Origin of the sequence: Pseudovibrio sp. POLY-S9 (assembly GCF_001431305.1) — a bacterium.
Classification (GTDB): Bacteria; Pseudomonadota; Alphaproteobacteria; order Rhizobiales; family Stappiaceae; genus Pseudovibrio.
Genome location: NZ_LCWX01000197.1, coordinates 1 through 57671 on the forward strand (window position 1 = coordinate 1; position 57671 = coordinate 57671).

Sequence of the window (57671 nt, forward strand, 5' to 3'; positions counted from 1 at the left end):
CGACGATTACTGGGGGACAATGGCCTTTCCAATTGGGTGCGGCCAACTCTTCCTCATCGACTTCTCCGATTAACTCAAGCCCAAACAGGTGAAACATGACCCAAGACGAGAAGAAGGCATATCTGGCTGGCTATATCGCCGCCTGCACTCAAATCGCCCAGACCCACAATCAACCCACCATGGCTGCAGAGCTGCTACGCAGTGCTGGTTTGACGGATGATGAGGTAAAAGCATTGCAGCTGAGCGACTTCGACTTGGGAGAGTACGCAGAGATGCAAGCAGCGAACCCCAGCTTCTTCTCCAAATCCAATTAAATCCATTTTACAGGAGGTGATTATGGTTCCTCATTTCCAAGTTTTTCGACGGAACATAGGCCACTGGGACGTTAGCTCTAAAGATGGTCGCTTGTTTCGCCTACGTGGTGGCCCCGGCGAATGGGAAATCTATGATGAGCGCAAGGGCAAAGAGCACAAACCTACGCTGAGCTTCAAAGATCAGAGCACAGCAATGGCATACGTATGCTCTGAGCTAATGCACGAACTCATCTTAGCCGAAGGGCAAAAACCCAAAATAATTGAGGCTTGGAACGTCTCTCAGCAAGTGCCGAGCGGGTCTCAAGATGGAGCTTAAACTGGCACTGACCATCGCCCTTACATGGCTCACACTAGACCTACTTAAAGCCCTGCTTCTCCAGCTTATCTGACCACCAGCTAGACACGAAAAGGTAAAGTAATCCAATGAACGTTGCCCCGCGCAGAAAACCTGTAGCGCAGTTGGCAGCTTCAGCACCTCACAATAAGGAGGTGACGCTGGAGCGCCTTCTTGGTGCTCAAAAGAAAGTGGCCCGGATCATCGCCGCAGGCAATCCGCAATACCTGCCCATCTTCCAACGCCTGACCAAGGAAGTCGAAGAGTTCCAGCAAAAAGAAGACGCCCTGCAGCTGGCCCTTAAGATCGCCACTCAATAAAACGCAACCTTCTCGATCTGCTCACGCTTGAGCTGCAAGCTTCCACCTTCCCCATACTTTGGCCGCTCGTAAGAATGCCCCATCAGCTCCACGCGAAGTCGATGATCCACCCCAACCTCCAACAAGCTATCTTCAAACGAGTGTCGCAGTGAGTAAGCCGTGTGTTGTTCAGTCTCCCTGAGCTTGTGCTTATCCAACTCCTTATTGATGAGAGCCGACCACTGATCTGACTTGAGGTAGTATTTCTGCACCCCGCCAAGCGCCACCAGTCGCCGCGCAGCTTCCAGAGAAACACCCACGAGCGGCACTTCACGCGCAGACCACTTGGTTTTCAGCTTCCTCATGAAGCCTTCAGCTCGATACTCTTCAATGCTGATATGAGGCACATTGTGAGTAATCTTGAAGTGCTCCAGCTTTGCCCCGATCACCTCTGAGGGTCTCAATCCGGTATTGATTAGGATCTTGAAGATGAGAACTGCCTCCTCATTGGTTGCGCCGAATGCATCCGGAGCCAACAACTTCGTCTCGATCCAGTCACGAGAAAACGGAGGTCGCTCATCTTGGGTATCATCTTCCTTCAGACGCAATCGCAAGAATGGATTCTCTAGCTTCTCCTGCTTGAGATCGCACCATGTTGAGAAGATTTTAGACAGGTGGGTAAAGTCCTTGTTCGCTGTACTAGGTTTCTTTCCCTCATCCAGAATACGATCCATCCACCATTGCCGCAGCTTCAACCCGTCTTCGCGGGCAATCTCCCGCACATCCTTATCCCCGACCACCGCGATGAAGTTGTTTATTGCTTTGAACTTTGGGTTCTTCCATTTCCGGATCTGGTCATCACTCATGCCCACTCGAAGATCAGGTGTAAGTTCCAGGTACTCTTCATATACCTTCGAGAGTTTCTGCTTCGGCTTTGCAGAACCTAAGACACCCGCAATTGCAGCTGAGTTCTTCTTCGGCACCTCTGAATCCGGTATCACGTCCACCCTGCCAAGCAGATCGTCAATCGGAGACACAACCACATCCTCAAGCGAGAGGTAGGTAAACCCGTGTGCTCCTGCGAAGTTCAAAGCAGCATCATAATGCGCCTGAGCGCTTTCTTCATTGTTCGCGAGAAGAGCTTCCCAATATGCAATCAGCCTCTCCTCAACCATGAGAGACTTCTTCTCAGCGACATCAGGACTTTTGGTTTTCAGGGAAAGTTGAACACGAGTGCGAGGCTCAACAGCAGCATATCTCTTAGGGACACGCTTCACAAAATAGTAGACGCCGCGACTTAACGAGTATCCCATTCCACACTCCACCAAACACAAATGTTATGCAGTTTGTTATGTAGAATGTTATGCAGTGAAGGGATTCAGAGTCAAGTTGCCTCTAAATATCCAGCATAAACTATTGATTTAATTGACTGATTTTCGTTTGGGGAAGAAATGGCAATGGCGGAGAGACAGGGATTCGAACCCTGGAGACGGTTCCCCGCCTACACACTTTCCAGGCGTGCGCCTTCGACCACTCGGCCACCTCTCCGCATTCCGCTCACCGGGTATGCCCGGCGGCGTGAGAGGGGGTATATGCAAAACTATTGGGGGGCGCAAGAGGTCTTTTCGATTTTTTTGCCATGTATCCCCACTCTGTGGAACCAGAATGAAAACAAAGGCATTTTTCTGCCTGTCTACGGGCAACCAATCACAATCCATTACGCAGTTTTGACTGGAATTTAAGAGCGTCTGGCATGCTTGTTCTGATAGGTTGCACCTTAGATTGCATGAGGTACTGTGGATACACGCAGGCTCATTGCGAGTTTAAAAGATAGCTGACAGAAAAAGGAAGCAGACACGTGGTTGGATTTTTTCTGCGTTTTATAGGTGTGTGGTTTGTCGCCATAGCGCTGGTCTCATTTGTCGTGGATGCCACTAAGAGCATTGCGACCTCCAGCTGGACCTCTTCACCACTGGGACTGATCTGGTTTGATCTGTCACCAGAAACGCTCAATGCATCCCAGGCGGCCATCCAGCGGTACGTGAGCCCTCTTCTCTGGGATCCGATTATTCAAAGCCTTTTGCTGATGCCGCCGTGGGTTATATTCGGACCTCTCGGACTAATTATGCTATGGTATGGCGACAAGCGGCGTCGCATCAGCACAACCCTGCTGTGATGCAGAGTTCTTACAGGTAAGTGAATATGTCGTTTCTCAGAATGCTCTCAAACAAGTTTAAAATGCCGGATACAGGTACAGCGCTGCCAGGCCGGGATACACCGATCATGACTCCCGGAAAGCACTTCGTGAATGGTCATGATCTGAATGGGCCATATCCTGAAGGGATGAAAGAGCTCTATGTGGGCATGGGGTGTTACTGGGGTGCTGAACGCGCCTTCTGGGAATTGCCGGGTGTGTATGTAACAGCTGTTGGCTTTGCAGGTGGTGCAACAAAGAATCCGACCTACCACGAGACGTGTACTGGTCAGACCGGTCACACCGAAATTGTAAAAGTGGTCTACAATCCAGAAGAAATCTCTCTGGAACAACTTTTGAAGGTATTTTGGGAGCGTCACGACCCAACGCAAGGAATGCGGCAGGGCAACGATGTGGGGACACAGTATAGATCTGCACTTTATTTGATGAGTGAGGCAGATATTGAGACGGCTAAAGAAACAGCTAAGTCTTATCAGGATGCCCTTAAGGAAATCGGCAAAAACGCAGGGATTACCACGGAAATCGGTCCGCTCGACGTATTCTATTACGCTGAAGAATATCACCAACAATATTTGGCAAAGAATCCAGATGGATACTGTGGCCTTTCGGGCACAGGTGCGACCTGCCCATTGCCGGTTTCGCCCCAATCCCCTAAGCAATAGGTGATCAAAAATAATTTATGGATAATTGCAACCTGCTAATAATCAGGGACCAAATCGGCGGTTTTTATTGATTTTGCAGGTTGCATGGTTTCGAAATACTTATTATTTTCAATTTTATTAAACTTGCATTTGTTAAATTGCAGTTTTAGGATTAACTCTAATGACGCTAAGTCAGAATCGTCAGGACAGTATTTTAGAGATTTAATTTATGATGAGAACCAATCATATTGCAGACCAACTTTCCGCGGTAAGTACAGCACTTGAAGATGCGAGTGTTGATGCTTACGGAGATCTTTCAACAAGTGCCGTCGCGGCTCTTCTTATTATGCGACGCTCTCCGGCCATCTCCATCGGTACAGTTGCGAAAGAAGTTCGTTTAAGCCATTCCGCCACCGTGCGCCTGATTGACCGTCTTGAGAAAGACTGGTTGGTCCGACGTCTTCGCCGTAGAGGCCGGGAAGTTATGGTAGAACTCACCGTTCGTGGTAAGCGTAAGGCCGTTGAAGTGGCTGAGGCGCGCCGTAAAGCAGCTCATGCGCTGCTCGGTGACATCGATGAGAGCCAATTGGACAACCTCTCCTCTCTCCTCAAGTTCATCCTGAATGACGTGGAAAGCTCTGCTTGCACACGCTTTTGCTACGATGATCCAATGGAAGATGAACAGGTTGCAGAGAACGAACCAGCCTAAGGCTTAATTTTACTGGTTTAGTTTTTTTATTGATTTCAGTTTATTTTCAACGCAGAAACACCGGAGTGAACGCTTCGGTGTTCTTTGCTTTTTACACTTCCCTTCCACTCCATTAAGCTTCTCTTAAGCATAAATCTTATACAAATTACAACTAAGATTTGAATGGAGTAATTTACGCAATTCAATTTTGAGGGCCGCCTCTTTTAGAGGCGATTGCTGTGTGATTTCGCCCTTTCGTGCGTATTATTTCTTTCATTCAACCAAGTGGTCACGACTGTAATTGTGTCGTCTGACTGCTTGAGGTTGTGCGCATTCCTCTTTGTTATCAGAGAGTTATAAATCCAGAATGCGTTTAATAATTGGGTGGATGTATTTGGGTGTGTCATGCACCAATACAATTAAGGGAAGACCTGAAATGAGTGCTGCAGTCGGATTTGAAGAAGAGGTAGGCCAATCTGACACGGGTTCAACCAGTTGGCCGATTGCCTTGGGTTGGGTTCTTGCTCTCCTGAGCTTTGGGATGAGCTGGGCTGGTGATACCGGCACAATGAGCATTCTTTCGGGATCAGCTTTCCTTCTTGCTGCTATTCCAACCGCATTGTGGCTGAAAGACAAGGAATCCGGTGCATCTGACCTGGCTTCCGGCATTTGCCTCGCCATTTTGACCGCGGTTGCAAGCACTGCTGCTGCTCTTGGTGGATATGCAGAAGGCTGGCAAGTGGACTTCAACATCCTGTTCTTTGCCCCGCTGGTTGTTTTGAGTTCTTCTCGCAATGGCGGCGCGCTTGGCAGTTTCCTTGCAATTTCCGCAATTTATCTTCTTGGTAGCCTGTTCGTTTTGCCTGACTTCCTCGTGAGTGATCAGAGCACCATGTCTGGCAACCTCATCATTCTGGTTCTTCTCGCTGGCGTGACGATGGCCTTCCTGAGCGGTCAGGACGATGCTGAAGCTTCTAACGCGGCAGACAATGCTGCTTCCGCTCAAGCTGCAGGGATTGCAGCTGAAGTTGCAGAGAACGAACAGAAGATTGCAGAGCAATCCGAACGTATCGCATTCTTTGAAAAGCACATTTCCGGGCTGCGTGACGTGGTGGATGGGCAGCTGAAGAGCCTTTCACAAAACACGCATAGCATCGTATCTGCTTCCAAAGGCCTGGAGAACGCGACGCATAAATGCTCTGGTCATACCACTGAAGTTGTCTCCTCCTCTGATTCAGCATCTGGCAATGTTCAGACCGTTTCTGCTGCTTCCGAAGAGCTTTCCTCCTCCATTTCCGAGATCGCACGCCAGATTGCGCAGGCCAACGACATGGTTGAAGCTGCAACCCGTGGTGCGCAGGAGACCAACGACACCATTGGCAGCCTTGCAGAGGCTGCAAGCCGCATTGGTGAAGTGGTTACGCTCATTCAGGCGATTGCTGAACAAACCAATCTGCTGGCCCTAAACGCCACCATTGAAGCTGCCCGGGCAGGTGAAGCAGGTAAAGGCTTTGCAGTTGTAGCCGCAGAAGTGAAAGAGCTGGCCAACCAGACCTCCAAAGCGACTGAAGAGATCGCGTCTCAAGTTTCCGCAATTCAGGGCAGAACCCGGGAAGCTGTGGACGCAATTGGCTCCATCACTTTGACCATGGATGACGTGAACGCCCACACTGGTGCAATTGCAGAAGCGATAACCCAGCAGGGTGACGCGACCAACGAGATCTCAGCTAATATTGCAGCTGCAGCTGATGGTACCATGGCAGTTTCCCAGAGCATTGCCAGCCTGAGTGAAGCCATGAACGAGGCGACAGGCTCGGTCTTCGAAGTGACTGAGAAAGCCAATAAGGTTGATGGGGATCTCAATGAAGTTCACAATACGCTAGAGCGCTTCTTCCACGACGTTGCTTAATCTGCGCTACAAATTCTGATGAAACGGGTCACCTTGGTGGCCCGTTTTGCGTTTGAGCGACGCTTCTGCTCTTCTGAAACGGCTGCCTTGAGGTGAATTTTCGGATATTTGGGCTGAAATTGATCACAATTTACGCAAAATTACTCAAGAAACGGACTTGGAGACAATTTTATGATTGCCTTGGTCTGACGGGCTGGTATTGAGCATTCTTAATAAGGGTAACCCAAATAAGAATGGACAGGTATGGCGCAGTTTGCGTTTGGAACAGTACTTTTTGTCGACAGGCTTAGTCATGAGCCTGCGCGTCTCTTCCAAGCCCCAAAGCACGTGCTGACCTGCCAAACTCTTTCTGAGGTCCCTCAGTTTCTTCAGCAACTGGAACAAGAGCGCAAAGCGGGTCACTATCTGGCTGGCTTCTTCTCCTATGAATTTGGTTTTGCGTTTGAAGAGAAGCTGAAGCAGCGCTTCAAGGGCACAGGCAATGTGCCTCTTGCCTGGTTTGGCGTCTACGATGCACCTCAGCTTTTGACCCGAGATGAAGAAGCCCAATGGTTGGTTGAGGCTGCAGGCAATGAAGCCGCCCCTTCCATTCACATCAACCAGTTTGATATGAGCAAAGGCGACTATGAGAGCGCTTTTGCCAAAACACAGCAGCATCTGGCACAAGGTGACATCTACCAGATCAACCTGACCATGCGTGCAGAGCTTGAGCAGACTGGAAGCGCAGCTGCCTTGTTTGACAATCTGCTGTTCCAGCAACCGGTTGGATATGCTGCCCTTTTGCATCTGGGTGACCAGAAGGTTCTCTCAATTTCTCCGGAACTGTTTTTGGAGCGCAAGGGCAAACAACTGACGACACGCCCGATGAAGGGCACAGCTCAGCGTGGGCGCACGAGCGAAGAAGATGCGCGTGTTCAGGACTGGCTGCAGAGTGATGTGAAGTCACGCGCCGAGAACACCATGATCCTTGATCTGATGCGCAATGACCTCTCTCGCATCACCAAAGCAGGTAGTGTTTGTGTTCCGTCTCACTGTGAGGTTGAGCAGTACCGTAGCCTGTTCCAGATGACCTCCACCACCACTGGCGAGCTGGTGGATGGAGCTGAACTGCCCGAGATTATTGAAGAGCTGTTCCCGTGTGGTTCCATCACCGGAGCGCCGAAGCTTTGGGCTATGGAGATCATTGATGAGCTGGAAAAGAGCCCGCGCGGGATCTATACCGGCTCCATTGGAATGATTGAGCCCAATGGCGATTTCACGTTCAATGTAGCGATCCGCACTCTGGTAATTGACGAGGATGGCGCTGCTGAAATGGGGACAGGCTCGGGTGTTGTATTCGATTCCGGTGCCTCGCCAGAATATGATGAATGTCTGCTGAAACTGAACTTCCTGAAGGCGTCAGAAGAGCGTTTCACCCTGTTTGAAACTATGGGTTGGACGCCTGACGAAGGCTATACGTTGCTGGAACGTCATCTGCAACGGATGGCCGACAGCGCATCTTACTTCGGTTTCAACTGGAACTTAGATCAGGCGTTGAGCGTGCTTTCAGACCATGCTGCAGTGTTTGATCGCAATATGCGGGTTCGGCTTGATCTTTATGAAGACGGACAGTTCATGCTGACGGCGCAGGAAATGCCGGCAGCAAGCGGGGATGACTGGCGGATCTGCCTTGCAGACGAGCATGTGCATTCACAGGACCGGTTCCTGTTCCACAAAACCAGCCAGCGCGGATTTTACGATCAAACCCGCGCAGAGTATGCTGCTAACTATGGATGTTCCGAGGTCATTTTCCTCAATGAAGCTGGATACCTGACTGAAGGCAGCTTCACCAATCTGTTTATCCGCAAGGACGGCAAGTTGCTCACCCCTGCTCTTACGCATGGGTTATTGCCGGGAGTTTTCCGCGCTGGTTTGCTGGAACATGGATATGCAGAGGAAGCGGATCTGACTGTGCATGATTTGCGCTCAGCAGACGCTGTCTATGTTGGTAACTCCCTGCGGGGATTGATGAATACCAGCCTCGTTTCCGTCAGCGCTGACGTAAGCTAGCGCTTCTCTGCTCGGGATCGAGCGATGGCATTCCGCTGCATCTTCAATACCTTCTACACAACTGACCAATGCTATAGCGGAATCTGGCCCTAAACCCCTCCGCTGGCTCAGGCTAGGTTTGACTGCATATCAAAATGTGCAGATCACAGCCGTGCCTGTGACGTGATGGGGAGGACTTGTGCCATGAAAATGACGACCGAAGAGGCCTTTGTAAAAGTGCTTCAGATGCACGGAATTGATAACGCCTTCGGCATTATCGGTTCTGCCATGATGCCGGTTTCGGATCTCTTTCCTGCCGCAGGTGTCAAGTTTTGGGATTGCGCCCACGAGTGTAACGCAGGCATGAGCGCGGATGGATACTCCCGCGCAACCGGTAAGATGAGCATGGCGATTGCTCAGAACGGTCCAGGCATTACCAATTTCGTAACGCCGATCAAGACAGCCTACTGGAACCATACACCCCTGCTGCTTGTTACCCCGCAGGCAGCCAACAAGACCATCGGACAAGGTGGCTTTCAGGAAATAGAGCAGATGGCTCTGTTTGAGGATATGGTTTGCTATCAGGAAGAGGTTCGTGATCCTTCCCGTATTGCGGAAGTGCTGAACCGTGTGATTGAGAAAGCCTGGCGTGGGTGCGCTCCGGCCCAGATCAACATACCGCGTGATTTCTGGACACAGGTGATCGACATCGAGCTGCCGCAGATCGTGCGCATGGAAAAGCCGCGTGGTGGTGTGCAGTCCATCAAGAAGGCTGCTGAGCTGCTGTCTGATGCAAAGTTCCCTGTCATTTTGAACGGTGCGGGTGTTGTGTTGAGTGGCGCTATTCAGGCGTCTGCTGTTTTGGCGGAGAAGCTGAGCGCGCCGGTCTGTTGTGGCTATCAGCACAATGATGCATTCCCCGGCAATCACCCACTTTCCGTCGGTCCGCTTGGCTATAACGGCTCAAAAGCGGGCATGGAAATGATCTCGAAAGCGGACGTAGTGCTGGCTCTTGGGACGCGGCTCAATCCGTTCTCTACCCTGCCTTGCTACGACATGGATTACTGGCCGAAGGACGCCAAGGTCATTCAGGTGGACATCAACTCTGACCGCATCGGGCTGACCAAGAAGGTAAGTGTTGGCATTCAGGGGGATGCTCGTGCTGTGGCAGAGCAGATCCTTGAAGAACTGGCGGATCACGCAGGTAATGCGGGACGTGAAGACCGGGAAGCACTGGTGCATCATGCGAAGTCCGCGTGGTTGCAGGAGCTCTCTTCCATGGATCACGAGGATGATGATCCAGGCACAAGCTGGAACGAGCGCGCCCGTACACGTGAGCCTCAGAAGATGTCTCCACGCATGGCATGGCGCGCTATTCAGGCAGCACTGCCGAAAGAAGCGATTATCTCCTCTGACATTGGCAACAACTGCGCCATTGGCAACGCCTACCCGAGTTTTGATGAGGGGCGGAAGTATCTTGCTCCGGGTCTATTCGGGCCTTGCGGTTACGGCTTGCCTGCTATTCTGGGCGCGAAGATTGGTCGTCCTGATGTGCCAGTTGTCGGGTTTGCTGGTGATGGAGCCTTTGGCATCTCCATGAACGAGATGACTGCTTGTGGTCGTGATGACTGGCCACCCATCACAATGGTGATCTTCCGCAACTATCAGTGGGGCGCGGAGAAGCGCAACACGACGCTGTGGTACGACGACAACTTCGTTGGCACTGAGCTCAATCTGGAAGTTCAGTACGCCAAGATTGCAGAGGCTTGCGGCCTGAAGGGCATTCAGGTGTTCGGCACCGATGAGCTGACCAAGACCCTGAATGACGCCATTGAAGGCCAGATGGAGCGTAACGAGACCACGTTCATTGAGGTGATCCTTAATCAGGAACTTGGTGAGCCTTTCCGCAGAGACGCAATGAAAGCACCTGTTGCTGTCGCTGGCATCAACGCGGAAGATATGCGCGAACAAGAACTCGCGTAAGTCCTCCAGCAGTGCCCGTCTCGCCTCCTCTGAGAGGGGCATGAACCTTAAAGCCCGCGCAGTGCAAAGCTGCCCGGGCTTTTTTCTTTTAAAGCGTTTGTTGATTAGGGATATGGCGTCACAAACACCAGATTAGATTAACACCTCGCACACAGCGCGAGGTGCTCGCTTAAGTTATGCGTTTTCGAGTTCCTTCACACCACGCATACGGAGGCTTTTGGGGTCGTACATTGGCTTGAAGGATGCTTCTGCGTCGCACAAGGTGCCTTCGACGTCGATCTGGTAGCTGGAGGCGAGCATGTCTTTGATTGTTTCGCCTTTGCATGGCACGTAGCCAAGGCCTATGGCACCGCCCAGAGTGTGGCCGTAGTTGCCGGAGGTGAGGTAGCCGACGATCTCACCATCGCGCAGGACTGGTTCGTTGTGATGCAGAAGTGGTTCTGAATCCTTCAGCTTGAACTGCAGCATTCGGGATGAGAGGCCCTCTTCCTTCTTCCGTAAGACCGCGTCTCTGCCGATGAAGGATGGTTTCTTGGTGCTGACAGCAAAGCCGAGACCTGCTTCCACAACATGATCTTCCTCGGTTATGTCATGACCGAAGTGCCGGAAGCCTTTTTCGATGCGCAGGGAATCCATTGCGTGGAGACCGCAGAGTTTCAGGTCGATATCAGCGCCTGCTTCCACGAGTGTTTCATAGGCATGGGCGGCCATGTCGGTTGAGACATAGAGCTCCCAGCCCAGTTCACCCACATAGGACACACGGTGTGCACGAGCGAGGCCCATGCCGAGTTCGATCTCCTGCATGGTTCCGAATGGATGGTTCTCGTTGGACCAATCGTGATTGGAGACTTTGGAGAGCAGCTCTCGCGAGTTTGGCCCCATCACCACCAGTGTAGCCTCGCCTGCTGTGATGTCGGTGATGACCACATTGGCGCCAGCCTTGTGCTTATTGAACCAGCTGAGTTCCCGGATAACAGTGGCTGCTGGAGTTACGAGTAGATAAGCAGTCTCTGAGAGGCGCGTCACGGTGAGATCGGCTTCAATACCACCACGTTCATTGAGGAACTGCGTGTAGACAATTTTGCCGACAGGAACAGACATGTCTCCGCCGCACATATGATTGAGCAGTGCTTCTGCATCCGGTCCTTCCACACGGATCTTCCCGAAGGAGGACATGTCGTAGAGGCCAACATTGTTGCGGATGGCGAGGTGCTCACGCTTTGAGTTCTCAAACCAATTTTGGCGCTTCCAAGAGTATTTGTAGGTTGGGTCCTGCCCCTGCTCTGCAAACCAATTAGCGCGCTCCCAGCCTGCAACTTCACCAAACGCTGCGCCAGCTTGTTTGAGATGCTCATGCAGCGGAGAGCGACGGACACCGCGTGCCGTGGCTTTCTGGCGGAAAGGGAAGTGATCAGCATAGAGCAGGCCGAGCGTTTCTTTCGAACGTTGATAGAGGAACGTTTTGTTGCCCATGAATGGCTGCATGCGCCTGATATCAACATCGGAAATATCAAAGGGTGGATGGCCATGCTCCATCCAATGGGCGAGCGCCATGCCTGCGCCACCAGCGGATTGAATACCGATGGAGTTGAAGCCAGCACAGACAAAGAAGTTCTTGAGTTCCGGCGCTTCGCCCAGATGATAGGCATCATCCGGTGTGAAACTTTCAGGGCCGTTGAAGAAGGTGTGAATGCCTGTTACGGCCAGCTCGGGGAAACGGTTGACCGCTTGTTCCAAGATGGGCTCGAAGTGCTCGATATCTTCTGGCAACTGGTCAAAACAGAAATCATCTGAGATGCCCTGCATGCCCCATGGTTTGGCGGTTGGCTCAAACGCGCCCAGCAGGATTTTGCCGGCATCTTCCTTGTAGTAGGCACATTCATCCGGCACGCGCAGCGTGGGGAGTTGTGGGAGGCCAGCGATGTTATCTGTGACCATGTAGAAATGCTCGCAGGCATGGAGCGGCACGTTGACGCCAGCCATTTTGCCCAGTTGATGCGCCCACATGCCTGCACAATTGACCACATAGTCAGCTGCGATGTGACCTTGCTCATCACTGCCATCTCGCTGCCAAGAGACACCCGAGACAGCACCATTCTTCTTAGCGATGCCTGTGACTTTGACACCTTCAAACACCTGTGCTCCGCGCTGGCGGGCACCTTTGGCAAGAGCAAGCGCGATGTTGCCCGGATCACCCTGCCCATCCTTTGGCAGGTAGACGGCCGCTGTTACATCCTGCGCATTTACATAGGGGTAGCGGTTCAACAGTTCTGAGGTGGTGATCTCTTCCACTTCCACCCCAAACGCCCGCGCCATTGCGGCTGAGCGTAGGATTTCACTGCGGCGTTCTTCGGTTAAGGCAACTGTGATTGATCCGTTGCGGCGAAAACCTGTCGCGATTTCGGTTTCAGCTTCCAGATCGCCATAGAGCTCCTGCGAGTATTTGGCGAGGCGCGTCATGTTTTTGGATGCGCGTAATTGGGCAATCAACCCTGCGGCATGCCAGGTGGTGCCGCACGTGAGCTGCTTGCGCTCCAGCAGCACGATGTCCTGCCAGCCAAGCTTTGCCAGATGATATGCAACTGAACACCCGGCAATACCGCCACCAATGATCACGACACGCGCATTTTGCGGAATAGACTTCGTCATTGATCGCCTCCCCTCAACCAATTTGAAAAACAAAAGAAGAGCACAAATGTGCTCTTCTCAAAACAATACTTTCTTCGATCTATTCAGCTATGAGCGTTTTCCTCATTGCATCCACGATCTCATCGACATGACTTCGCTCTGCAATAAACGCTGGCGCCAGGATGGCTGTGTCCCCCGTCCATTTGGCGTGACAGCCGTTCCAGAACAACCGCTTTTGCATCTCGTTGCCGCGGATGCCCGGTTTGCCGGGAAGCGGGTGAACCTCTACGCCGCCCATAAGCCCGTAGCCTCGGATATCCTTCACAATCGGGATATCCTGCAGGGACCAGATTGCATCAAGGAAGTAATCGCTCAGCTCAGCTGCTCGTTCGAACAGGCCTTCTTCCTCGTAAATTTTAAGCGTCGCCAAACCTGCTGCACAGGCTGCTGGGTGTGCCGAATATGTGTAGCCATGGAAGAACTCGATGGCATTTTCTGGCGCTGCTTCCGTGATCGTTTCATAAACCTGATCCGACGCTGCAACGGCACCCATCGGGATTGCTCCGTTGGTGAGTGCTTTTGCCAATGTGATGATATCTGGCATCACGTTGAACGCATCCACTGCAAACGGTTTGCCAAGACGGCCGAAGCCAGTGATCACTTCATCAAACACCAGCAGAATGCCGTGCTCATCACAGATCTGGCGCACGCGCTCCAGATAGCCTTTTGGCGGGACGAGCGTGCCAGTGGAGCCCGCAACAGGCTCAATGAACACAGCGGCGATTGTGGAGCCACCATAGGTCTCGCAGAAGCGCTGCAGATCATTTGCCAGTTCCACACCGGTTTCCGGCTGGCCTCTTGTGAAGGCGTTTTCCTCGTTCCACGTATGGCGCATCATGACGATGTTTGGCATGACAACCGGGAAAGTTTCGCGGTTTTTGACCATACCAGCCAAAGAGACACCGCCCATATTCACGCCGTGGTACGCCCGCTCACGGGAGACAAAGCGAGTGCGCTGTGCAGCACCGTTTGCACGATGATAGGCCATGACCATTTTCAGCGCGGTATCGATGGCCTCCGATCCTGAATTCACAAAGAACACGTGATTGAAAGGCTCTGGCATAATTTTGGTGAGTTTTGCCGCAAACTCAAAGGATGTCGGCTGGCCCAGCTGGAAGGGCGCTGTGTATCCGTTCTGCATCATCTGCGCATGAACGGCATCCGCAATCGACTTGCGCGCATGGCCTGCTGGCACATTGAACAAGCCGGAGGAACCGTCTACCAGTCTGTCACCATGCTGGTTCCAAAGGTACATTCCCTCTGAACGGGTGATGAGACGCGGTGCGCTTTTAAATTCTTTGTTTGCGGAAAACGGCATCCAGTGTTGCTCAAGAGAATTGGTTTTCGCTTGTTCAATCGGCTCTGCAAGGACACTCATCTCGATCTTTCTCCTAGAACACTGAGTTATTCGCCAACAGTTCCCCAGAGGTACTGTGAGAAATATCTTGTCGCCGAAATAATAGGTCAGATAGGTCCAGTTGTTCTTGACCATAGAGCCAGATGAACTCATGCTGATACTTCACTCGTGATTTGGAGGGAGGGGCCAGCCATGAGATACAGCTTGTTTTCCGTTGACCGGGATGACAGTACGACGCTGCAAAGCCAGATCAGGGAGATGCTCGTCTCTGCTATTCTTTCCGGCCAACTTGCTGAAAACACACCAGTTCCTTCAACGCGTGCGTTGGCGAAACGGTTAAGTGTTTCGCGCAACACGGTCATGCTGGCCTATCAGGCACTGGCGGCGGATGGGTATCTGATTACCCGTGAACGATCCGGGTTTTATGTGTCGCCAGAGGTGATTGAGAATCTGGGACAGCTGCCTGATCGGGTCCAGCCCAAGGAACAAGTTCCCGGTGATCGTGTGGATTGGGCTTCTAAGTTGCGGCTTACACCGTCCACTCAATTCAATATATTGAAGACCGAGAACTGGCACAGCTATCCCTACCCGTTCATCTACGGTCAGGTGGACCCAACGCTGTTTCCCATCAGCGCGTGGCGGGATTGTGTACGCCAGACAATGAGCATCAAATGGCTGGATGCCTGGACGGATGACCGCTTTACGGCTGATGATCCGATGCTGATTGAGCAGATCCAGCGGCGCATCCTGATCCGGCGCGGTGTGATTGCCGAATCTGACGAGATTCTGGTGACGATGGGTGCGCAGAATGCTCTGTTTCTGATCGCGCACTTGTTTGTGAAGCCGGATACACCTGTTGCAGTGGAAGACCCCGGATATCCCGATGTGCGAAACATCATGCGACTCAGGAGCTCCGACATAAGGGCCATTCCTGTGGATGAGGAAGGCATTCGGGCCGACATGCTTGGGGATGCAAAGCTGGTGTATGTGACGCCGAGCCATCAGTTCCCCACCAACACCACGATGACGATGAAACGACGTCGCGAGGTGCTGGAATGGGCGGCCCAGTCCGACGCTCTGATTATTGAAGATGATTACGAGTACGAGACCAACTATCGCGGGCAACCCACCGCCGCTTTGCGGTCTGTCGATGCATCTGGCCGGGTGCTTTATGTGGGTAGCCTTTCCAAATCCATCATGCCGGGCTTGAGGATTGGGTTTATTGTGGCACCGAAGCCGGTGATCAAGGAAATCCGCGCCATGCGGCGGCTGATGCTCCGCCATCCGCCGGGCAACAACCAGCGCAGTGTTGCGTTGTTTCTGGCACAGGGCTCACAAGATGCGTTGATCAGCAAGCTGCACCATGCCTATTCAAGCCGCTGGAATGCGCTGAGCGAAGCTATGGAAACGCACTTTCCCGGCTGGGCGCAGGTTTCTGCGTTTGGTGGGTCGTCCTTCTGGGTGAGCGGGCCACCTGAACTGGATGCGACGATTCTAGCCCAAGAGGCGCTGAAGCAGGGTGTGCTGATTGAGCCGGGGAACGTGTTCTTTGCAGATGCGAACCAAGGTAAAAACTATTTCCGCCTTGGCTTTTCTTCAATCCACGCCGATAAAATTCCAAAGGGCATAGAATTACTATCGGAGGCCGCAGATAAATTGCTGCGTCGCAGCACAAAAAGTAGCGATTGCTCATATACATCAGCATAAACATAGGATTCTTCGTTTATTTATACAGAAGAATCACTGTTATTGAGAAGCTCCGACCTAATCTTCCGCAGAGATATAGAGAATAATATTGGCAGATTGGGCACTTATAAATGAATACGGATCGAGAAATACTGTCTGGCTCCATCGGGCTTCACCAACTGGCACTACCGGGACCTGCGGTTTCATAGTGTCATCAATTGCTGAAAGCTTATGTTTAAGGAAGTCCCAAGAATAGGGAACGCGTAAAAATAACGAGGGAATAAGAACTTAGCACCGCAGAGGGGGAATAGAGATGGCATTGAAGAAGCTTGCAGGAAAACTGGCTCTTGCAGCAGGCATGGTCGCGAGCCTTGGTATGAGCTCTGCTCACGCGCTTGATAAAATCACCGTAGCCTATTTTCTGGAATGGCCCACCGCGAACCAAGCAGCCCAGATTGACAAGACCTACGACGAAGCGCTGGGTCTGGAAGTTGAGTGGCGGGCGTTTGGCAACGGAAACGAAATGGTTCAGGCCATGGTTTCCGGTGATGTGCAAATTGCGTACAGCAATGGGTTCGTGCCTTTCGTTGTTGGTGTTTCCTCCGGTGCTCCAATCAAACTTGTCGGCGTCGCCGTGACTTATGCTGAGAACGACCTTTGCATTGTGCGCAACGACACCGGTATTACCAAGGCAAATGCCAAGGAGTTGGAAGGCAAGAAGGTTGCCACTCCGATTGGCAACGTCACCCATTACAAGCTGATCCGCACGCTGGACCATCTGGGCGTTGACCTCGCAAAGGTGAACCTTGTGCAAATGAACCCGGCTGATGCAGCAGTTGCTGTTTTGCGTGGTGATGTAGCAATGGGCTGTGCCTTTGGTGGTGCACTCGACCGGATGAAAGCGGTTGGCACTCCGCTGATGACTGGTGCAGAGCAGGAGGCCGTTGGCATCAATACCTTTGATGTGGTGAACGTAACCAGCGACTTTGCAGCTGAACATCCTGATCTGGTGAAGAAGTTCATGGAGGTCACCAATCAGGCCAACACAGCTTACAACACAGACCCCAACGCCATGTACGACAAGATTGCGCGTGCTGCGGGTATGGACATTGAGCCTGCGAAGAGGATGATCGCGAACTTTGGCTTTCCAAGCAGTGAAGAGCAGTTGAGTGAGAACTGGCTCGGCGGGGGCATTCAGGCTGCAGCAAAAGGCGTGGCGGATGTCATGGTTTCTGCTGGTGGGCTTGATGAAGCACTGGATGATTACTCCCAGTTCGTCGACGCCAGCTATCTTAAATAAAAGACTTTTGAAAATGGCGGGCAATGTCCCGCCATTCTTCCAATAAAAAGACCGGGCGAACCAGGCATTTTCCAAAGAACCGGGAGAAGCGCTTTGAGTGGAATAGTTGCCGACAATATCTCTATGGTGTTCACCCTTCCCAACGGTGATCAAGTCCATGCTCTCAACAACGTCAATTTGAATGTGAAGGACGGTGAAATCGTCTCCGTTCTTGGTCCATCGGGATGCGGTAAAACTACTCTTCTCAACATTATTGCAGGCTTTCTTCGCCCTACCTCCGGTAAAATCATCCGTGAGAATGTGGATGTGACTGGCCCCGGCTCTGACCGCGGAATGGTGTTTCAGCAGGGTGCCTTGTTTGAATGGATGACGGTTGAAAAAAACATCGCATTCGGACCGAAAATGGCGGGGCGGCCTGCGGCGGAGACCAAACGCAAAGTGGATGAGCTTTTGCAGATTGTCGGACTGCAGGATTTTGGCAAAAAGCCAGTCTATCAGCTCTCCGGCGGCATGCAGCAACGCGTCGCTTTAGCCCGTTGCCTTGCTAATGATCCGGAAGTGATCCTGATGGATGAGCCTCTGGGTGCGCTGGATGCCTTGACCCGCGAGAAGATGCAGAGCCTTGTGCTGAAGCTTTGGAAAGAGACGCGCAAAACCATCATTCTCATCACACACTCTGTTGAAGAAGCCTTGTTCCTTGGGGAACGGCTTATTGTGATGGCCCCGCGTCCAGGCCGTATTCTACGTGAGTACGAGCTGCCGTTTGCGGACCGCGGATTGGTGGAGAGCCCACGCCAGATCAAAGCTTCCCATGAGTTTGTGGAGACGCGTGAGGAAGTCCTATCCCTTATTTGGGGCATGGAAGAAGAGATTATGGGCAACGACCAAGCACTTGAACCAGCATAGGAGGCCAACATGAGCAAACACCATACACCGCCTTCAGGAGTCTCCGTCTGGCTCGGGCTTAAAGACAATGTTTTCACGCAGCAGAAGACCGTTCGCTTTGGCGATGCCAGCGCGGTTAATTCAGGTCGGTTTTACTCGATCCTGACTGTTGTCATTTTACTATCTGCCTGGGGGATTGCCAGCGCACTCGGCATGCTGGAAAGCTTCTACTGGCCGTCTGTCAATGCAACTCTTACCCGGATGGGCAAGCTGCTTTCGGAAGGGTTCCGTAATGTCGCCTTCTGGGATCACATCGGCATTTCAGTGTTCCGTGTCCTTGGCGGCGTGCTGTTAGGTGCACTTGTTGGCATTCCTCTTGGGTTGGCCATGGGCCTATCCTCAATTGCGCGTGGATTATTCGATCCAATCGTGGAGTTCATGCGCCCAATTCCGCCGCTTGCTCTGATACCACTGATTATCCTGTGGTTTGGTATTGATGAGACCGCAAAGATCTTCCTGCTGTTCCTAGCGTCCTTGTTTATCATGACTATTGCAGCACGGTCTGGCGTAAACAGCGTCAAGATCACCAAGGTGCATGCCGCATATTCACTTGGAGCGTCTCGCACACAGATCCTGTTTCATGTGATTTTGCCAAATGCACTTCCGGAGATTTTCACCGGCCTCAGAACAGCCATGGGTGTTTGCTGGGGCACTGTTGTTGCTGCAGAGCTGGTGGCAGCTGATAAGGGCGTCGGTTCCATGATCATGATTGCAAAGAACTTTTTGCAAACGGATACGGTGGTGATCGGGATCATGGTCATCGGGCTTATCGGTTACACCATTGAGCTTGGTATGCGATATTTAGAGCGCTTGCTCATTCCATGGCAAGGCAAAGGCTGATTGCAGTAAAAGGCCACTCAACACCAGAAGGGGAGAGCTGAAAGGCTCTTCCCTTTTTTGTTTATCCACATTGTCCTGAAACCTTGACTATGCACAAATAGCGGTTGATTTTATCCGCGGAAGCTCCCATTTTTGAAAGCGGGAATAAGAGTTGCTTGAGCAAATTTCTGTGCGGCCTCATCCCCTATAAACTTAAAGACCTCCCGCCTTTGAAGAGCCATTACTCGACGCAAGCACTTCCGGGGCGGAATACCCAAAAGGTACTCGGCGCCTCGTATTTTCATTGGCAGCAGACCTTTTGCGGCACCTGATCGTTTGAGGAATTGTCATGAAGACCGTCGTAATTGCAGGCGCAACCGGCTATCTGGGTTCTTATCTCACCTCCTATTATCAGCGGCAGGGCTGGTGCGTTCGTGCTCTTGTGCGCAATGAGCAAGCAGCCCGCACGAAAGGCCTTGAAGCCAGTGAGTTTTTTGAGGGGGAAGTTACTCACCCAAACAGCTTGATCGGGCTGATGGATGATGTTGACCTTGTCGTCTCTGCGCTTGGCATTACCCGCCAGAAAGACGGCTTGAGTTACAACGACGTGGATTATCAGGCCAACAAAAACCTGCTTGATCTCGCAGTGGAGAACAGCGTCCCTCATTTTGCGTATGTCCATGTGCTGAACGCGAGTAAACTGCTGAATGTGAAACTCGTGCGCGCCAAACAGCACTTTGTTGAGGTGCTTCAATCCGCGCCAATCAAAAGCACAGTTATTTCTCCAAGCGGGTACTTCTCCGATATTGAGGAGTTCCGCGGCATGGCGAAATCTGGCCGGGTTTACATGTTTGGTTCTGGAGACTTTCGCATCAATCCGATCCACGGGGCTGACCTCGCCGCAGCTTGCTTTGAGATTATCGAAGAAGGGCAAGCCTATGCCGAGGTTGGTGGTCCGGTGAAGTATACCCACAACGAGATGGCTGAAATCGCCTTTAAGAGCTTGAGCAAGAAAGCCAGGATCACGCATCTCCCCAATTGGATCAGCATCGCACTACAGCGGGTGCTGGAGACGTTCACATCCGTGAAAACTTATGGACCGATCCAGTTTTTCCTGAGTGCCATGCGGATGGACATGATTGGGAAGTGCTATGGTAAAATCCGACTGGAAGATCACTTTGCCCAACTGGAGCAAAAGGAAAAGCAAAATACTGGCTAGATCTCGCTAGTTGAAGGTGGGGGTTGCTGAACTGCGTGTTGCCATACGGTAACGGCTGCCTGGGTGCACAAGACGCACGTAAGTTATGCCCTGCCCTGAAATCCATGTGCGACGCTCAATCGTGAAAACAGGCTCGCACTCTTGCAGCTGCAGGAGCCGTTGCTCCTCAGCTGTAGCTTTGTCGGCGCGGAAGACGTGCTCAATGTTTGGATGTGGGACGCGTTGTAGCAGCCATTCATTTGGGCCGATATCAGCAAAACTCTCCTGCGAGGCTTCAGGCAATGCTGAGATATTGATCCAGCGCACGTCAAGTTGCTGCGGAATGCCGTCACCATAATGCAAGCTTTTCAGAAAAAGAGCTTTCTCGTTCTGCTCCAATCCAAGCTGGGCACGAACATCTTCCGGCGGCAGGGCTTCCAGGCGCTCCAGTAGCAGGTACTTGTAAGACTGATCCTTGTTTTCGATTTCTTGTCGGATCACTGGAATGGAAATAATTGCAGGATGGGATTTCGGTTGAACGACACGGGTGCCAGCTTTACGGCGGCGTTCGACCAGTCCAGCATCCGCGAGCTCTCGCATCGCGCGGTTGACGGTTGATCGGGTACACCCAAACTCCTCAGAAAGCGCTTGCTCACTTGGCAGCAAATCACCGGGCTGCCATTGCTGGCTGGTGATCCGTTCCTGCAAAATGCCTCTAATTTCCTTATAGGATCGCAAGCGCTTGTCCCGTCGTTTTCATATGGAATTGATTGCGGCGTTGTTAGGCTGCTTCCAGCAAAACTGCAAGCTGTTCTCTGTATTTAGCCGTGATAGCTGCACGGTGGATGTGCTGTCCGTCTTTCACCATGTGGCGCCCGGCCGACCAGACATCAGTCACGACACGGTCATCACCTGCAAAGATCCAATAGTCGAGATATTGGTCTGGTCTCAGGCCTGCAAACTCAACGCGAGTGGTGTCGATTGCGACCACATCAGCCCAATGGCCTTCCTTCAGCCCACCAGTGCGCCGACCAAGCGCTTGTGCACCGCCTTTGGCAGAAGCCTGATACATGGCGGTGCCGACAGAGCCTTCTCCACACAACATGACATTGCGAGACTGATCACGCAGGCGTTGGCTATATTCAAGAATGCGCAGTTCTTCAGAGAGCGAGATACGCAGGTTACTGTCCGAGCCGACACCATAGACACCACCAGCTTCGATGAATGTTGGGCCATTAAAGATGCCGTCGCCGAGATTCGCCTCCGTAATCGGGCAAAGACCTGCGACTGCACCAGCCTTCGCCATGGCCACGGTTTCCTCTGTGGTCATGTGGGTTGCATGCACGAAGCACCAGTTGTTTTGCACATCAACATTGCTCAATAACCATTCGATTGGCCGTGCGCCCAGCCATTCCTGAACGGCTTCCACTTCCTTCATCTGCTCTGAGATGTGGATGTGAACAGGCTTGCCTGCAAACGTGGAAGCAATCTCGCGCAACTGAGATGGGTTGGTTGCCCGCAGTGAATGTGGTGCGATGCCGACCTGACAGTCAACAGGTAGAGTGGCAGTCAGCGTTTTCGACGCTTGCTCAATGAGTTGCAGATGACGATCCAGATCATTGCCGAACCGCAGTTGACCGCCACTGAGTGGCTGTTCGCCTGCACCGCCGTAGGAATACAGCACCGGCAGATGTGTGAGGCCGATGCCTGTCTGGCTGGCAGCGGCAAAGATGCGGTCGCTCATTTCTGCAAGGGTGTCGTAGGGTGTTCCATCTGGTTGGTGATGGAGGTAGTGGAACTCACCCACACTGGCATAGCCAGCCTCTAACATCTCCATATAGACCAGCGCTGCGATTGCCTCAGCTTGTTCAGGGCGCAATTGCCCCAAAAAGCGATACATGAGCTCACGCCAGGTCCAGAAACTGTCTTTTCCCTTTTGGCGCACTTCTGTCATGCCAGCCATTGCGCGTTGGAAGGCATGTGAATGCAAGTTGGCAGGAGCAGGACAGATCATTCTGCTTTTGCCGGAAACCTCTTCGCCTTCAGGTCTTACCCCAGTCTCAACGGCTTTGATTGTGCCATTGTCGTCCAAGCGCAAGCGCACATTTTCAGTTAGACCAGTGGGAAGTAAAGCCTGCCCTGCAAAGATGGTTTTCATTGCTCACTCAATAGGTTTGATGTGAAACGATGATCAGCTCAGATCATTTTTACATTAATAAGCATATACATAAATGCAACTCACACAACCACATCATTCTTCTAAGATATCACCATATAATGATAATAATGGCTGAATTTAGCTATTTATTCAGCCTCCTCAGATGCATTGGCTCAAGAATTACGCACATTGCACATTTTTTATGTATAGACATTAAGCGATTTCCATGTAGATTTTTACTGAAGTGAATTCACGTGGAATCTCGGGAGGGTCCATGACAAGCGGGAGAACCGTACTCACCAACCTGACAGCTGCAACTCTTTCTGAGCAGTCGGATGGTTATGGCCTGATCCATGGCGCAGCGATTGCCATTGAAGACGACACAATCTGTTGGATTGGCCCTGAGCAGGATTTGCCAGAGGACTGGAAAGAGGTTTCGCAAACCGACCTTGGCGGACGCCTCGCAACACCGTCTCTCGTTGATTGCCACACGCATATTGTCTATCGCGGTTCCCGCGCTCGTGAGTTTGAAATGCGGTTGAATGGTGCGACCTATGAAGAGATTGCCCGCGCCGGTGGTGGTATTCGTTCCACTGTTGCTGCTACGCGCGCTGCCAGTGAAGAAGACCTGATAGCCAATGCATTGCCACGCGTTGATGCATTGCTGGCGGAGGGTGTGACACTTCTGGAGATTAAGTCCGGTTATGGGCTGGATCTGAATACCGAGCTGAAAATGCTGCGAGTTGCCCGCAAGATTGGTGAACTTCGGCCAGTCAAGGTCCTGACCACCTTCCTCGGCGCACATGCGTTGCCGCCTGAGTATGAAGGACGCAGTGATGCCTATATCAGCTTTGTTTGCGATGAAGTGCTCCCTGCTGTTCAGGCCGAGAACCTTGCCGATGCGGTTGATGCATTCTGTGAAGGGATTGCGTTTTCACCTGAGCAGGTCAGCCTCGTATTTGACCGGGCACAGGAGCTTGGCCTGCCAGTTAAAATTCATTCTGAGCAGCTCTCCAATCTTGGTGGCACAGCTATGGCAGCCAGCCACAAAGCGCTTTCCGCTGATCATCTGGAGTATTTGGATGCCGCCGGTATTGCGAGCATGAAGGAAGCAGGAACTGTTGCCGTTCTGCTGCCGGGCGCATTCTACTTCCTGCGTGAAATTCAACATCCTCCTCTTCAGGAATTGCGCGATGCCGGTGTTCCTATTGCTCTGGCGACAGATGCCAATCCAGGGTCCTCTCCCCTCACCTCACTTCTGCTGTGTATGAACATGGCATGCACCTTGTTCCGCATGACACCGCAGGAAGCGCTGGCTGGGATTACTCGCAATGCAGCCCAAGCACTGGGGCAAGCGGAGACTTGCGGGACTTTGGAAGCAGGCAAGCAGGCAAACATTGCGATCTGGGATGTTAAGGAGCCAGCCGAACTGGCCTACCGGATCGGGTTCAACCCACTGAACCGCCTGTATTTCCTCGGCAAAGACATCACAAAAACACAAGCAAATTAAGCACTGAGGCATTCATGACTAGTTCCCCCACCGTCTCTTCCAAACCAAAGCTGGTTTTAAAACCGGGAGAAATTGCGCTTTCTCAGCTTCAGCAGATCTATCGCACTGAAGCCAACGTAGAACTGGACCGCTCTTGCAAAGAGGGTGTTGAACGGGCTGCAGCTGTTGTGCATGCAGCGGCACAGGGTGACACACCGGTGTATGGGGTGAATACGGGATTTGGGAAGCTTGCTTCTGTCAAAATCCCTAGTGATGATACTGCTACCCTACAGAGAAACCTCATTCTTTCGCATTGCTGCGGCGTTGGTGATGTGCTGCCGCAAAACATTGTGCGTTTGGTGATTGTGCTAAAACTCGCCTCGCTGGGTCGCGGCGCATCCGGTGTGCGGTGGGAGTTGATTGAGTGTCTTGAGCAGATGCTGGCGCACAATGTTGTGCCAGTGGTTCCTGGTCAGGGAAGTGTGGGGGCTTCCGGTGACCTGGCTCCACTTTCTCACGTTGCAGCTGTGATGCTCGGTGAAGGAGAGGCCTTCTTTGGCGGTGTGCGCGTTTCTGGCAAAGAAGCGATGCAGTTGGCTGGTATTCCGACTATTCAACTGGCAGCGAAAGAAGGCCTTGCGCTAATCAATGGCACGCAGGTTTCAACTGCACTTGCTCTTGCGGGTCTGTTCCAGGCACATCGTCTTGCGAGGACTGCGTTGATTACCGGTGCTATGTCCGTTGATGCGTTGATGGGCTCTGGCGCTCCGTTCCGCCCTGAGATCCAAGAGCTGCGCGGTCATAAAGGCCAGATTTCTGCCGCCGCGACCATTCGCGAGCTGATGTCTGGCTCAGCGATCAGAGAAAGCCACCGCGAGGATGATGAGCGCGTGCAAGATCCGTACTGCCTGCGCTGTCAACCTCAGGTGATGGGCGCTGTACTGGGGCTTCTTGCTCAGGTTGCTTATACGCTTGAGATTGAAGCCAATGCAGTGACTGATAACCCGCTTGTTTTCAAAGACGGCTCCATTGTTTCCGGCGGCAATTTCCATGCTGAACCGGTTGCGTTTGCTGCTGACCAGACCGCTCTCGCCATTTCCGAGATTGGCGCAATCTCGCAGCGCCGGATTGCTACGCTGGTTGATCCAGCGCTGAACTATGGTCTGCCGCCGTTCCTGACACCAAATCCGGGCCTCAACTCCGGCTTTATGATCGCGGACGTGACCTCTGCTGCCCTTTACAGCGAGAACAAACAGCGTGCGGCACCTTGCTCCGTAGATTCAACGCCGACCAGTGCCAATCAGGAAGACCATGTTTCCATGGCAACCCATGCGGCGCGGCGTTTGATTGATATGAGTGCGAACCTTTCCCAGATCATCGGCATTGAACTGCTGATGGCCGCTCAGGGCATTGAATTCCGCGTTCCGCTCAAAACCAGCCCAATCTTGCAGGAAGTTATCGCAGCCGTACGGACTGAGGTGGAAGAACTGGAAGATGATCGCTACATGGCGCCGGATTTGGAAAAAGCGGCTGAACTTGTTGCTTCTGGTCGAATTTTTGATGCTGCCAGCAAAGCTCAGTTTTTCAAGTTAGAGGAGGCCTAATTGACCTATTCTTTCTCCCCTCTGATCAAACGAGGCGACAGCCCGATTGTGCTGGCTCAGCCGCATGGGGGCACTGATGTGCCTTTAAACATCTGGGACAGGTTCAATACAGTGGGACAAGCGCTGGCCGATACGGACTGGCACATCAATCGCCTTTATGATGGCCTACTGGAAAACATGAGTGTAATCCAAACACCGGTGCATCGCTATGTGATTGATGCCAATCGCGACCCTGCAGGTGCCTCGCTTTATCCGGGGCAGAACACGACCACTCTTTGCCCGCTGACTGACTTTGACGGACGCCCGATTTACCGTGACGGGCAAGAGCCATCTGAGGATGAAGTTGAAGAACGTCGCGCAAAGTTCCACGCACCGTATCACGAGGCGATTGCGGAAGAGCTGGAGCGTGTGCGGCAGAAGTTTGGTGTTGCTGTTCTTTACGACTGCCATTCCATCCGCTCCAACATCCCGTTTCTGTTTGAAGGTGAACTACCAGTCTTCAACATTGGCAGTAATGTTGGGCAGACCTGTGCTCCGATGATTGAGCAAATCACCGTTGATGCTTGCCGGCAGGATGACAGCGTGGAAACGGTGGTCAATGCCCGCTTTAAAGGCGGCTGGACTACACGCCATTATGGCAAGCCCGAGACTGGCATGCATGCCATTCAGATGGAGACAGCGCAGCGGGCCTATATGTTTGAGCAGAGCCCGTGGGCTTACGCTCCAGAGCGCGCGGACAAGACACGCACCACTCTCAAATCCATTCTTACTCAGTTAGAAGCGCAGGCCCTTGCAGGGGCATTTTCAAACGCCAGTACAAGTCGCAAACGGAGCCGACAATGACCGATACGCTCACTCAAGACCCTCGCAAGAATACGCGCGATATCTTTCCACCAACCGGGCCAGAGTTGAATGCCAAAAGCTGGCTGACGGAAGCACCGTTGCGCATGCTTATGAACAACCTGCACCCTGATGTGGCTGAAAACCCGCATGAACTGGTGGTGTATGGTGGCATTGGCCGTGCTGCGCGCACATGGAAAGATTTCGACACCATTGTCGAGAGCCTCAAAAAGCTGGAAGCTGATGAAACCTTGCTAGTTCAATCCGGCAAGCCGGTTGGTGTGTTCCGCACGCATGAGAATGCACCACGTGTTTTGATCGCTAACTCCAACCTTGTACCGCATTGGGCAAACTGGGATCACTTTAACGAGCTGGATAAAAAAGGTCTGGCAATGTACGGCCAGATGACTGCTGGTTCGTGGATTTACATTGGCTCCCAGGGCATTGTTCAGGGCACTTACGAAACCTTTGTTGAGGCAGGTCGTCAGCACTATGGTGGAGACCTGAAGGGCAAGTGGATCCTGACTGGCGGTCTTGGCGGTATGGGGGGCGCTCAGCCGCTTGCTGCAGTCATGGCTGGTGCGTCTTGTCTGGCCGTTGAGTGTAACGAAGACAGCATCGATTTCCGCCTGCGCACCAAATACGTCGATGAGAAAGCCAAGACGCTTGATGAAGCGCTGGAGATGATTGAGCGCTGGACTGCAGCTGGTGAGGCTAAATCCGTCGGCCTGCTCGGTAATGCAGCTGACATCTTCGCAGAGCTGGTTGAGCGGGGCGTTCGTCCGGATATCGTGACAGACCAGACGTCTGCTCATGACCCGATCAATGGATACCTGCCACAGGGCTGGACCATGGCGCAGTGGAAAGAAAAACGCGAGAGCGATCCGAAGGTCGTTGAGAAAGCGGCCCGTGCCTCCATGAAAGTACATGTGAAGGCGATGCTGGACTTCCATGAGCGCGGTATTCCGACGGTAGATTACGGCAACAATATCCGTCAGATGGCATTTGAAGAAGGCTTAGAGAACGCCTTCAACTTCCCAGGATTTGTCCCTGCCTACATTCGTCCGTTGTTCTGTAAAGGTGTTGGTCCATTCCGTTGGGCAGCGCTTTCTGGTGATCCAGAGGACATCTACAAGACAGACCAAAAGGTGAAGGAGCTCATTCCTGATGATCCGCACCTTCATAACTGGCTGGACATGGCGCGGGAGCGTATTTCCATCCAAGGGCTGCCAGCACGAATCTGCTGGGTCGGTCTGGGTCAGCGTCATCGTCTCGGTCTTGCGTTTAACGAGATGGTTCGCAATGGCGAGCTGAAAGCGCCTGTTGTGATTGGTCGCGACCATCTGGATTCCGGCTCTGTCGCCTCTCCAAACCGCGAAACTGAATCCATGATGGATGGCTCTGATGCTGTTTCTGACTGGCCCCTGCTTAATGCGCTGTTGAACACTGCTTCTGGCGCAACATGGGTGTCTCTGCACCATGGCGGTGGTGTCGGCATGGGCTTTTCCCAGCATTCCGGCATGGTGATTTGTTGTGACGGAACGAAAGAAGCTGATGAGCGTGTTGGCCGTGTGCTGTGGAATGACCCTGCGACAGGTGTCATGCGCCATGCGGACGCAGGCTACCAATTGGCAATTGATTGCGCCAAGGAGAATGGTTTGAACTTACCATCTCTAGGTAAGTAACTGACTCGGGAGCACAAACCTTTCCTGATTGAGTCAGTTCCTCCATTTCCGGGCAAACTAGTCTAGCCGCGTATTCTGGCACTCCAGACTTTAAACAAAAACCGATGAGGGACCGCAGTTCGCGGCCCCTTGTTATTCTAATTTTTGAGGGGAAAAATTATGAAAAGACGTGATTTTCTTAAGGGTGCAGGTGTTGCCGCAACTGGCGTCGCCGCTGCTTCTGCTTTGGCAGCTCCGGCTGTTGCTTCCGACAAGATCAAATGGAAGATGGTTACCTCGTGGCCAAAGAATCTTCCGGGTCCTGGCGTTGCAGCGCAGATGCTTGCAGACCGTATTACCATGCTTTCTGGTGGCCGCATTGAGGTAAAACTCTATGCAGCTGGTGAGCTGGTTCCGGGTCGTGGTGTGTTTGATGCAGTATCGGAGGGAACTGCTGAACTTTACCACTCTGTCCCTGCATACTGGGGCTCCAAGTCCAAAGGCTTCCTGCTGTTTGGTTCTCAGCCTTTCGGTTTGACCGCAGATGAGCAATATGGCTGGATGGCGCATGGCGGTGGTCAGGCTCTCTATGATGAGATGTATGCCCGCTTTAACCTGAAGCCGTTCCTGTGTGGCAACTCAGGCCCACAAGCAGCTGGTTGGTTCCGCACCGAAATCAACTCGGCTGAGGACCTGAAAGGTCTGCGCTTCCGTACCACCGGTCTTGCTTCTGAGATGTGCACCAAGATGGGCATGGCTGTTCAGGCAATGGGTGGCCGCGACATGTTCCAGGCGCTTCAGACAGGAACACTGGATGCCGGTGAGTTTATCGGTCCCTGGACGGACTCTGCTCTAGGCTTCTATCAGGTTGCCAAGAACTATTACTTCCCGGGTGTGGGTGAGCCATCTTCAGCTGAAGAATGTGCTGTGAACTCTGAGGCTTACAATGCTCTCCCTGATGACCTGAAGCAGGTTGTCGCGTTTGCGTGTTCCTCGCTCTACAACGATGTTTGGACTGAATACACCACCAACCATGCTAAGGCTTTGAAGATGCTGGTTGCGGAAAAAGGTGTCATGGTTCGCAACATGCCAGAAGACGTTATTCTGGCAATGGGCAACGCTGCTGGTGAAGTGATTGGCGAACTGCGTCAGAACGATGATGAACTGGTGAAGCGCATCACTGAGAGCTTCCTCACCTATCGTGAATCCATGAAGGAATACAAACCTCTGGCAGATAATGGTCAGATGAATATGCGCCTTCTGGACATCAACTACGGTTAAGTTGCAGTGTTCTGGCAAACTGCCAGTTTGTCAGAATTTTCAGCACGATATTCAGTCGGGGTACATCACCCCGGCTGCTCTCCTGCTTTCCTCAGTTTAGTACGCTCCTTTCTCCGAAAGCCAATAGCTATTTTTCGAAGGTGCGCTCTAGAAAGCCAAGAAAAAACTCTGGCCTGATCGGATTCTACCGATGACCTCTGTTGTCTTGAAACTCGACGCTATCAACCGCATGGTTGGCCATACCATTCGTTGGTTTGCGTTGTTTATGTTGCTTTTGCAGTTTGCGATTGTTTTGCTGCGCTATCTGTTTGGCATCAGCTACATCTTTCTCGGCGAAGGCGTGCTCTACATGCATGCCGCCGTTTTCATGCTTGGCGCGGGCTATACGCTTCTGGCTGACAAGCATGTGCGCGTTGACATCTTTTATGGGCAGGCCTCACCTAAGGCCAAAGCCATCATCAATCTGATTGGCGCTTTGCTCTTTCTGTTGCCAACTGTCGGGCTGCTGCTCTGGATCAGTTGGCCGTTCGTTTCCAACAGCTGGAAGATCCTAGAGGGGCCAATCTCTGTTGGCGGTATACCTGCGAGCTTTTTGCTTAAGAGTCTTATTCCAGCATTTTGCAGTCTTCTAATCATTCAGGGCGTTTCCGGCATTTTGCGCGACGGCCTCTTCTTGTGTGGTGTTGATGTTGAGGAGCCAAAGCTGTGATTGAGTTTCTCGATATCTTTATGTTCGCCGGCTTGTGCTTTGCGATTTTGCTGGGCTATCCCGTTGCTTTCACAATTGCTGGTGTGGCCGTTCTCTTCGCAATTCTTGGAGCATTGGCTGGCACGTTTGATACCGGCCTGCTGGGTGCGCTTTCGCAGCGTATTTTCGGCACGATGACAAACAACGTGCTGATTGCGATCCCGCTCTTTGTCTTCATGGGGCTTGTGCTTGAACGCAGCCGCATTGCTGAAGACCTGCTGGAAGAAATGGGCAAGTTGTTCGGTTCTCTTCGTGGCGGTTTGGGTATTTCCGTTGTGCTCGTTGGTGGGTTGCTCGCAGCTTCTACTGGTATTGTGGGTGCAACTGTGGTGACGATGGCATTGATTGCTTTGCCAACGATGCTGCGTAATGGCTACGATCCGAAACTAGCTGCTGGTACGGTTTGTACAGCAGGCACTTTGGGGCAGATTATCCCTCCTTCAACGCTTCTGATCATTCTTTCTGAGGTGATGTCCAACGCCTATCAGCAGGCTCAGTTTGCTGAGGGCAAGTTCACCGTTGAGACAATCAGTGTGGGGCAAACATTTGCTGCAGCGCTGGTCCCCGGATTGATGTTGGTGGGTGTTTACATCGTCTATCTGCTTGTCCGCGCCTATCTTCAGCCAAGCTGTGCGCCTGCTATGGACAAGCAAGTGCTGGGTACAACTTCAGTGCGCCGTATCGCGTCTGTGCTCATTCCACCTGTGGCTCTGATTATTGCTGTTCTGGGCTCTATTCTGGGAGGTGTCGCAACGCCAACGGAAGCTGCTGCGGTTGGTGCTGTTGGCGCTTTGCTGCTTGCTGGTTTCCGGCTGAGCAACGGCAAATCCAACCTCCTGCTCGGAGCAAGCGTCATCGCATTGATGGCAGTGATTACTCTTGCAGGCTTTACGACTATTCGCTTGCAAAAGAGCGAGCTGACAGCTGCGGACTGGGGTTTGGCGTTTGTTGCGATTGTGCTATTGATCATCGGCATCAGTGGTCTGCTTCAAAGCGTGATGCGCATGTGGCGATCTCAGCTGTTAGCGCCAGTGATGACCAATACGCTCTCAATCTCGGCCATGATCTTTGCGACCATTATTGGTGCGAGTGTGTTCTCGCTGATCTTCCGCGGCCTTGGTGGTGATACACGTATTGAAGAGCTGATTTCTGCGATGCCAGGCGGTGAAATGGGGGCCTTACTGTTTGTAATGGCCTTGATCTTCGCACTGGGCTTTTTCATGGACTTCGTTGAGATCTCGGTGATCTTGCTTCCGATCGTTGGCCCTACCCTGCTGATGATGGGCTTTGATCCAATCTGGCTCTCCGTAATGATAGCCATAAACCTGCAAACCAGCTTCCTGACGCCGCCGTTTGGTTTCTCGCTGTTTTACCTACGCGGGGCAGCACCGCCTGAGATCACAACAGGCATGATCTACAAAGGGGTGTTGCCTTACATCCTGCTGCAGATTGTCGGGATGGCACTGGTCTGGTTCTTCCCTCAGATAGCGACATGGCTGCCGTCAGTTTTATTCTGACCGCAGGACATCATTGGAAGTTGGGAAAGGCTGGATATCGCGTCCAGCCTTTTTTCATGGGTTCATTTCCATGAAGCTCTCCGGCGGGATCCAGGTTTCCGGCATATGCTTGTTGGCCCATCGGCACATTTCCTGAAGCACAGGTAGAATGTCCCTCCCCGTCTCAGACAAGAGATATTGGTAGCGTTTTGGGTTCGGTTGATAGAGCTCTTTTTTCACCAATCCAGCCGCTTCCAACTGGTTGAGGCGCACTGTCAGAACGCTCGTGGTTATCTTCTCCGGTGAGCTCAGAAACTCTGAAAAGATCTTCTTTCCATTGAACATGTCCCGCAGGATCAGGAGGCTCCAACGGTCTCCTACAATATCCAGCGTATTTGCGATCGGGCAGCCGGAACGGTTTTCGGTTGACATACCGCCAATCTCTCCCATGGTGAATAGTGACTTGCAATTTACAAGTCACCAAGTCATCTCTCAACACTGACTAAGGATAGTATCATGGAAAGCGCTTTTACAGGGTCCTGCCTTTGCGGGAATGTACAGCTGAAATCCACAATGAAGCTGCAGATTACCGCACACTGTCACTGTGATGACTGTCGCAAGTCGTCCGGAACAGGACATTGCACTCATGCAGCTCTGCCCAAAGAGGCGGTTGAAGTGACTGGGGAGCTCACATTTTTCGACAAGCCTGCAAATAGTGGAAATGTGGTCACAAGGGGCTTTTGCCCAACCTGCGGCAGTGCTGTTTACTCACTCAACTCAGCCATGACAGATTTGATCTTTGTGCGTGCATCTGCTGTGGACCAGCCGGAGATCATCGAGCCTCAGGTAAACGTGTATTCCAGTAGAGCACCATCGTGGGATGAGATTGATCCGAAGCTTCCGGCATTCCCGGAAATGCCTCCGCAAGGCTCACGAGAAGTTATCGAAGAAGGTGTTAGCAGCTAGCGCTTCATTCCTGTGATGCAGGTACGCGCTCACCCCCAACGTAGCGCGGTCTGTTTTTCCAGAGCAAACAGAAACGGGGGGAGCAATGCTCCCCCCGTCGCAGGCAATTCAGAGATTAAGGAAGAAAACTCTCTTACATTGCCAAGGAGATAAAGATACCCGCGATCGCCGCGCTCATGAGGTTGGAGCAGGTTGCTGCCAACAGAGTGCGAGGACCGTACTTCGCGATGAAGTTCATGCGGTTTGGAGCCAGAACACCCAGACCACCAATGAGAATACCCATGGAAGAGATGTTCGCGAAGCCGCAGAGAGCGAAGGAAACGATTGCCTTGGTCTTTTCCTGAATGACAGGCAGACCCATGTCGATTGCTGTGGCATCTACGAGGTAGTTCTTCAGGTCGAGGTACGCCACGAATTCGTTGACGACCAGTTTTTTACCGATCAGAGAACCTGCAACACCGATGTCAGCCATTGGAACACCCAGCAGGTAAGCAATTGGAGCAAAGATCCAGCCGAGGATCATTTCCAGAGACAAGCTGAAGCCTGCCAGATCACCAACACTGCCGAGGATCAGGTTCACCAGAGTGATGAGACCGATCATTGCAACAAGGTTTGCACCGATCGCGCCAGCAAGCTGAAGACCATTCATTGCGCCCTGACCAGCAGCAGCCAGCACGTTTTCTGGCTTTTCGTCACCAAAGTCAGCGCTTGTGTCTACTGTGTAGTTCACTTCTTTGGTTTCAGGCATAATGAGTTTTGCGAAGAGAAGACCACCTGGTGCAGCCATGAAGGATGCAGCGAGCAGGAATTCGATCTTAACACCCATCAGCGCGTAGCCGCCGAGAACGGTACCAGCAACAGACGCCATACCACCGCACATGATAGCGAAGAACTCACTATCAGACATCTTAGGCATGTAAGGCTTCACAACCAGTGGAGCTTCTGTCTGACCAACAAAAACGTTGGAAACCGCAGACATGGATTCTGCCTGAGATGTACCGAGCAGTCTTGCCATGCCACCGCCGATGACACGAATGACGACCTGCATAACACCGAGGTGGTACAGAACTGCAATCAGAGCGGAGAAGAAAATAACGAGGCAAAGCACGTTGAAGGCAAACACGAAGCCAACAGTTTCAGAAAGTGAACCGTTGGTGAGGTTGCCGAAAAGGAAGTTAACGCCGGAACGACCACTGTCGATCACACCGGAAATGCCCTTTGACATTGCATGAAGAATAGCACGGCCAGCTGGAACGTAGAGCACGAAAGCGCCGATACCAATCTGTAGAGCCAGCGCACCACCTACGGTGCGGAGATTGATCGCCTTGCGATTGGTTGAAACCAATACAGCAATAACAATCAGTGTAGCGATGCCAAGAAAACCTGTTGCGAACATTATGAGCTCCTCCCAGAGGCTCTGAGTAAGTTGTTGATTATGGTTGGGGAGAAATTTGAAGCGCCGGAAGGCGACTAACCGTACCCACCTTCACGTGGACAGTTGAGATGGCCACCCGCATCCAACAAATGTTTTGTCATTGAAAAACAATGCAAAACACCTGCGATTGTAGAACCCTCTAGTGCTTCATCAGGAATTGTCAGTGCTGAGGATATACACACGGTGGGAGTTCGCGAGTATGAGCCATCAGTCTCTGTGAACGTGCGATATACGACAGGCGCAGTACACTCACCTTGCGTAGGTGCGAATGTGAACTGACCCGATTGCATAGTTTGCCTCACCTTTTATTTAATTCCCTTTGGTGAGGGCAACCTAGTTGCCTAAGAGGCAATTATTAAGTTTTTTAAATATATCAATCGTTTCGAAGTTCGAAACAAACTAGAAAATATTACGTAGAAAACCACGCCACATACGGATTATTTCGTAGATTATAGTTCTTACAGAACATATAGAATAAAAATAGTAGAACTTTAAGAGCTACAACCTAGAACAAAATAAGAATAACAAAACAAGTTCATGCACGATCTAATCACATCAGGCCGCATTACTTTGCGAATGCTGCGTTACTTCCATCAAGTGTCAGTAAGTGGACACTTTGGGCGTGCGGCGGAAGAGCTGCATATTTCTAAGTCACCTATGTCCATACAAATCAAAGAGTTGGAAGTTGCCCTCGGTCTTTCTCTCTTTCAGCGTGACTCACGAAATGTTTCTCTGACTGCTGCAGGGCGCGTGCTGAAACGTGAGTGCGAGCAGATTTTCAATACGTTGGATTACGCCATCACCAACACCCAGCGGCAGGGACGTGCGGAAAACTCGACCCTCAGCATCGGGATGGTGAGCAGCGCCTTTCTGGATGGATTTGCGAACCTGCTCTCGGATTTCAAGAGCAAGCATCCGGATTGTTCTCTGAATTTTACCGAGTTGGCGCCCAATCAACAGAAGGAAGCGCTGGATGGCGGCATCATTGATCTGGGCATCTGCCGCTATGGCGATACACTCAATGAGCCAGCCTTAAACTCAAAAGTATTGGTGAGAGAAAACCTTACACTGGCAGTGCCTAGCACGCACCCTCTCAAGGATCGCAGGGTGGTGGGACTGGAAGAGCTAAAAGATGAGGAAATGGCTGTTTTGGACCGGAGCATGTCCAACTCGACGCCATTTTTGATTGCAAGATGTAAGGATCAGGGCTTCTACCCCAAAGCCGCTTTTGAGGTTCAGGAGCCAAGTACCTTGCTGGCGCTGGTTGCTTCCGGTCAGGCGATTGCTTTGGTTAGCGACTGTTTTCGTAGTCAGAAATCCAAGAATGTGCGTTTCATTCGCTTGAAGGAAGACATTCCGGCAGACCTTTGCGCAATTTACAAAAAGAACTATGAAACCGATATCTTGCGCAAGTTTCTGCAGTTTATCGAGTTTGACTACAAACCGCAGATTGATGAGAACTGAGGGAACCCCATATCTTCCCTCAGTTTAAACTCTAAGCAGTTTCCTGTTCAGAAATGCTGACGTCCATCCGCTTTTCCGTATCAGCATTAAAGAGATGTACGCCCGACAATGTCAGCTCCACGTAGACCTGGTCACCAGTTCGGCGCGTTATCTCTGGATCTTCGCGAACAACCATATGCTCGCCAGTTTCCAACTCAACATGCACATAAGTGGTATCCCCCAGATACTCTTCCAGTAAGACTTCTGCCTTCAGATAACTCTCCCCTGCTTCATCGTGCAAAATGCCCTGAGACGGACGGATACCGAGTGTGACATTTGTCGGAATGACCGAAGCCTTGTTGGAGATAGGGAGTAGCGTCCCATCCTTAAGCTGCGCACTGTTTTCACTCAGTTTTTCCAGCTGCAAAAAATTCATATTGGGTGAGCCGATGAAACTGGCCACGAACAGGTTTGCTGGGCGCTCATAAAGATCTCGCGGTGTGCCGACCTGCTGGACCTCGCCGTCATTCAGAACCACGATACGATCTGCCAGTGTCATAGCCTCGACCTGATCGTGGGTCACATACACCATGGTTGCTGACAGACGTTGATGAAGGCGCGCGATTTCCAACCGCACTTGCCCACGCAATGCTGCATCCAGATTTGAGAGAGGTTCATCAAACAGGAAAATTTTGGGATCTCTCACAATCGCACGGCCAATTGCAACACGTTGGCGCTGTCCACCTGAGAGCTGAGAGGGCTTTCGGTCCATCAACGCGTCCAGCTCCAGCGCACGGGCACTTTCAGCAACGCGATCCTTGATTTCTGCCTTTGAATACCCTGCCTGCTTTAGGACCAGCTCCATGTTTCCCCGCACACTTAAATGCGGGTAGAGCGCGTAGGTCTGGAAGACCATGGCGATCTCACGCTTCGATGGCGGCAGGTGTGCGATGGATTTGCCTTCAATGGCGATATCGCCCGCACTTTCGTCTTCCAGCCCTGCCATGATGCGCAGGAGTGTGGATTTTCCGCAGCCGGATGGTCCGAGCAAGACGAGGAATTCACCGGATTGGATATCAAGGTTGATACCATCCAACACATTCTCAGCACCGAAAGACTTGTAGAGGGATGAGATTTTCAAGTTAGCCATATTACAAGTCCAGTTTCTGAGCTGTGCCTGTGCGCACAGCCTGATCTGCCGCCAATACGACAGCTAGAGAATTTACCGCTGCATTCATGTGATCTTCTAAATCCAGCCCTTCACGGATAGCTGTGAGCACAAAGGCTTGCTCGCGATCACACAGGGCTTGATGCCCCGGTTCACCATCCATGCTGAGTACATCGTCTTTGCGTGCAAACTCGCCGTTCGCATCCGTTTCTCCGTAATGAACCCGGATGGTGGAGGTTTTGGTGTGCATGTCGATATCGTCCGAACGGGCCTCGCCTTCCATAACAATCGAGACGCTGCCATTTTTCGAGACGACATCTTTTACGAAGAACGCAGTTTCCGACATCATCGGGCCCCACCCTGCCTCGTACCAACCGACGGAGCCATCCTCGAACTGGACTTGCAGATGGCCGTAATTGTACATGTCCTCGGGAAGTTCATCACTCAGGCGCACGCCCATGCCACGCACTTCAACGGGCTTTGCATCAGTGATCTGGCACATGACATCGATGTAGTGGACGCCGCAATCCACGATGGGCGATGTTGTTTGCATCAGCTGTTTATGGGTTTGCCATGTTGCGCCGCTGGATTGCTGATTGAGGTTCATGCGGAAGACGTAAGGCCCGCCCAGTTTGCGCGACTGCTCTATGAGGGTTGTCCATGATGGGTGATGGCGCAGGATATAACCAACCACCAGTTTCCGTCCCAGCTTGCGAGCAGTTTCCACGACACTTTGAGCATCTTCCAGAGTGGTTGCCAGTGGCTTTTCTACAAACACATCTGCCCCTGCTTCCATCGCCATGACTGCATATTCAGCATGGCTGTCTGAATAAGTGCAGATGGACACAAGATCGGGTTTGGTTTCGACCAGAGCTTGCGCGAAATCAGATTGGATGGTGTAGCTACTCAACTCTTCAGGCAATTCCACCGGTGATCGATTGACCAGCCCTACGATCTCAAATCCCGGATTGGTCCCATACGCCAGAGCATGGGATTTTCCCATGTTTCCTAGGCCAGCCACGAGCACGCGGATAGGTTTGTTACTCATTTGACTGCTCCAGATGTTAGGCCCCGAATGAGTTGGCGCGAGAAGAGCGTGTAGAGAATGAGGACCGGAATGACTGCCAGTGCCATAGCCGCGAGAATTGCGTTCCAGTTGTTGGAGTATTGCCCAACGAACACCTGAGCGCCCAGTGTGAGTGTTTTGGTATGCTCTGCGGGAGCCAGAACGAGTGGGAACCAGAGATCATTCCAAATCGGGATCATAGAGAAGACAGCCACTGTTGCCATTGCGGGTCTGATGAGAGGCAGTACGAGGCGTAAGAAGATGGAGTATTCTGAAAGGCCATCAATACGACCAGCAGATTTGAGGTCTGATGACACTGTCGACATGAACTCGGAGAGAATGAAGATCGCCAGTGGCAGGCCTTGCGCTGTGTAGACCAGTATGAGAGCCCAATGCGTGTTCACGAGATCCGTTGCGACCATCAAGCGGAGAATTCCGACAGTTCCCAGACGGATCGGGATCATAATGCCCAGTGCCATATAGAGGCCCATGAGGCGATTGCCGCGGAACTTGTATTCACTGAGCGCAAAGGCTGCCATTGCCCCAAACAGGAGAATGAGACACAGGCTCGCGCCGGTCACGAACAGCGAGTTCCAGAAATATAACGGGAAGTTGCCTTGCTGCAGCACTGTTGAATACCCAACCAGATCCAATGTTTCGGAGGTTGGGAGTTCCAAGGGCTTGCGGAAGATTGCTTTTTTGGTTTTGAGCGAATTGATGAGAATGAGAAGAACAGGGAAAAGCGCGATCACTGCAAACGTGAGCAGGATTACATGCGCTCCCAGTTCTGCCATTCGGTTTCGTCTTGCACGAGAAATAGCCATTTGCGCCTCACATCTCGTAGCGGGTCAGCTTGCGCTGAATAAAGAAGAGATAGACAGCAACACCCATCAGGATGATGAAGAACATCACCGTTGCAATGGCGGCGCCCATGTTGGGATCACCGGGTTGCAACTGTTGCCCGTAAAACGTTCGATACAAGATCGTGCCCAGCAGGTCTGTCGAGAAATTTGGCCCCGCAAGCGGCCCCTGTGTGGTGTAGATCAAATCAAACGCGTTGAAGTTGCCCACGAAGGTTAGGATAGAGATGACGCCGATGGTTGGCAGGATCAGGACCAGCTTGATCTTGAAGAACTGGGAAATGCCGGTCACGCCATCACATTCAGCTGCTTCAATCACCTCGTCAGGAATGGAGAGAAGCGCAGCATAAATCAGCATCATTGGAATGCCGATGAACTGCCAGACAGAGATGAGTGAAAGCGTGGTCAGCGCTGTTTCCTCTTTACCGAGGAACGGTAGATACCAACTGCCAACTCCGACAGACTTCATCAGACCTTTGGAAACACCCCATAACGGGGAGAGCATGAGCTTCCAGACGAACCCGACGACAACGAAGGACAGAAGGGTCGGCATGAAGATGGCAGTGCGATAAAACTTCTTGCCCGGCAGATGCACCATGGAAAGCAAAGCCGCAATCAGGACACCAATCGGATTTTGCACCAGCATGTGGATCAGGAAGAAATAGCAGTTGTTCCAAAGCGAATTGAGGAACGGCTTGACCCAGTACGGATCGAAGAACAGCTTGATGTAGTTTTCCAAGCCGACAAACGAGATCACTTGCGTTGTCGTATCTCTTTGGAAGAACGAAAAGCGCAGGGTTTCTGCCAGCGGCAGGATCATAATCATCGTGTAAACGATGACTGCCGGTGCCAGAAATACAAGTACATGCCAGCGGAACGGCTTCTTCTTCCGCTCACTGACCATAAGGTCCTGTTCCAATTCCATCATCTCTCATTGCAATGCAGATGCGCGGGTCAGTCCGCACATCTGCTGTTTTGTATTCAGTCAGAGAGATGGCTTAATCCATCTGAGGTTCGTACCAGGCACTCAGGCCCTTCTGAAGCTGGTTCGCTGCATCCGCAGGTGTCTGCTTGCCATTGATGACGTTTGCAGACACGACCCACATTTCGTTCCAGAGGTTTGGAGTACCGCGAGAAACGATCTGTGCCGCAGAGCGATTGGTGGACTGACAGTCTTTACGCCAGGAGATGAACTCGTCCGCCAGTGGATCAGTGAGCGAGATCTCATGCTTGGACAAAGAGAAGAAGCCCGGCACAGCGTTGGAATAGAGTTCTGCGAACTCTTTGGTGCCCATCCACTCAAGGAACTTCATGGCAGCTTCAGAATTTGGCGAGGCCGCATTCAGGCCAATGCCGATGTCAGTGTGGTCTGAGATGTAGCAGCTGTCACCCTCTGCTGGCAGAGGTGGGCGGAAGGCGCCAAGCTCGAAGTCTGAATCGCGGTTGAAGCCTGCAATTTCCCAAGAGCCTGATGGATAGATTGCAGCGCGGCCCAGTGTGAACAGTGTCTGGCTATCCGGATAGGATTGAGCTTCATAGCCATCCCCAAGGTACGGCCCCCAGCTTGCCAGCACTTCAAACGGCTTTACCCAGCCATCATCCGTCAACTTGCCGGTGCCAGCAACGATTGCTTTACGACCTTCCTCACCTTTCCAGTACATTGGCCCAATATTCTGATAGCCCATTGCAGCGGATTCCCACTGATCCAATGTACCCATCGCCATTGGGATGTAATTGCCGTCTTCCTTGATCTTGTCGAGAACAGCAATGAACTCTGCCTGAGTTTTTGGTGGTTCAACACCGACTTCAGCAAAAGCATCCTTGTTGTAGATGAAGCCGTGGATCACAGCAGCCATTGGCACACAAAAGGTTGCGCTGCCATCATCTGTGCTCCACGCCCCTTTTGCTGAATCCGGGAAGTTGTCGAGGGTTGCCATGCCCTGCAGGTTCTTCAGGTAACCTTTGCTGTAAAGATCCAGCGACCCATCAAACGGACGGCATGTGATCAGATCACCAGCGGTTCCACCTTCCAGCTTTGCATTCAGTGCAGCGTTGTATTGCGTTGGAGCTGTTGGCGAGAATCTGATTTTGACCTCTGGATGCGCCTTCATAAACGCAGGCAGAATGGTTTCCTGCCAGATGCTCAAGTCGTCGTTACGCCAGCTCTCAATTGTCAGTTCTGAAGCAGCAAAAGCAAAGGATGCAGAGCCCAGAAGCAGGGATGCAGCAATGCCTGATGACAAATAGTGTTTCATTATTTCCTCCCATAACAAATAATCGAATACCGCTTTGAAAAACCGTCGGTATCGCAACTCGCCTGCCCCCCAGCGGGCGAATACTCCTGTTGGCGCATTACGATCTAAGCGGATCGCAATGCGCGCATAAATCAATCAGGTTGATGTAACCCAAGCACCCGAAGAGATTCTCCCAAATCTCCCTGAGTTTCATTCAAAACATTAGTGGCCTGTTGCTTTGTTGCCCCCAGCACCAGTAAGACAGCCAGCTTGATCTGACTGTCACTTTCATGCAGGGCAGCTGCGGCTTTTTCCTGAGAGCAAGCGGTGAGTGAGACCACCATGTCTTTGGCGCGCTGATCAAGCTTGATGTTGGTCAACTGCATATCCACCATGTAGCCGCGATATACCTTTTTCAACCGAACCATAAGCGCTGTAGAGAATAGGTTGAGCGCCGCTTTTTGGCTGGTGCCTGCGGATAATCTGGTTGATCCTGCCAATACTTCAGGACCCGTCCTTAACAGGATTTCATGCTCAGCATCGGCCAGTAACGGGCTTTGTGGATTGTTCGCCAGTGATATGGTCAGAGCCCCCGCGCCTCTGGCGGTTTGAATAGCAGAGCGGGTAAAAGGTGTGGTGCCGCTTGCTGCAACACCTAAAACGACATCAGAAGCGCTGACATTATTCTCCAAAATGAAAGCACGGCCTGCTTCTTCGCTGTCCTCACCGCCTTCCTGCGGGCGTAACAATCCAGCTTCACCGCCTGCCAGACCATAGATCAGGCGATGCTCTGGCCAGCCAAATGTAGGGATGAGTTCAATGCCATCCAGAACGCCCAGTCTGCCTGAGGTCCCTGCGCCGACGTAGACAAGTCGACCTTCGGTTCCCTGCAGTCTTTGGGCAGCAGCATCCACTGCGGCTTCCAGCTCTCCCAACGCAGACCAAACAGCGTTGAGGGCTTGCATTTGACCACCCAGCAAGGCTTTGAGGACTTCGTCAGTCCCCCATGTTTCCAAGCCTGCATAACGTGAAGATCTTTGCTCGGTTTCACGCCACTCCTGCGGATTGGAATGTTCTGGAAACCCCACTTTTTTGGATATGCTGGACACGAGACTCTCCCTGATACCAATAGCATACCAACAACTCACGATATGGCAATGATATATTAGAAAAGACCCGCAACTTGCGTAATCCCAATAGATTTCTAACAGTTACCTGTGACAATTGCAGGCCACAGGTATTGTTTTGGACCTAGTTTTTTTCTTGGTCAATCCCAGCGTGCTTCTTCTTCGCGGCGTACAAAGACGACCTGACGTCCATCAGGCAGCAACTGGCTGATTTGATCTGGGCCGCCGTGTTCATCAAACTCAACTAATCCAATGCCACTTGCATTCAGCAAGCGTCGGCCATGATGCGTGCCCACAGGTTTGCGCGGAATAACCTTCATGCCACGTCGTCTGGTGAGCCAGTTCAAGGGAGAGCGAGGCGCATAGAGCCAGCGGTTCAGATGGTCGAGTTTATCAAGCAGTTTGGCCGGGAACTCGTTTTTGATGCCACTGCTGCAGATTTGCCAGATGTCAGGCCCACGAGAATGTCCGCGTAACTCGACATCGTAAACAAAGGAATAGTGCACATCACCAGAAAGGGTCGTAAAACGATCTGGCGTTTTGCGGTGGCGGAACACGTTCAAAATGCCATCTGCCGTTCCCGGATGTGCCATCCAGTATTCCGCATCCACCATGAGCGGCTTGCCCATGAACGTGAGCAGCTTCTGCAGCGTTTCGATCAGCTTTACGCCGAAGATCGGAGCTGCGGAGACGAGTAGCACGGCGTCTTTTCCGCGCAGAGATCGTTGTAAATCTGTGACCGCTTCCCAGTCCAGAAGGCCCGAGGGTAGATATCCTGCCCGCTCTGATCTCCATCGACGTGTGCGCGTATCCAGCACCAGCAGTGGTGGGTCTAGTTCCCAGTGATAGTCCCAGTTTTCAAAGGCGAAGAGATGATCCAGAAACTCATCGTAGCTGTTTGTGCCGGGCACCGTGACAGCTTGCGTCATCGCTTCAAGTGTTCCACCTGAGAACGCTTCAGGTCGGTTGCCCCACCCCTGATTGAGCATATAGGCACACAAGGCATTGCCAATGATCCGTCGGGAGAACGGATGGCCGTAGGCGGTCTCTTCCCAATCACGGTTGAGGTTCCAGTCATCAGTGACATCATGGTCATCAAAGATCATCGCGACCGGAAGATGCGCAAACAGACGGCGCACCTGACTGAGGCCCGCAACAAACTCTTTCAGAATTTTCCGTTCGCTCTCATAGAGCGCTGCTTCTTCTGGTGTCAGTCCTTTGGGCGCATCTGTCTCAACCAAATCCCATAGCGCCGGAGACCAGACGAGGAGGTACATTGCCAAGAATTCAGCAAGTGTGATCAGATGGTTATGGGCATGATCGGCAGTGAAGATCGGTTTTTCTACGCCACCGAACAAGACAAGCCAGAGCTTCCGGTTCTTTTCCAGGCTTGGGAGAAACTTTTCGCGGCGGTAGTAGGTGTCGCCGTGCTGGTAGAAATCTGATGCCTTATCAGACACTTTGCTTTCCAAGCCTGCCAGCTGTTCCTCAGTGATACCGAGTTTTTCGATAAGCACATGGATAGCTCGCAGCATGGGGCCAGCAACATCATCTGAGTAAATCTGATCGCCACTCATCACGAGGGCAGCTGGCCATTTTTCCTTATCAACTTTGGTGCCCTTCTCAGCTCTGATATGCTTTGCCAGAAACTGATCGGCTGCGACCAGACCATCGCCGGATTCGTGATGTGGTTTGCGGCAGGACCCGTGCAGGAGTGAGGAAACTTTTGAGCTTAGCAGAAAACCTGGGAGTTCCTGATTTTCATAGCAAAGATCAGGCGCCCATACGGAATGATCCTGCCACCCAGCCTCCTCATCATCCTCCATACGCAGAGCGAGGCGATAGCTGATCCAAGTGTCTTGCGGTAATGGGCGTTGGAGAGGTAGATCGATCAGGAGGTAGTGGAGATGTGCCCCTGCTGAGATCAGGTTTACCTCAGTTTGCGCTTTCGTCAGCTCGTAGATTTGCGGTTCACCACCTTGTGGGAACAAGTCCAGCTTTACATTTGCCGGAGCGCGCACTGCGAGCCAGAATGTTAAACGTGAGGTTTCCAGTCGACGCAAGATCGGGCCAGCTAAAACGGATGGGAGAGAACAGTTTTCAAGCATTCGTTGATATTATTTTTCGCGATATCCAGATGTGAAATTCTTAGATGAGAGATAGGAACGCAAACCGCAAAATCCAATAAGTGTCAGCAACTCCCCTCTCATGAAATCCAATTTACAAAAGATTTCTGAACCTCACCTGAACCGAACCTACCTTGACACTAGTTCATAATCGTTCTAGCAAAATCATGTATGCAGGGGAGTCTCACCAAGGAGACTGAGAGGCTGACAGAGCGCAAGCTCGGCGACGCGACCCTTAGAACCTGACCCAGTTGATACTGGCGTAGGAAGCACAGGTCGCGGGGCCTGTTTGTAAGACTAGTGTAACAACCGCGATCTTAGCAGCAGAAGTTCTTTCTGCCGTTTCCCAGCCAAAACTCATCTGGTGTCTTTTTCGAGTTATGAACTTGAGGAGCACCATTATGACGACGCCGAACCCATCCATCACCACAGGCGCTTTGCCAGCAGCGCGCAAAATCTATGTTCGTGGCAGCTTGCACGAAGACGTGCTTGTACCCATGCGCGAGATCAGCGTTCACCCGACAGCAGGTGAAACACCGCTGCCAGTCTATGATAGTTCCGGTCCTTACACGGACCCAACGGCAACAACGAATATTTCTGAAGGTTTGCCTGCTCTACGGCGCAAGTGGATTGAGGCGCGCGGTGACACCGAGGAGTATGATGGCCGCGAGATTAAACCTGAAGACAATGGTTTTATGAAAGGCGACCGGCTTGTTCCAGAATTTCCAGTGAAGCCTTGCCCCTTGCGCGGAAAGGACGGTAAAGCCGTCACCCAGCTGGCCTATGCCCGCGCTGGCATTATCACACCGGAGATGGAGTTTATCGCCATCCGCGAAAACCAGTTGCGGGAAGCGGTTGCAGAAGAGCGGTGTGGCAATGACTGGGGTGCGAGCATCCCTGATTATGTAACACCGGAGTTTGTACGTGATGAAGTGGCTGCTGGCCGCGCGATCATACCGTCAAACATCAACCACCCTGAGAGTGAGCCGATGATCATCGGGCGGAACTTTCTGGTCAAGATCAACGCCAATATGGGTACATCTGCTGTCACCTCCTCCATGGAAGAGGAAGTCGACAAGATGGTGTGGTCGATCCGCTGGGGCGCTGACACGGTGATGGATCTGTCTACGGGGCGTAACATTCACAACACCCGTGAATGGATCATCCGCAATAGTCCTGTACCGATTGGGACCGTCCCGCTTTATCAGGCACTTGAGAAGGTGAATGGAGTTGCCGAAGACCTGACCTGGGAAATCTTCCGCGACACGTTGATTGAGCAGGCAGAGCAAGGGGTTGATTACTTCACGATCCATGCTGGTGTGCGCCTTCACATGGTGCCGATGACCGTTAATCGCGTGACGGGGATTGTCTCCCGTGGTGGTTCCATCATGGCGAAGTGGTGTCTGCATCATCACAAAGACAGCTTCCTCTATGAGCATTTTGACGAGATCTGCGATATTTGCCGCCAGTACGATGTGGCGTTTTCTCTTGGTGATGGATTGCGTCCGGGTTCCATTGCAGATGCAAATGATGAAGCCCAGTTTGCCGAGCTGGAGACGCTTGGGGAGCTGACCAAGATTGCATGGGCCAAGGATTGTCAGGTTATGATTGAAGGCCCAGGTCATGTGGCCATGCACAAGATCAAAGAGAACATGGATAAGCAGCTGGAATGCTGCCATGAGGCACCGTTTTACACGCTTGGCCCTCTCACCACGGATATCGCTCCTGGCTACGACCACATCACTTCCGGCATTGGTGCTGCGATGATCGGGTGGTTTGGCTGTGCCATGCTTTGCTATGTGACACCAAAAGAGCATCTGGGATTGCCGGACCGGGATGATGTGAAAACCGGTGTGATCACCTATAAGATTGCAGCTCACGCCGCGGATCTTGCGAAAGGATTGCCGGATGCCCAGCGGCGGGATGATGCCTTGTCCCGTGCACGCTTTGAGTTCCGCTGGGAGGATCAGTTCAACCTTTCTCTCGATCCGGATACTGCGCGAGAGTTCCACGATGAAACGCTACCAAAAGACGCGCATAAAGTGGCTCATTTCTGTTCTATGTGCGGACCGAAGTTCTGCTCCATGCGGATCTCCCATGACATCCGCGCCGAAGCGCAAAAGGAAGGTATGGAGGCCATGGCAGCCAAGTTCCGGGAAGGTGGCAAGCTGTATCTGCCACTTGAAGGAACAGAACAGTGATTACAATTGCAGGAGCTGGCCTTGCGGGGCTGGCTTCCGCCTATGAGCTGGCAAAGCGCGGTGCATCCGTCACTATCTTTGAAAAATCCGCTAAACCGGGCGAAAGCAGTGTCGCACGGTTTGCCGGCGGCATGCTTGCTCCGTTTTGCGAGCGTGAAAGCGCAGAAGAAGACGTTGTTACACTTGGGGTGCAGGCCGCTGATTGGTGGTCTCAGGTAACGCTTGTTACCCGGCACGGAACGCTGGTGGTTACTCCGCCGCGCGATCAGGCCGAGTTGACCCGCTTTGCACGGCGGACCTCACACTTTACCGAGGTGAACGGTCACGCGATCTCAGAGCTGGTGCCAGCATTGGCTGGACGCTTTGAGCGTGGGCTGTTTTTCAAAGAGGAGGCGCATCTGGATCCGCGGCAGGCACTGGCTGACCTGACAAGGGCTGTTCAGGAGCTTGGGGTAGGGATCCAATACGGAAGGACTGCACCTGCGCGGGTCAATCTCAATTGCACAGCAACTGCATCCAGCCTTCCTGACTTGCGGGCTGTGCGCGGTGAGATGGCGATTTTGCATTGTCCTGAGGTTCAGCTTTCCCGTGTCATCCGGCTCTTACACCCACGTATGCCGCTTTATCTGGTGCCGCGGGCTGATGGGTTGTTCATGATTGGCGGAACGATGGTGGAGAGTAATTCTGAACGTCCTCCTACCCTACGATCCCTTACAGAAATGCTGAGCGCAGCCTTTGCCATTCACCCTGCCTTTGCCGAGGCCAGCGTGGTGGAAATTGGAGCGGGATTGCGTCCAGCGTTTCCAGACAACTTGCCTCGACTGGTCGAGCATGACGGGTCTCTTCACCTCAACGGGCTTTACCGCCACGGTTTTCTGCTTGCACCAGCACTGGCACAGCAAGCAGCACAACATCTTTTGAAGGAGGCTTGTGCATGAAGATCATCGTGAATGCAGAACCACGCGACGTCACCAACGAAACGTTGGAGGATGCTCTTACGGAGTTGGAGTTCACCAGCCCCGCTGTTGCGACGGCTTTGAACGGCCGTTTTGTTCCTCGTGAGGACTACCCGAAGACATCCCTTTCAGAAGGCGATAGATTGGAAGTTCTTGCGCCTATGCAGGGAGGGTAACATGCAGCTTTATGGTACAGACATCAGTTCCCGGCTGTTGCTCGGGACAGCGCAATACCCTTCTCCTGCTGTGCTACAAAAAGCAATTGAGACCAGCAGAGCAGAGATCATCACAGTCTCTTTGCGGCGCGAGACGGCGGACGGTTCTGGAGCTGGATTCTGGGGGCTATTGAAAGATAGTGGCTGTAAGATTCTGCCCAACACCGCTGGGTGCCATAGCGTGCAAGAAGCCGTTGTTACTGCACAGATGGCTCGCGAGTTGTTTGGAACTGACTGGATCAAGCTAGAGGTTATCGGCAACTCAGACACCTTACAGCCCGATATCTTTGGGTTGGTCGAAGCTGCGAGGATTCTCTGTGCAGATGATTTCAAGGTGTTTCCATACACAACTGATGATCTTGTGGTTGGCGAAAAACTGCTGGAAGCCGGATGCGAACTGCTGATGCCATGGGGGGCTCCCATCGGGTCTGGTCAGGGCCTGCGAAATCCTGAGGCCTTGCGGGCCATGCGGGCTCATTTTCCGGATGTACCCTTGATCGTAGATGCGGGTATTGGGCGTCCCTCTGACGCCACGCGTGCAATGGAGCTTGGCATGGATGCTGTTCTGCTCAATACCGCAGTTGCCAAAGCAGGTGACCCGGTTTTGATGGCGCAGGCTATGGCGCAGGCAATTGAAGCGGGGCGGAATGGATACATTGCAGACCCAATGGACCCGCGCGACATGGCGGTTCCCTCTACCCCAATCCTTGGCATGGCGGAGTTGATCTGATGGAACGGTTTTATCTGATTGCCGGAGACGCGGACTGGATTGAAAAGCTTGTCCCCCAGGGCGTGAAGCTTGTTCAACTACGAATCAAAGACCAACCTGAACAGGTTATTCGACAGCAAATTGCGCAGGCTCGTGATTGTTGCCATCAACATGATGTTCAACTGATCATCAATGACTATTGGGAGCTGGCATTAAAGCTTGGCTGTGATTTCGTTCATCTTGGGCAGGAAGACATGGACAGTGCTGACTTTGCAACACTCCAGAAGGCTGGTGTTCGCTTTGGTCTTTCCACCCATGATGAGGCCGAGTTGGATCGTGCTCTCTCCTTCAAGCCCGAGTATGTCGCTCTGGGCCCGGTCTACCCAACCAAGCTGAAGAAAATGAAGTGGGCTCCACAAGGTTTGGAGCGTGTCAGCCGCTGGAAACAGATGGTTGGCAAGACGCCTCTTGTTGCCATAGGTGGGCTAACGCCGGAGCGACTTGCCGGTGTGTTTGAAGCTGGTGCTGATAGCGCTGCAGTGGTGACAGACATTTTACAGGCACACGATCCGATTGCCCGAACTCAGGAATGGGTGGAGGCTTGTAAGCAATGACACGTTATGACCGCCAGATGCTCTTGCCAGAAGTTGGAACCGCAGGGCAAGAGCGGTTGCTATCCGCTCATGTCCTCGTTGTTGGTGCTGGCGGTTTAGGCTGCCCTGTCCTGCAATATCTTACCGGTGCCGGTGTGGGCATTATCACGATTGTTGATCCCGATGTGATTGAAGAGAGTAATCTGCATCGACAGCCTTTGTATTCACCGGCAAATGTGGGGGAGAGCAAGGCCTATGCCGCAGCAGCTCGGTTACATGGATACAACCCAGAGGTCGAGCTACGCGCGCTCAACATTGCTCTGGATCCTGCAAATGCGGGTAGACTGATTGCCCAGGCAGATATCATCGTGGATGCTGCAGATACGTTTGCAGCCTCTTACACGCTCTCAGATGAATGCTACCAACAAAGCAAACCGCTTATCTCAGCCTCTGCGCTTGGAACCTCCGGTTATCTCGGAGGTTTTTGTGGTGGTGCGCCATCACTGCGAGCTGTCTTCCCCTCCCCACCAACCAACTCTGCCAATTGCGCCAGTGCTGGTGTCCTCGGCCCTTCGGTCGGAAGCATCGGAGCAATGCAGGCACAAATGACTTTAGCGGTGCTGCTGGACTTTTCTCCCAGCCCATTGGGTCGTCTCACTACATTGGATTTAAAGAGATTTGAGTTCGGTGGCTTTTCGTTTCTCAACGCCAAAGAACCGGACTGGCATGCACCCTTTATCTCAATTAGTGAACTGAAGCAGGACGACGTTGTAGTTGAACTTCGAGATGCGTCAGAAGCGCCCCAACCTATCTGCAATACCGCACTGCGTCTTGCCCCCGATGAACTTGGCCAGCACAACTTTAACCCTGCACACCGCATCACCCTTTGCTGCCGCACAGGCCTGCGCGCATGGCGCGGTGCAGAGGCGCTTGCAAAGCAAGGGTATAGGGATGTTGCTCTGATTGCAGATGGGAGCGGCTGAAGAGCCCTTACTGTCTCTCCAAGTTGCAGGTATCTGCGCCGCGCTCAATGAGGTCTGGTACGAACAGCTTTTGGAGATTGATAGGATCCTCACCGCCAATTAAGTCCAGCATGAACTTGCCCAGCGTTTCGCTCGGCTTTGATATCGGGAGATAACATGTTGTAATTGGCGGTGAGAAATACTGCGACACGTTCAGGTCATCTGTCGCAATAACGACAGCATCCCGGCCATGTTCCATACCACGCACCTGAAAGCCTGACAGAACCCCCATTGCGGTTGCTTCATTGGCACAGATGTAGGCAGTCGGCGGCTCATCAAACATGGACATTTCAAAAAGCTGTTCTCGCCCGAAGGCCGGTGTCAGGCGCCCGTAAGCAAGCAGTGAAGGGTCGAATGTCTGGCCCGCCTTTGACAGTGCGGCTTTGTAAGCCTCAATACGGTTTTGAGTATAGTTCAACTCTTCTCTGGCATTGATCATCGCGATGCGGCGATGACCTTTGGAGAGCAAACGCTCAACACAGATCGTCACAATACGGCGGTTATCGGTATCAACAAACGCATGGGGTGCGCTGGCGTCACTGGTTCCGTAGGTAACAAACGGAAAGTCCTGCTCCTGCATGAAGCTGATGCGCGGATCATTTACTCTCGTCCCGGAGATGATGATTCCATCGGCTTTTTTGTTTTGAACGATGCGTTTTATAACCTCAAAGCTATCATCAAAACTGGCAACCTGATGCTGCACAACTCTGTAAGGCGTATGCTCAATTGCACGGGATATTCCGCTGATCAGCTGCGTGTAACCAACACCTGCCCATTCGTCATCATCAGGTGATGCAATGACTGTGATCATGGCTATCTGATAGGTCTTGCCAGTCCGGAGTTGAACTCCACTGATGTTAAGTTCGTATCCCAGCTCTTTAGCCGCTTGCAGTACTTTGTCACGTGTGCGTGGGCGCACCTGCGGCGAGGCATTTAGTGCTTTCGATACTGTTGCCGTTGAAAGCCCGGTTTCCTTAGCAATTGTTTTGATCGTCGGTCTTTGCGCCATGGGGTACTCAAGCTGGGGTCAGTTGCGCTTTGGAAAGCACATTCTGAAAACGAAGATAAACGGCAGATGTCCAAGCGAAGGCTTTGTCGCGAAGACCGGTTCCAGTCAAAGCATCAAAGTTTTCCGCCATTCCTGAGGCCTCGCAGGTTTTCATGAACCGCGTTGCCAGCTCGTGAGCCAGCCGGATTTCGCCTTGCCGGCATAAACCGTCAAAGATCAGTAATGTCGTTGGAGCCCATATTGGCCCACGCCAATACCCATCGGCCTCATAATACGTGCTTTGCGGGTTTTCGGTAGCAGGTCCCCATTCAGTGAGGAAGCCCTGAGTATTGAACCTTTCTATGAGTTTGCCTGCAATCTCTCTTGGCAGGTCACTGCCAAGCAGAAGAGGCATAAACTGCGCCAGGCTAGTGTCTGGCAAGACCAAGTCTGGCTGAGCAGGTTTGCGGAACTCAAAGATCTTGCCGTTCCATAGCTGGTTTATCATCAGGTCTTTCATTTGTTTGCTGACATGATCAAACTTACTCGCGGTATTCGGGTCTTCTGATTTGCGGTAGAGCCGCGCAATGCAGGTGGCTGTCAGGCATAGGAATGTTGGCAGGTCTGGTCCAACGACCGGACCGCCGTGATCGAAGAAACTGGCGTTGTCCCAGCCACTGTCGTTGCCGTGAAAGTAGCTGGGAAGCTCCTGTTCATTTGCGCGTGTATGCGTGAGCCAATAGCTGAGCTGGCGTTCCATCTTGTCTCTGAGATACACGAGCTGCTCTGAGTTAAAGCAATCACGATAGGCTTCAAAGATGTGCAGGAGTGCCCAACCGTGGACGGGTGGTTTTGTGAATGCAAAGGAAGCGCCAGCATCGTGCACAAAATCCGGCAGTAGTCCGCTGTCATCTTGCCAGTCAAAAATTGCAGCGAACTGACTAAATGCCAGATCAGGATCGATACCAGCAAGCCCGATTGCAGAAAAGGCGTTGTCCCAGCTCCAGATATTGATCATGTGGTTCTTGGACATGTAGGTAGACGGATGCGTTAGCGCTCCTTCTGCAGGAACAGTGTTTGCCCAAAGGAGGTAGGTGGCGAGTTGCTCCGCTTCACTTTGGTCTTGCTTGCCATGCCAGTTGAAAAAGGCTTGCCGAGATGTTGCCTGAGCTTCTTCGAAGGACTGTTTCTCGACTTCAGGACAGAGGCGGCGTTGAAGGATTATACCACCTTCAAACTGCTCTCCAGAGAAGATCAGGGAAACGTTGTCTGCATGATCGCGGCGCCAGTTGCCTTCAACAACAGCATCACCAGCTGTTGTGAACGGTGTCAACCGCAGGTTTTCACCTGCTGCAACGATGCATTGGTCTCCGTTGGGGTGTTGGAAAGCGTAATCATAACGGGAGCCTTCCAAGGCGAACTTCAGTAAGACGCCCTGCCCTTTGATGCGTAGCAGTTCTCCCTCACCAATGCAGAAGCTGACATATCCCTGCTTTCTCCCATTTGAGAACAGATCAGCATCCAGACGATGTGGAGACAGCGTGAACTGAGGGGTGAGTACTGTGCCATCCTTGCTCAGAAGCTCCAGCTTGCACAAGCGGCCCAGGCTTGGTCGTTCATCTCCACCAGCAATATAGCGTAGATAGCAGTGCTGTTCATTATCCCGACCGCGCATCATGGAGAGCGTTGTAAAGCGCTGGTGGCGGGAGAATGGCACGCGGTCGAAGTCAAATAGCGTCATGCCTTATCCCTTCACCGAGGAGCCGATTGAGCCGTCCATGATGTAGCGCTGCGCAAAAAAGAACAGGATCAGCGGCGGGATGCAAAGAACCACAGTAATGGCCGCGATGGACGTGATGTCCGTTTCATGCAGACCTTTGAACATGGAAAGGCCCAGCGTTAGTGTGTATTTGGACTGGTCGTTCAGATAGATCAGCGGGCCAAGATAGTCGTTCCACGCGTTCATGAAGTGGAACGTGCCAACCAACACCAGAGCAGGCATCATCAACGGCAGATGAATACGCCAATAGATTTGCCAGGAGTTGGCGCCATCCATGCGGGCGGCTTCGTCAATCTCAATGGGTACAGTCATGATGTACTGGCGCAGCAGGAACACGAAGAACGCATCTGCGAAGTAGGCCGGAACGATCAGTGGTTTGAGCGTGTTGATCCAGCCGAGCATGTTGAACTCCATGTAGAGCGGGATCATTTTCACATCCCACGGGATCATCATGGTGGAGAGCAACAGGACGAAAATAGCGTCACGGCCTCTGAACTTGAAGCGGGCAAAACCAAAGGCTACCAGAGAGCAGGAAAACAATTGCCCGATGGTGGAAAGGATCACCACAATCACAGAATTCTTGAGATAGACATCGAATGGTTGCTTGAACCAAGCGGTGACAAAATTATCCCACATAACCTCATCGGGCCAGAAGACTGGCGGGAACTGATAGAGCTCGCCAATGCTTTTTACTGCCGTGATGAATGTCCAATAGAACGGTATGATGAACATTGCTGAGAGAAACAGCAGGGCGCCATATGTGAGAGCTCTAGTCATCAGCTGCCTCCGAGTTCTTCATCTCCCCTTCGTAGTAAACCCATGCGGAAGATGATTTCAGGACCAACATGGACAGGACGAGAATGATCAGGAACATGACCCATGAGTTTGCAGCAGCAAAACCCATCTCGAAATACTTGAAGGCATTATCGTAAATGTACATGGCGAAGAAATAGGTGCTCTCCAGTGGTCCACCACCGGTCAGTAACAGCGCGATTGTGAGTTGCTGAAAGGCTGAGATGATCGACGTGATCACAGTGAAAAGCAGCATGGGTGAGAGCATTGGGATGGTAATATAGATAAGTCGTGCCCACGCTGGCACACCAGACATTTTGGCCGCCTCATAAAGTTCTTTTGGGATGGATTGCAGGCCAGTCAGCAATATGAGCATGGTGCCGCCCAGGCCCCAAAGAGATGCAATCACGATAGCCAGCAGCGACCAGTTTGGATCCCCCAACCAATTCGGCCCTTCAATACCTGCCAATCCAAGCAGAAAGTTCAGGATGCCGTATTCGTGGCTGTAGATCCACGCCCAGATGGTTACCAGTGCAACGCCGGAGATTACCGAGGGCAGATAAAAGATCGTTCTAAAGACGCCTGTGCCAAAGACTTTCTGATTGAGCAGTACAGCCAGCAATAATCCAAGGATCACATTAAATGGCACGAAGAACAGACCGAACTTGACGGTAATCCAGAGACTATCCCAGAACAGCGGATCTTCTGTCAGCATCACCTCGTAATTCTGTAGCCCAACAAATGTACGCTCTCCCACCACAGGCCAGTCATAAAAGCTCATGATGAACGAGAAGATGAGCGGCCCCAATGTGAAAAACAGGAAGCCCAAGATCCAGGGAGAGATGAATAGATATGGTGTTAGCTTTTCAATGAAGCGATGCCGCTCCTCGGATACTTCATCCTGCACGACCAATGTAGACATCTCTCCCTCCCCCAACATTTCTTATTTCAGGTGACGCTTCGAGCGCGCAACAGCACTGTCCAAGTGTTTCTTAGCGTTACCTTTTTCGATCATGGTTGCCTCAATCGCACGTTCAAGATTAGTCTGGATCTTGCTCCAGTTTTTGTGCTTGAGAAACGCGTTGGATTCCCGATCAGAAAGGGCCAGCATTTCAAAAAATGGCTTGTAGACCGGGTCAGCTGTAAGGTTCATCTCTTCAGCGACACTTGTGCGGATTGGCAAGTCGTTTTCAAGCAACTTGACGGCCTCTGGGGAGGCGTAGAATTTAACAAATTCCCAAGCCAGCTCAGGATTTTTCGTCGCCTTCGCGACGGACATAGCAGAGGCGCCGATTGATGAATGAACAGGCTTGTCACCAAACGCAGGCAACATGGCAACGCCATAGTTTATGCCTGCTTTGTCGATGCCCCCCTTGGACCACATAGCACTCTGGAACATGGCCAGTTTGCTACCTTTAAAGAGTGCAGAGCCTGAGGTGTTATCACCAATGCCGAGAACCGTTGCCTCTTCGTTTTTCGCCATTTCAGCAAACATGGTCAGCACTTCGACAGCTTCCGGACTGTTCATGTATCCATCAACTGAACTGCCATCTTCCGCAATAAAGCGCGTACCGTTGGACCAGAAGAACTGCTCATAGTCATATGGATCTGGCTTGGCTTCCACAGCAAAACCATAGGTCTTACTGCCCTTGTCGCGGAATTGCGCGGCCTTTTCACGCAGATCTGACCAAGTCCATCCTGTTTTTGGCTCGGCAACACCAGCAGCTTCAAACATATCTTTGTTGTAGAAGACGACATGAGTGGTGAAGCCCGCAGGAATGCCGTAGGCCTTGCCTTCTATCCGCGTGGTATTGATTAGACCCGCAGGAATATCCTCAAGATCCATGCTCTCAGCATCACGCGCCATCAACTCGTCAAGAGACATCAGAGACTTGTAGTACTTAGGGTAGTTCCACATGTACATGACATCAGGTGGGTTTCCGGCCCCGAATGCTGCAATGAGCTTCTTGTCATAACCATCACCGTAGGATTCTACCTGCACTTTTACGCCGGGATTTGCAGCTTCAAAACGCTTTGAGATTTCCTGTAGAATAGCGAGGTTCTCGCTGCTGTTCCATGTTGCAAAGCGGAGCACCTCTTCTGCGAATGCAGCACTGGCTCCTCCCAAAGCCATTGAGGTAACTGCTGTCACCATCGCTAATTGTTTCAGACGCTTTTTCATTCCTCTCCTCCTTCTATGCAATGCAAAGTGCTGCAGTCTCCTGACGTTCAATCAATGAACGCGTTTCCCCATCCAACTTGCGTGGATAGGCCTCCCCCTCAGGACTAAAAAGATGGCAGTGCTCTGCTGGAAAATTGAGATGGACCCTGTCGCCCATATTGACCGGATGCGTTCCTCTGGTGACGGCCGTGAGCCCCTGACCAGAGTCCAAACGAACATGAACCTGGCTTTCTGTTCCCAATCGCTCGACCAGTTCCACGTTGCCGCTCATATGAGACTCGGCTTCCTCAACCAGCCCCACATTTTCTGGGCGAATACCAAAAGTGTGAGGCTGGTCGGGGACTTGTTGCACGGGAGCACTTAACTGAAACGAAATAGAGCCAGAGATGCTTTCTGATGTGAGTGCGATACTCATCTCATTGATAGCATTGGCGTTTACTTTCATCATGTTCATCTTGGGTGAACCGATGAAACCGGCAACAAACAGGTTTTGCGGAGCATAAAACAACTCAAGCGGTGTACCGAACTGTGCCACCACACCTTTGTTCAGAACAACGACACGACTAGAAAGCGTCATTGCTTCTACCTGATCATGCGTGACGTAAATCATGGTCACACCCAACCGGCGGTGAAGACTGGCAAGTTCCACCCGCATGCTCACTCTAAGACCTGCATCCAGATTAGACAGAGGCTCATCCAACAGGAATAACTTAGGATCACGGACAATGGCGCGCCCAATAGCCACGCGCTGACGCTGACCACCTGACAGCTGTCTTGGGCGGCGTTTCAAGAGATCGGAAATTTGCAGAATTCGTGCGGCAGTCTGTACTCGTTCTTCAATCTCCACTTTAGGGACACCATTTAAGGAAAGACCGAAAGACAGGTTCTTGTAGACGTTCATGTGCGGATAGAGCGCGTAGTTCTGAAACACCATCGCAATATCGCGTTTAGCGGGTGGCAACTGCGTTATGTTGCGCTCTCCCAACCTGACAGAGCCACCAGACACCTCTTCAAGCCCTGCAATGGAACGCAGGAGTGTCGTCTTTCCGCATCCAGACGGACCAAGGAAGCTGACAAACTCTCCATCCCGGATACTCAAATCGATTCCGGTGAGCACTTCTGTCTTGCCGAAGCTTTTGTAAAGCTGCTTGATATCTACGCCTGCCATGGATCTCCCCCCGAAGCTGAGCAAGGCCGCTCAAAATATAAACGTTTAATTTTATATGTAAAGCTACTTATGCTTTAATCGCCTTACTCACTCAATCGGACTGTCTGACCAGATTACAACTCCAAAGGCCGATATGTGACCTGCCCCTACATAGATCACCGCAGCTTCCGGTAGCTTCAGATATTTTATTTCATTGGTGAAATTGAACGCAAACTTAAGTTGTCCGCGACACGTAATACGGAGGTCTTCTTGTAGGCCTGCATGTAACTCAACGTCCGCCCATTTCACAAGATAAGTTGCTATTTTTTCCTGCAAAGCATCGTCAACGTGTGCCGCTGCATAGATGCATTTCTGATTACCAACCAATGCCGGATACCCATCGCGATAATCGGACCTGAAGTGCCCTAAGACCTCCTCAGAGGCCTTAATGCTCTCCCGCCAGTTGGTGACATTTCCACGTTCCCCCTCGAAAACAATCTGGTCCTGATTGTAACGAGGCAAAGACTCCACCCGCACAACATCAAGGTCGATGAGCTCTTTGAGGCTGCCTGGTGGCAAAGGCTCCGAAACATGCATGTGTTCAGTTTTACTGCCAGAGCGCGGCCCCAGAAAGACCTTGGCGGCTGCCTCATTTAATCGCGAAGTAAATTTCGGATTATCTATGATCATATCCGGGAGGATGATCAGCTTGTAATCACTGAGATCGGAGTGCGGGCCAATGATATCGACATCCGCGCCCATCCTGGAGAGTGTTGCGTACCAATCCATCGCAATTTTCGCGCTGGAGTAGTCAGCTCCCTGAGGCAAGGTACGAGCTGCCCATCGAGATGGATAATCAAGGACAAGCGCAACCTGTGCTTTTGGCTTTTCACCGGCTTCGGGCAGCAGTTTGCACTCGTTCGCAACTTGAGCCACTTCACTAAAAGCCTGATCGGGCTCATTGTTCGGCAAGAGAA

50 protein-coding genes, 1 tRNA gene and 1 riboswitch (1 of these 52 running past the window's edge) are annotated in these 57671 nt (G+C 52.1%); of the genes, 29 read left to right on the top strand and 22 right to left on the bottom strand.

Going from position 1 to position 57671, the window contains the following annotated elements; all coding sequences use genetic code 11:
- Positions 1-95 precede the first annotated feature (95 nt).
- The 3 genes from PPL9_RS18560 to PPL9_RS18570 all read left to right on the top strand — a co-directional run bounded on the left by PPL9_RS18560 (position 96) and on the right by PPL9_RS18570 (position 968).
- On the top strand, positions 96-314 hold the full coding sequence (locus PPL9_RS18560; protein WP_057464080.1) for a hypothetical protein: 219 nt from the start codon (positions 96-98) through the stop codon (positions 312-314).
- A 22-nt stretch (positions 315-336) separates the two neighbouring features.
- A complete protein-coding gene (locus PPL9_RS18565) occupies positions 337-630 on the top strand; it encodes a hypothetical protein (protein WP_057464081.1) in 294 nt (97 codons plus the stop codon).
- Positions 631-737: 107 nt separating this feature from the next.
- Positions 738-968, top strand: coding sequence for a hypothetical protein (locus PPL9_RS18570; protein WP_057464082.1), 231 nt, complete (start codon positions 738-740; stop codon positions 966-968).
- Here PPL9_RS18570 and PPL9_RS18575 read toward each other — a convergent pair.
- Both PPL9_RS18575 and PPL9_RS18580 read right to left on the bottom strand, forming a co-directional pair.
- Positions 962-2260 (bottom strand): tyrosine-type recombinase/integrase, encoded by a 1299-nt coding sequence (locus PPL9_RS18575; RefSeq protein ID WP_057464083.1) that lies wholly within the window; start codon positions 2258-2260, stop codon positions 962-964. The two genes, PPL9_RS18570 and PPL9_RS18575, sit on opposite strands and share 7 nt — an antisense overlap.
- A 145-nt stretch (positions 2261-2405) precedes the next feature.
- Positions 2406-2495 (bottom strand) — tRNA-Ser (locus PPL9_RS18580).
- A gap of 310 nt (positions 2496-2805) precedes the next feature.
- Here PPL9_RS18580 and PPL9_RS18585 point away from each other — a divergent pair.
- The 6 genes from PPL9_RS18585 to xsc all read left to right on the top strand — a co-directional run bounded on the left by PPL9_RS18585 (position 2806) and on the right by xsc (position 10411).
- Positions 2806-3123, top strand: a complete 318-nt coding sequence (locus PPL9_RS18585) for a hypothetical protein (protein ID WP_208981041.1) — start codon at positions 2806-2808, stop codon at positions 3121-3123.
- A gap of 26 nt (positions 3124-3149) precedes the next feature.
- The gene (gene msrA, locus PPL9_RS18590; RefSeq protein WP_057464084.1) at positions 3150-3824 is read left to right on the top strand and encodes a peptide-methionine (S)-S-oxide reductase MsrA; all 675 of its coding nucleotides are present in this window, start codon (positions 3150-3152) and stop codon (positions 3822-3824) included.
- A gap of 208 nt (positions 3825-4032) precedes the next feature.
- Positions 4033-4512 carry a MarR family transcriptional regulator gene (locus tag PPL9_RS18595; RefSeq protein ID WP_057464085.1) on the top strand — a complete coding sequence of 160 codons (480 nt, stop codon included), beginning with the start codon at positions 4033-4035 and terminating at the stop codon, positions 4510-4512.
- Between the two features lie 415 nt (positions 4513-4927).
- The gene (locus PPL9_RS18600) at positions 4928-6400 is read left to right on the top strand and encodes a methyl-accepting chemotaxis protein (RefSeq protein WP_057464086.1); all 1473 of its coding nucleotides are present in this window, start codon (positions 4928-4930) and stop codon (positions 6398-6400) included.
- A gap of 243 nt (positions 6401-6643) precedes the next feature.
- Positions 6644-8449 carry an aminodeoxychorismate synthase component I gene (gene pabB / locus PPL9_RS18605; RefSeq protein WP_057464087.1) on the top strand — a complete coding sequence of 602 codons (1806 nt, stop codon included), beginning with the start codon at positions 6644-6646 and terminating at the stop codon, positions 8447-8449.
- 183 nt (positions 8450-8632) lie between these two features.
- A complete protein-coding gene (gene xsc, locus PPL9_RS18610; protein ID WP_057464088.1) occupies positions 8633-10411 on the top strand; it encodes a sulfoacetaldehyde acetyltransferase in 1779 nt (592 codons plus the stop codon).
- A gap of 174 nt (positions 10412-10585) precedes the next feature.
- Here xsc and PPL9_RS18615 read toward each other — a convergent pair whose 3' ends face one another.
- Both PPL9_RS18615 and PPL9_RS18620 read right to left on the bottom strand, forming a co-directional pair.
- Entirely contained in the window at positions 10586-13060 is a 2475-nt protein-coding gene (locus tag PPL9_RS18615; protein WP_057464089.1) for an FAD-dependent oxidoreductase, read from the bottom strand.
- 79 nt (positions 13061-13139) lie between these two features.
- Positions 13140-14477: an aminotransferase class III-fold pyridoxal phosphate-dependent enzyme gene (locus tag PPL9_RS18620; RefSeq protein ID WP_057464090.1), complete on the bottom strand. Its 1338-nt coding sequence runs from the start codon at positions 14475-14477 to the stop codon at positions 13140-13142.
- Between the two features lie 171 nt (positions 14478-14648).
- Here PPL9_RS18620 and PPL9_RS18625 point away from each other — a divergent pair, with 171 nt between their 5' ends.
- The 5 genes from PPL9_RS18625 to PPL9_RS18645 all read left to right on the top strand — a co-directional run bounded on the left by PPL9_RS18625 (position 14649) and on the right by PPL9_RS18645 (position 20425).
- The gene (locus tag PPL9_RS18625) at positions 14649-16163 is read left to right on the top strand and encodes a PLP-dependent aminotransferase family protein (RefSeq protein WP_057464091.1); all 1515 of its coding nucleotides are present in this window, start codon (positions 14649-14651) and stop codon (positions 16161-16163) included.
- Between the two features lie 292 nt (positions 16164-16455).
- Complete coding sequence (locus PPL9_RS18630) at positions 16456-17442, top strand: ABC transporter substrate-binding protein (protein ID WP_057464092.1); 987 nt, start codon at positions 16456-16458, stop codon at positions 17440-17442.
- A gap of 123 nt (positions 17443-17565) precedes the next feature.
- Positions 17566-18348 (top strand): ABC transporter ATP-binding protein, encoded by a 783-nt coding sequence (locus PPL9_RS18635; protein ID WP_057464093.1) that lies wholly within the window; start codon positions 17566-17568, stop codon positions 18346-18348.
- Positions 18349-18357: 9 nt separating this feature from the next.
- The gene (locus PPL9_RS18640; protein ID WP_057464094.1) at positions 18358-19227 is read left to right on the top strand and encodes an ABC transporter permease subunit; all 870 of its coding nucleotides are present in this window, start codon (positions 18358-18360) and stop codon (positions 19225-19227) included.
- A 328-nt stretch (positions 19228-19555) separates the two neighbouring features.
- On the top strand, positions 19556-20425 hold the full coding sequence (locus tag PPL9_RS18645; protein WP_057464095.1) for an SDR family oxidoreductase: 870 nt from the start codon (positions 19556-19558) through the stop codon (positions 20423-20425).
- A gap of 6 nt (positions 20426-20431) precedes the next feature.
- On the opposite strand, the gene PPL9_RS18650 is transcribed toward PPL9_RS18645, so the two are convergent.
- Both PPL9_RS18650 and PPL9_RS18655 read right to left on the bottom strand, forming a co-directional pair.
- A complete protein-coding gene (locus PPL9_RS18650; RefSeq protein WP_057464096.1) occupies positions 20432-21142 on the bottom strand; it encodes a UTRA domain-containing protein in 711 nt (236 codons plus the stop codon).
- A gap of 43 nt (positions 21143-21185) precedes the next feature.
- Positions 21186-22562 carry a formimidoylglutamate deiminase gene (locus PPL9_RS18655; RefSeq protein ID WP_057464097.1) on the bottom strand — a complete coding sequence of 459 codons (1377 nt, stop codon included), beginning with the start codon at positions 22560-22562 and terminating at the stop codon, positions 21186-21188.
- A gap of 274 nt (positions 22563-22836) precedes the next feature.
- On the opposite strand from PPL9_RS18655, the gene hutI reads away from it, so the two are divergent.
- From hutI to PPL9_RS18690, 7 genes are all read left to right on the top strand, one after another.
- On the top strand, positions 22837-24072 hold the full coding sequence (gene hutI, locus PPL9_RS18660; RefSeq protein WP_057464098.1) for an imidazolonepropionase: 1236 nt from the start codon (positions 22837-22839) through the stop codon (positions 24070-24072).
- Positions 24073-24086: 14 nt separating this feature from the next.
- Positions 24087-25655 carry a histidine ammonia-lyase gene (gene hutH / locus PPL9_RS18665; RefSeq protein ID WP_057464099.1) on the top strand — a complete coding sequence of 523 codons (1569 nt, stop codon included), beginning with the start codon at positions 24087-24089 and terminating at the stop codon, positions 25653-25655.
- On the top strand, positions 25656-26498 hold the full coding sequence (hutG, locus tag PPL9_RS18670; RefSeq protein WP_082596967.1) for an N-formylglutamate deformylase: 843 nt from the start codon (positions 25656-25658) through the stop codon (positions 26496-26498). It begins immediately after the preceding gene.
- Positions 26495-28180 carry a urocanate hydratase gene (gene hutU, locus PPL9_RS18675; RefSeq protein ID WP_057464100.1) on the top strand — a complete coding sequence of 562 codons (1686 nt, stop codon included), beginning with the start codon at positions 26495-26497 and terminating at the stop codon, positions 28178-28180. Before hutG ends, hutU begins: the two co-directional genes overlap by 4 nt.
- 159 nt (positions 28181-28339) lie before the next feature.
- On the top strand, positions 28340-29440 hold the full coding sequence (locus tag PPL9_RS18680) for a TRAP transporter substrate-binding protein (RefSeq protein WP_057464101.1): 1101 nt from the start codon (positions 28340-28342) through the stop codon (positions 29438-29440).
- Between the two features lie 190 nt (positions 29441-29630).
- Complete coding sequence (locus PPL9_RS18685) at positions 29631-30149, top strand: TRAP transporter small permease subunit (RefSeq protein ID WP_057464102.1); 519 nt, start codon at positions 29631-29633, stop codon at positions 30147-30149.
- A complete protein-coding gene (locus tag PPL9_RS18690; protein ID WP_082596968.1) occupies positions 30146-31705 on the top strand; it encodes a TRAP transporter large permease subunit in 1560 nt (519 codons plus the stop codon). Before PPL9_RS18685 ends, PPL9_RS18690 begins: the two co-directional genes overlap by 4 nt.
- A gap of 54 nt (positions 31706-31759) precedes the next feature.
- Here PPL9_RS18690 and PPL9_RS18695 read toward each other — a convergent pair whose 3' ends face one another.
- On the bottom strand, positions 31760-32116 hold the full coding sequence (locus PPL9_RS18695) for a helix-turn-helix domain-containing protein (RefSeq protein ID WP_057464141.1): 357 nt from the start codon (positions 32114-32116) through the stop codon (positions 31760-31762).
- An 84-nt stretch (positions 32117-32200) separates the two neighbouring features.
- Between PPL9_RS18695 and PPL9_RS18700 the strand changes: the two genes are divergently transcribed.
- A complete protein-coding gene (locus PPL9_RS18700; protein ID WP_057464103.1) occupies positions 32201-32650 on the top strand; it encodes a GFA family protein in 450 nt (149 codons plus the stop codon).
- Positions 32651-32783: 133 nt separating this feature from the next.
- On the opposite strand, the gene PPL9_RS18705 is transcribed toward PPL9_RS18700, so the two are convergent.
- Positions 32784-34046, bottom strand: coding sequence for a NupC/NupG family nucleoside CNT transporter (locus PPL9_RS18705; protein WP_057464104.1), 1263 nt, complete (start codon positions 34044-34046; stop codon positions 32784-32786).
- 576 nt (positions 34047-34622) lie between these two features.
- Here PPL9_RS18705 and PPL9_RS18710 point away from each other — a divergent pair.
- Entirely contained in the window at positions 34623-35549 is a 927-nt protein-coding gene (locus PPL9_RS18710) for a LysR substrate-binding domain-containing protein (protein ID WP_057464105.1), read from the top strand.
- 31 nt (positions 35550-35580) lie between these two features.
- On the opposite strand, the gene ugpC (PPL9_RS18715) is transcribed toward PPL9_RS18710, so the two are convergent.
- The 7 genes from ugpC (PPL9_RS18715) to PPL9_RS18745 form a co-directional block, all read right to left on the bottom strand.
- Entirely contained in the window at positions 35581-36678 is a 1098-nt protein-coding gene (gene ugpC, locus PPL9_RS18715; RefSeq protein WP_057464106.1) for a sn-glycerol-3-phosphate ABC transporter ATP-binding protein UgpC, read from the bottom strand.
- A 1-nt stretch (position 36679) separates the two neighbouring features.
- Positions 36680-37744 carry a Gfo/Idh/MocA family oxidoreductase gene (locus tag PPL9_RS18720; protein ID WP_057464107.1) on the bottom strand — a complete coding sequence of 355 codons (1065 nt, stop codon included), beginning with the start codon at positions 37742-37744 and terminating at the stop codon, positions 36680-36682.
- A complete protein-coding gene (locus PPL9_RS18725) occupies positions 37741-38586 on the bottom strand; it encodes a carbohydrate ABC transporter permease (protein WP_161831357.1) in 846 nt (281 codons plus the stop codon). The genes PPL9_RS18720 and PPL9_RS18725 overlap by 4 nt, the downstream gene beginning before the upstream one ends.
- A gap of 7 nt (positions 38587-38593) precedes the next feature.
- Complete coding sequence (locus PPL9_RS18730; RefSeq protein ID WP_244273416.1) at positions 38594-39547, bottom strand: sugar ABC transporter permease; 954 nt, start codon at positions 39545-39547, stop codon at positions 38594-38596.
- Positions 39548-39620: 73 nt separating this feature from the next.
- A complete protein-coding gene (locus tag PPL9_RS18735) occupies positions 39621-40877 on the bottom strand; it encodes an ABC transporter substrate-binding protein (protein ID WP_057464108.1) in 1257 nt (418 codons plus the stop codon).
- A gap of 131 nt (positions 40878-41008) precedes the next feature.
- Complete coding sequence (locus PPL9_RS18740) at positions 41009-41965, bottom strand: N-acetylmuramic acid 6-phosphate etherase (protein WP_082596970.1); 957 nt, start codon at positions 41963-41965, stop codon at positions 41009-41011.
- Between the two features lie 158 nt (positions 41966-42123).
- Positions 42124-44091 carry a hypothetical protein gene (locus PPL9_RS18745; RefSeq protein ID WP_057464109.1) on the bottom strand — a complete coding sequence of 656 codons (1968 nt, stop codon included), beginning with the start codon at positions 44089-44091 and terminating at the stop codon, positions 42124-42126.
- A 183-nt stretch (positions 44092-44274) separates the two neighbouring features.
- A riboswitch (TPP riboswitch) is annotated at positions 44275-44395 on the top strand.
- A gap of 94 nt (positions 44396-44489) precedes the next feature.
- Between PPL9_RS18745 and thiC the strand changes: the two genes are divergently transcribed.
- Genes thiC through PPL9_RS18775 form a run of 6 tightly spaced genes read left to right on the top strand, consistent with a single transcriptional unit; the run spans position 44490 to position 49766 of the window.
- The gene (thiC, locus tag PPL9_RS18750) at positions 44490-46310 is read left to right on the top strand and encodes a phosphomethylpyrimidine synthase ThiC (RefSeq protein ID WP_208989478.1); all 1821 of its coding nucleotides are present in this window, start codon (positions 44490-44492) and stop codon (positions 46308-46310) included.
- Positions 46307-47248, top strand: coding sequence for an FAD-dependent oxidoreductase (locus PPL9_RS18755; RefSeq protein WP_057464111.1), 942 nt, complete (start codon positions 46307-46309; stop codon positions 47246-47248). The genes thiC and PPL9_RS18755 overlap by 4 nt, the downstream gene beginning before the upstream one ends.
- Entirely contained in the window at positions 47245-47442 is a 198-nt protein-coding gene (thiS, locus tag PPL9_RS18760) for a sulfur carrier protein ThiS (RefSeq protein ID WP_057464112.1), read from the top strand. The genes PPL9_RS18755 and thiS overlap by 4 nt, the downstream gene beginning before the upstream one ends.
- Before the next feature lies 1 nt (position 47443).
- Positions 47444-48211, top strand: coding sequence for a thiazole synthase (locus PPL9_RS18765; protein ID WP_057464113.1), 768 nt, complete (start codon positions 47444-47446; stop codon positions 48209-48211).
- On the top strand, positions 48211-48804 hold the full coding sequence (locus PPL9_RS18770; RefSeq protein WP_057464114.1) for a thiamine phosphate synthase: 594 nt from the start codon (positions 48211-48213) through the stop codon (positions 48802-48804). Before PPL9_RS18765 ends, PPL9_RS18770 begins: the two co-directional genes overlap by 1 nt.
- On the top strand, positions 48801-49766 hold the full coding sequence (locus PPL9_RS18775) for a HesA/MoeB/ThiF family protein (protein WP_057464115.1): 966 nt from the start codon (positions 48801-48803) through the stop codon (positions 49764-49766). The genes PPL9_RS18770 and PPL9_RS18775 overlap by 4 nt, the downstream gene beginning before the upstream one ends.
- A gap of 7 nt (positions 49767-49773) precedes the next feature.
- On the opposite strand, the gene PPL9_RS18780 is transcribed toward PPL9_RS18775, so the two are convergent.
- From PPL9_RS18780 to PPL9_RS18810, 7 genes are all read right to left on the bottom strand, one after another.
- Entirely contained in the window at positions 49774-50814 is a 1041-nt protein-coding gene (locus PPL9_RS18780; protein WP_057464116.1) for a LacI family transcriptional regulator, read from the bottom strand.
- A gap of 7 nt (positions 50815-50821) precedes the next feature.
- On the bottom strand, positions 50822-52534 hold the full coding sequence (locus tag PPL9_RS18785; protein ID WP_057464117.1) for a trehalase family glycosidase: 1713 nt from the start codon (positions 52532-52534) through the stop codon (positions 50822-50824).
- Between the two features lie 3 nt (positions 52535-52537).
- Positions 52538-53350: a carbohydrate ABC transporter permease gene (locus PPL9_RS18790; protein ID WP_057464118.1), complete on the bottom strand. Its 813-nt coding sequence runs from the start codon at positions 53348-53350 to the stop codon at positions 52538-52540.
- Positions 53343-54287 (bottom strand): sugar ABC transporter permease, encoded by a 945-nt coding sequence (locus PPL9_RS18795; RefSeq protein WP_057464119.1) that lies wholly within the window; start codon positions 54285-54287, stop codon positions 53343-53345. The genes PPL9_RS18790 and PPL9_RS18795 overlap by 8 nt, the downstream gene beginning before the upstream one ends.
- A 21-nt stretch (positions 54288-54308) precedes the next feature.
- Positions 54309-55547, bottom strand: a complete 1239-nt coding sequence (locus PPL9_RS18800; RefSeq protein ID WP_057464120.1) for a sugar ABC transporter substrate-binding protein — start codon at positions 55545-55547, stop codon at positions 54309-54311.
- Positions 55548-55560: 13 nt separating this feature from the next.
- Positions 55561-56715, bottom strand: a complete 1155-nt coding sequence (gene ugpC, locus PPL9_RS18805) for a sn-glycerol-3-phosphate ABC transporter ATP-binding protein UgpC (protein ID WP_057464121.1) — start codon at positions 56713-56715, stop codon at positions 55561-55563.
- 87 nt (positions 56716-56802) lie between these two features.
- Positions 56803-57671, bottom strand: partial view of a beta-galactosidase gene (locus PPL9_RS18810; RefSeq protein WP_082596972.1) — the final stretch only. The gene runs 1102 nt beyond the window's last position; 869 of the gene's 1971 nt are visible here — the last part of the coding sequence; its start codon lies beyond the right edge, outside the window; the stop codon is at positions 56803-56805.

What these genes read in the sequence shown, in the direction of transcription:
- PPL9_RS18560 (WP_057464080.1), top strand. Translation starts at nt 96, where the DNA reads ATGACCCAAGACGAGAAGAAGGCATATCTGGCTGGCTATATCGCCGCC.
- PPL9_RS18565 (WP_057464081.1), top strand. Translation starts at nt 337, where the DNA reads ATGGTTCCTCATTTCCAAGTTTTTCGACGGAACATAGGCCACTGGGAC.
- PPL9_RS18570 (WP_057464082.1), top strand. Translation starts at nt 738, where the DNA reads ATGAACGTTGCCCCGCGCAGAAAACCTGTAGCGCAGTTGGCAGCTTCA.
- PPL9_RS18575 (WP_057464083.1), bottom strand. Translation starts at nt 2,260, where the DNA reads ATGGGATACTCGTTAAGTCGCGGCGTCTACTATTTTGTGAAGCGTGTC.
- msrA (WP_057464084.1), top strand. Translation starts at nt 3,150, where the DNA reads ATGTCGTTTCTCAGAATGCTCTCAAACAAGTTTAAAATGCCGGATACA.
- PPL9_RS18595 (WP_057464085.1), top strand. Translation starts at nt 4,033, where the DNA reads ATGATGAGAACCAATCATATTGCAGACCAACTTTCCGCGGTAAGTACA.
- PPL9_RS18600 (WP_057464086.1), top strand. Translation starts at nt 4,928, where the DNA reads ATGAGTGCTGCAGTCGGATTTGAAGAAGAGGTAGGCCAATCTGACACG.
- pabB (WP_057464087.1), top strand. Translation starts at nt 6,644, where the DNA reads ATGGCGCAGTTTGCGTTTGGAACAGTACTTTTTGTCGACAGGCTTAGT.
- xsc (WP_057464088.1), top strand. Translation starts at nt 8,633, where the DNA reads ATGAAAATGACGACCGAAGAGGCCTTTGTAAAAGTGCTTCAGATGCAC.
- PPL9_RS18615 (WP_057464089.1), bottom strand. Translation starts at nt 13,060, where the DNA reads ATGACGAAGTCTATTCCGCAAAATGCGCGTGTCGTGATCATTGGTGGC.
- PPL9_RS18620 (WP_057464090.1), bottom strand. Translation starts at nt 14,477, where the DNA reads ATGAGTGTCCTTGCAGAGCCGATTGAACAAGCGAAAACCAATTCTCTT.
- PPL9_RS18625 (WP_057464091.1), top strand. Translation starts at nt 14,649, where the DNA reads ATGAGATACAGCTTGTTTTCCGTTGACCGGGATGACAGTACGACGCTG.
- PPL9_RS18630 (WP_057464092.1), top strand. Translation starts at nt 16,456, where the DNA reads ATGGCATTGAAGAAGCTTGCAGGAAAACTGGCTCTTGCAGCAGGCATG.
- PPL9_RS18635 (WP_057464093.1), top strand. Translation starts at nt 17,566, where the DNA reads ATGGTGTTCACCCTTCCCAACGGTGATCAAGTCCATGCTCTCAACAAC.
- PPL9_RS18640 (WP_057464094.1), top strand. Translation starts at nt 18,358, where the DNA reads ATGAGCAAACACCATACACCGCCTTCAGGAGTCTCCGTCTGGCTCGGG.
- PPL9_RS18645 (WP_057464095.1), top strand. Translation starts at nt 19,556, where the DNA reads ATGAAGACCGTCGTAATTGCAGGCGCAACCGGCTATCTGGGTTCTTAT.
- PPL9_RS18655 (WP_057464097.1), bottom strand. Translation starts at nt 22,562, where the DNA reads ATGAAAACCATCTTTGCAGGGCAGGCTTTACTTCCCACTGGTCTAACT.
- hutI (WP_057464098.1), top strand. Translation starts at nt 22,837, where the DNA reads ATGACAAGCGGGAGAACCGTACTCACCAACCTGACAGCTGCAACTCTT.
- hutH (WP_057464099.1), top strand. Translation starts at nt 24,087, where the DNA reads ATGACTAGTTCCCCCACCGTCTCTTCCAAACCAAAGCTGGTTTTAAAA.
- hutU (WP_057464100.1), top strand. Translation starts at nt 26,495, where the DNA reads ATGACCGATACGCTCACTCAAGACCCTCGCAAGAATACGCGCGATATC.
- PPL9_RS18680 (WP_057464101.1), top strand. Translation starts at nt 28,340, where the DNA reads ATGAAAAGACGTGATTTTCTTAAGGGTGCAGGTGTTGCCGCAACTGGC.
- PPL9_RS18685 (WP_057464102.1), top strand. Translation starts at nt 29,631, where the DNA reads ATGACCTCTGTTGTCTTGAAACTCGACGCTATCAACCGCATGGTTGGC.
- PPL9_RS18695 (WP_057464141.1), bottom strand. Translation starts at nt 32,116, where the DNA reads ATGTCAACCGAAAACCGTTCCGGCTGCCCGATCGCAAATACGCTGGAT.
- PPL9_RS18700 (WP_057464103.1), top strand. Translation starts at nt 32,201, where the DNA reads ATGGAAAGCGCTTTTACAGGGTCCTGCCTTTGCGGGAATGTACAGCTG.
- PPL9_RS18705 (WP_057464104.1), bottom strand. Translation starts at nt 34,046, where the DNA reads ATGTTCGCAACAGGTTTTCTTGGCATCGCTACACTGATTGTTATTGCT.
- PPL9_RS18710 (WP_057464105.1), top strand. Translation starts at nt 34,623, where the DNA reads ATGCACGATCTAATCACATCAGGCCGCATTACTTTGCGAATGCTGCGT.
- ugpC (WP_057464106.1), bottom strand. Translation starts at nt 36,678, where the DNA reads ATGGCTAACTTGAAAATCTCATCCCTCTACAAGTCTTTCGGTGCTGAG.
- PPL9_RS18720 (WP_057464107.1), bottom strand. Translation starts at nt 37,744, where the DNA reads ATGAGTAACAAACCTATCCGCGTGCTCGTGGCTGGCCTAGGAAACATG.
- PPL9_RS18725 (WP_161831357.1), bottom strand. Translation starts at nt 38,586, where the DNA reads ATGGCTATTTCTCGTGCAAGACGAAACCGAATGGCAGAACTGGGAGCG.
- PPL9_RS18730 (WP_244273416.1), bottom strand. Translation starts at nt 39,547, where the DNA reads ATGGAATTGGAACAGGACCTTATGGTCAGTGAGCGGAAGAAGAAGCCG.
- PPL9_RS18735 (WP_057464108.1), bottom strand. Translation starts at nt 40,877, where the DNA reads ATGAAACACTATTTGTCATCAGGCATTGCTGCATCCCTGCTTCTGGGC.
- PPL9_RS18745 (WP_057464109.1), bottom strand. Translation starts at nt 44,091, where the DNA reads ATGCTTGAAAACTGTTCTCTCCCATCCGTTTTAGCTGGCCCGATCTTG.
- thiC (WP_208989478.1), top strand. Translation starts at nt 44,490, where the DNA reads ATGAACTTGAGGAGCACCATTATGACGACGCCGAACCCATCCATCACC.
- thiS (WP_057464112.1), top strand. Translation starts at nt 47,245, where the DNA reads ATGAAGATCATCGTGAATGCAGAACCACGCGACGTCACCAACGAAACG.
- PPL9_RS18765 (WP_057464113.1), top strand. Translation starts at nt 47,444, where the DNA reads ATGCAGCTTTATGGTACAGACATCAGTTCCCGGCTGTTGCTCGGGACA.
- PPL9_RS18770 (WP_057464114.1), top strand. Translation starts at nt 48,211, where the DNA reads ATGGAACGGTTTTATCTGATTGCCGGAGACGCGGACTGGATTGAAAAG.
- PPL9_RS18775 (WP_057464115.1), top strand. Translation starts at nt 48,801, where the DNA reads ATGACACGTTATGACCGCCAGATGCTCTTGCCAGAAGTTGGAACCGCA.
- PPL9_RS18780 (WP_057464116.1), bottom strand. Translation starts at nt 50,814, where the DNA reads ATGGCGCAAAGACCGACGATCAAAACAATTGCTAAGGAAACCGGGCTT.
- PPL9_RS18785 (WP_057464117.1), bottom strand. Translation starts at nt 52,534, where the DNA reads ATGACGCTATTTGACTTCGACCGCGTGCCATTCTCCCGCCACCAGCGC.
- PPL9_RS18790 (WP_057464118.1), bottom strand. Translation starts at nt 53,350, where the DNA reads ATGACTAGAGCTCTCACATATGGCGCCCTGCTGTTTCTCTCAGCAATG.
- PPL9_RS18795 (WP_057464119.1), bottom strand. Translation starts at nt 54,287, where the DNA reads ATGTCTACATTGGTCGTGCAGGATGAAGTATCCGAGGAGCGGCATCGC.
- PPL9_RS18800 (WP_057464120.1), bottom strand. Translation starts at nt 55,547, where the DNA reads ATGAAAAAGCGTCTGAAACAATTAGCGATGGTGACAGCAGTTACCTCA.
- ugpC (WP_057464121.1), bottom strand. Translation starts at nt 56,715, where the DNA reads ATGGCAGGCGTAGATATCAAGCAGCTTTACAAAAGCTTCGGCAAGACA.